This is a genomic window from Paenibacillus sp. SER-28, from assembly GCF_052906305.1.
The window spans coordinates 57,672-115,342 of the sequence record NZ_JBRECM010000005.1; the positions used below are offsets into that span (position 1 = coordinate 57,672).

Annotated in this window: 38 protein-coding genes (2 of these 38 cut by a window edge); 4 read left to right on the top strand and 34 right to left on the bottom strand. The window is 47.0% G+C overall.

Annotated features, from left to right (window positions below; translation table 11 throughout):
• From ACUYLD_RS14435 to ftsE, 10 genes are all read right to left on the bottom strand, one after another.
• A protein-coding gene (locus ACUYLD_RS14435; RefSeq protein WP_061829958.1) for a hypothetical protein crosses the window boundary here: on the bottom strand, nucleotides 1-28 show its 5' end (the start). 299 nt of this gene lie to the left of the window's left edge; 28 of the gene's 327 nt are visible here — the first part of the coding sequence; it begins with the start codon at nucleotides 26-28; its stop codon lies off the left edge, out of view.
• Nucleotides 29-156: 128 nt separating this feature from the next.
• On the bottom strand, nucleotides 157-1,455 hold the full coding sequence (locus ACUYLD_RS14440) for a helix-turn-helix domain-containing protein (protein ID WP_446675355.1): 1,299 nt from the start codon (nucleotides 1,453-1,455) through the stop codon (nucleotides 157-159).
• A gap of 256 nt (nucleotides 1,456-1,711) precedes the next feature.
• Nucleotides 1,712-5,776 (bottom strand): glycosyl hydrolase, encoded by a 4,065-nt coding sequence (locus ACUYLD_RS14445; protein ID WP_446675356.1) that lies wholly within the window; start codon nucleotides 5,774-5,776, stop codon nucleotides 1,712-1,714.
• 302 nt (nucleotides 5,777-6,078) lie between these two features.
• Nucleotides 6,079-6,462, bottom strand: a complete 384-nt coding sequence (locus ACUYLD_RS14450; protein ID WP_023990615.1) for a hypothetical protein — start codon at nucleotides 6,460-6,462, stop codon at nucleotides 6,079-6,081.
• A gap of 272 nt (nucleotides 6,463-6,734) precedes the next feature.
• A complete protein-coding gene (locus tag ACUYLD_RS14455) occupies nucleotides 6,735-7,292 on the bottom strand; it encodes a class I SAM-dependent methyltransferase (protein WP_023990616.1) in 558 nt (185 codons plus the stop codon).
• A 177-nt stretch (nucleotides 7,293-7,469) separates the two neighbouring features.
• Nucleotides 7,470-8,786 carry a PDZ domain-containing protein gene (locus ACUYLD_RS14460; RefSeq protein WP_254350476.1) on the bottom strand — a complete coding sequence of 439 codons (1,317 nt, stop codon included), beginning with the start codon at nucleotides 8,784-8,786 and terminating at the stop codon, nucleotides 7,470-7,472.
• A 164-nt stretch (nucleotides 8,787-8,950) separates the two neighbouring features.
• The gene (locus ACUYLD_RS14465) at nucleotides 8,951-10,417 is read right to left on the bottom strand and encodes a S41 family peptidase (RefSeq protein ID WP_061829953.1); all 1,467 of its coding nucleotides are present in this window, start codon (nucleotides 10,415-10,417) and stop codon (nucleotides 8,951-8,953) included.
• Nucleotides 10,418-10,623: 206 nt separating this feature from the next.
• The gene (locus tag ACUYLD_RS14470; protein ID WP_023990619.1) at nucleotides 10,624-11,907 is read right to left on the bottom strand and encodes a M23 family metallopeptidase; all 1,284 of its coding nucleotides are present in this window, start codon (nucleotides 11,905-11,907) and stop codon (nucleotides 10,624-10,626) included.
• 86 nt (nucleotides 11,908-11,993) lie between these two features.
• The gene (gene ftsX, locus ACUYLD_RS14475; RefSeq protein WP_013312238.1) at nucleotides 11,994-12,911 is read right to left on the bottom strand and encodes a permease-like cell division protein FtsX; all 918 of its coding nucleotides are present in this window, start codon (nucleotides 12,909-12,911) and stop codon (nucleotides 11,994-11,996) included.
• On the bottom strand, nucleotides 12,901-13,587 hold the full coding sequence (gene ftsE / locus ACUYLD_RS14480) for a cell division ATP-binding protein FtsE (RefSeq protein ID WP_023990620.1): 687 nt from the start codon (nucleotides 13,585-13,587) through the stop codon (nucleotides 12,901-12,903). The genes ftsX and ftsE overlap by 11 nt, the downstream gene beginning before the upstream one ends.
• A gap of 223 nt (nucleotides 13,588-13,810) precedes the next feature.
• On the opposite strand from ftsE, the gene ACUYLD_RS14485 reads away from it, so the two are divergent.
• Nucleotides 13,811-15,229, top strand: a complete 1,419-nt coding sequence (locus tag ACUYLD_RS14485) for a VanW family protein (protein ID WP_446675357.1) — start codon at nucleotides 13,811-13,813, stop codon at nucleotides 15,227-15,229.
• Nucleotides 15,230-15,300: 71 nt separating this feature from the next.
• Here the strand turns inward: ACUYLD_RS14485 and ACUYLD_RS14490 are convergent, their stop codons facing one another.
• Nucleotides 15,301-16,464 carry an S-layer homology domain-containing protein gene (locus tag ACUYLD_RS14490; protein ID WP_446675358.1) on the bottom strand — a complete coding sequence of 388 codons (1,164 nt, stop codon included), beginning with the start codon at nucleotides 16,462-16,464 and terminating at the stop codon, nucleotides 15,301-15,303.
• Between the two features lie 265 nt (nucleotides 16,465-16,729).
• Here ACUYLD_RS14490 and ACUYLD_RS14495 point away from each other — a divergent pair, with 265 nt between their 5' ends.
• The gene (locus ACUYLD_RS14495; RefSeq protein WP_069290517.1) at nucleotides 16,730-17,518 is read left to right on the top strand and encodes an alpha/beta hydrolase; all 789 of its coding nucleotides are present in this window, start codon (nucleotides 16,730-16,732) and stop codon (nucleotides 17,516-17,518) included.
• Nucleotides 17,519-17,593: 75 nt separating this feature from the next.
• Here ACUYLD_RS14495 and ACUYLD_RS14500 read toward each other — a convergent pair whose 3' ends face one another.
• From ACUYLD_RS14500 to argC, 13 genes are all read right to left on the bottom strand, one after another.
• On the bottom strand, nucleotides 17,594-19,228 hold the full coding sequence (locus ACUYLD_RS14500; RefSeq protein ID WP_250260293.1) for a glycosyltransferase family 39 protein: 1,635 nt from the start codon (nucleotides 19,226-19,228) through the stop codon (nucleotides 17,594-17,596).
• A 103-nt stretch (nucleotides 19,229-19,331) separates the two neighbouring features.
• Nucleotides 19,332-20,933, bottom strand: a complete 1,602-nt coding sequence (locus tag ACUYLD_RS14505; RefSeq protein ID WP_446675359.1) for an ArnT family glycosyltransferase — start codon at nucleotides 20,931-20,933, stop codon at nucleotides 19,332-19,334.
• Nucleotides 20,930-21,349, bottom strand: coding sequence for a GtrA family protein (locus ACUYLD_RS14510; RefSeq protein WP_025721701.1), 420 nt, complete (start codon nucleotides 21,347-21,349; stop codon nucleotides 20,930-20,932). Before ACUYLD_RS14510 ends, ACUYLD_RS14505 begins: the two co-directional genes overlap by 4 nt.
• A complete protein-coding gene (locus ACUYLD_RS14515) occupies nucleotides 21,312-22,319 on the bottom strand; it encodes a glycosyltransferase family 2 protein (protein WP_025721702.1) in 1,008 nt (335 codons plus the stop codon). The genes ACUYLD_RS14510 and ACUYLD_RS14515 overlap by 38 nt, the downstream gene beginning before the upstream one ends.
• 23 nt (nucleotides 22,320-22,342) lie before the next feature.
• Entirely contained in the window at nucleotides 22,343-24,802 is a 2,460-nt protein-coding gene (locus ACUYLD_RS14520; RefSeq protein ID WP_446675360.1) for a glycosyltransferase family 2 protein, read from the bottom strand.
• Nucleotides 24,795-25,046 (bottom strand): hypothetical protein, encoded by a 252-nt coding sequence (locus ACUYLD_RS14525; RefSeq protein ID WP_069292030.1) that lies wholly within the window; start codon nucleotides 25,044-25,046, stop codon nucleotides 24,795-24,797. The genes ACUYLD_RS14520 and ACUYLD_RS14525 overlap by 8 nt, the downstream gene beginning before the upstream one ends.
• A 449-nt stretch (nucleotides 25,047-25,495) precedes the next feature.
• The gene (gene argH / locus ACUYLD_RS14530) at nucleotides 25,496-26,908 is read right to left on the bottom strand and encodes an argininosuccinate lyase (protein WP_254350480.1); all 1,413 of its coding nucleotides are present in this window, start codon (nucleotides 26,906-26,908) and stop codon (nucleotides 25,496-25,498) included.
• Nucleotides 26,909-26,995: 87 nt separating this feature from the next.
• Nucleotides 26,996-28,231 carry an argininosuccinate synthase gene (locus ACUYLD_RS14535; protein ID WP_061829944.1) on the bottom strand — a complete coding sequence of 412 codons (1,236 nt, stop codon included), beginning with the start codon at nucleotides 28,229-28,231 and terminating at the stop codon, nucleotides 26,996-26,998.
• A gap of 63 nt (nucleotides 28,232-28,294) precedes the next feature.
• A complete protein-coding gene (gene argF / locus ACUYLD_RS14540) occupies nucleotides 28,295-29,251 on the bottom strand; it encodes an ornithine carbamoyltransferase (RefSeq protein WP_446675361.1) in 957 nt (318 codons plus the stop codon).
• Between the two features lie 52 nt (nucleotides 29,252-29,303).
• On the bottom strand, nucleotides 29,304-30,566 hold the full coding sequence (locus tag ACUYLD_RS14545; protein WP_446675362.1) for an acetylornithine transaminase: 1,263 nt from the start codon (nucleotides 30,564-30,566) through the stop codon (nucleotides 29,304-29,306).
• A gap of 53 nt (nucleotides 30,567-30,619) precedes the next feature.
• The gene (gene argB, locus ACUYLD_RS14550) at nucleotides 30,620-31,459 is read right to left on the bottom strand and encodes an acetylglutamate kinase (RefSeq protein WP_061829941.1); all 840 of its coding nucleotides are present in this window, start codon (nucleotides 31,457-31,459) and stop codon (nucleotides 30,620-30,622) included.
• Nucleotides 31,460-31,575: 116 nt separating this feature from the next.
• On the bottom strand, nucleotides 31,576-32,802 hold the full coding sequence (argJ, locus tag ACUYLD_RS14555; protein WP_446675363.1) for a bifunctional glutamate N-acetyltransferase/amino-acid acetyltransferase ArgJ: 1,227 nt from the start codon (nucleotides 32,800-32,802) through the stop codon (nucleotides 31,576-31,578).
• Nucleotides 32,803-32,906: 104 nt separating this feature from the next.
• Nucleotides 32,907-33,956, bottom strand: a complete 1,050-nt coding sequence (gene argC / locus ACUYLD_RS14560) for an N-acetyl-gamma-glutamyl-phosphate reductase (protein ID WP_250260287.1) — start codon at nucleotides 33,954-33,956, stop codon at nucleotides 32,907-32,909.
• Between the two features lie 416 nt (nucleotides 33,957-34,372).
• Between argC and ACUYLD_RS14565 the strand changes: the two genes are divergently transcribed.
• Nucleotides 34,373-35,293, top strand: a complete 921-nt coding sequence (locus ACUYLD_RS14565; RefSeq protein WP_446675364.1) for an SMP-30/gluconolactonase/LRE family protein — start codon at nucleotides 34,373-34,375, stop codon at nucleotides 35,291-35,293.
• A 94-nt stretch (nucleotides 35,294-35,387) separates the two neighbouring features.
• Here the strand turns inward: ACUYLD_RS14565 and ACUYLD_RS14570 are convergent, their stop codons facing one another.
• The 5 genes from ACUYLD_RS14570 to hpf form a co-directional block, all read right to left on the bottom strand.
• Nucleotides 35,388-36,287, bottom strand: coding sequence for a YitT family protein (locus ACUYLD_RS14570; protein WP_235308283.1), 900 nt, complete (start codon nucleotides 36,285-36,287; stop codon nucleotides 35,388-35,390).
• A gap of 97 nt (nucleotides 36,288-36,384) precedes the next feature.
• Nucleotides 36,385-37,498 (bottom strand): peptide chain release factor 2 gene (gene prfB / locus ACUYLD_RS14575; RefSeq protein ID WP_103047450.1). Its coding sequence is split into 2 segments (ribosomal slippage): nucleotides 36,385-37,425 and nucleotides 37,427-37,498, totalling 1,113 coding nucleotides; the frame shifts between segments, so codons are not numbered across the junction.
• Between the two features lie 88 nt (nucleotides 37,499-37,586).
• Nucleotides 37,587-37,712: a hypothetical protein gene (locus ACUYLD_RS14580; RefSeq protein ID WP_322251485.1), complete on the bottom strand. Its 126-nt coding sequence runs from the start codon at nucleotides 37,710-37,712 to the stop codon at nucleotides 37,587-37,589.
• A gap of 230 nt (nucleotides 37,713-37,942) precedes the next feature.
• A complete protein-coding gene (gene secA, locus ACUYLD_RS14585; protein ID WP_069290528.1) occupies nucleotides 37,943-40,393 on the bottom strand; it encodes a preprotein translocase subunit SecA in 2,451 nt (816 codons plus the stop codon).
• A 411-nt stretch (nucleotides 40,394-40,804) separates the two neighbouring features.
• Nucleotides 40,805-41,365 (bottom strand): ribosome hibernation-promoting factor, HPF/YfiA family, encoded by a 561-nt coding sequence (gene hpf, locus ACUYLD_RS14590; protein ID WP_446675365.1) that lies wholly within the window; start codon nucleotides 41,363-41,365, stop codon nucleotides 40,805-40,807.
• A 434-nt stretch (nucleotides 41,366-41,799) separates the two neighbouring features.
• On the opposite strand from hpf, the gene ACUYLD_RS14595 reads away from it, so the two are divergent.
• The gene (locus tag ACUYLD_RS14595; protein ID WP_446675366.1) at nucleotides 41,800-52,875 is read left to right on the top strand and encodes a DUF7507 domain-containing protein; all 11,076 of its coding nucleotides are present in this window, start codon (nucleotides 41,800-41,802) and stop codon (nucleotides 52,873-52,875) included.
• 159 nt (nucleotides 52,876-53,034) lie between these two features.
• On the opposite strand, the gene ACUYLD_RS14600 is transcribed toward ACUYLD_RS14595, so the two are convergent.
• From ACUYLD_RS14600 to ACUYLD_RS14620, 5 genes are all read right to left on the bottom strand, one after another.
• Nucleotides 53,035-53,232: a cold shock domain-containing protein gene (locus ACUYLD_RS14600; RefSeq protein WP_013312263.1), complete on the bottom strand. Its 198-nt coding sequence runs from the start codon at nucleotides 53,230-53,232 to the stop codon at nucleotides 53,035-53,037.
• Nucleotides 53,233-53,493: 261 nt separating this feature from the next.
• A complete protein-coding gene (locus ACUYLD_RS14605) occupies nucleotides 53,494-54,582 on the bottom strand; it encodes a hypothetical protein (RefSeq protein WP_446675367.1) in 1,089 nt (362 codons plus the stop codon).
• Nucleotides 54,583-54,788: 206 nt separating this feature from the next.
• The gene (locus ACUYLD_RS14610; protein WP_446675368.1) at nucleotides 54,789-55,514 is read right to left on the bottom strand and encodes a GNAT family N-acetyltransferase; all 726 of its coding nucleotides are present in this window, start codon (nucleotides 55,512-55,514) and stop codon (nucleotides 54,789-54,791) included.
• Nucleotides 55,508-56,662, bottom strand: coding sequence for a dTDP-4-amino-4,6-dideoxygalactose transaminase (gene rffA / locus ACUYLD_RS14615; RefSeq protein WP_446675369.1), 1,155 nt, complete (start codon nucleotides 56,660-56,662; stop codon nucleotides 55,508-55,510). The genes ACUYLD_RS14610 and rffA overlap by 7 nt, the downstream gene beginning before the upstream one ends.
• A 45-nt stretch (nucleotides 56,663-56,707) precedes the next feature.
• On the bottom strand, nucleotides 56,708-57,671 hold the 3' portion of the coding sequence (locus ACUYLD_RS14620) for a glycosyltransferase (RefSeq protein WP_446675370.1). It continues 587 nt past the right edge of the window; 964 of the gene's 1,551 nt are visible here — the last part of the coding sequence; its start codon lies beyond the right edge, outside the window; the stop codon is at nucleotides 56,708-56,710.

The following is a 57,671-nucleotide window of genomic DNA, read 5'->3' on the forward strand; positions in this document are numbered from 1 at the left end:
TTGCTAAAGCTGAAACTATTTTCTTCATTTTCCCATCTCCTTTCTTCTAATTTAATCCCATTATAATTCTTGATGTGTTACAACTAGCAATAAAATAAACATATCATTTCTTTTTTTACAAAATAATCAATAAAAGACCAATCCCTTAAGATTGGTCTAATCTAATTGCATACGATCTTGAAGAAACTCAATCGAAATTGGAGGCTTAAACCAATTTCTTTGCTTGGATAATGAAAGATAATTAAGAGTATCCTTTTGTCCTTTTAGTATTCTTCCACGTCTGTAATGGTAAATGGCAAGCTGATACATGTAACAATAATAATAGGTCATTTGTTTAACATCTTCTGACTCCTGTAATTTCTTTATTCGCTCAGAGTATTTGTCAATAATAGAGTCTATATCAAAATTATACATATTAGCAGCTTCTAGTATGGTTATAAGTCCAGAACTTATTTCTTCAGGGTGATTTTCGAGGAAAGTTATATACGCCGGAAGTATATCTCTCTTGCCTAAGAGTAAATCTAGAGTATAAGAGTTGGCCTTAGCCCACACACGGAATTGCTCCACATCGGCTTCACCTTCTGAATCAAGTCCTTTAAACCAGCTTAAATCTGCATAGCCTTCAAGCTCTGCCCTTGCCTCCTTAATACATCCTTTCTTTTGTAAAGCTGTTGAGACAGAAAGGAACCCATAGCCATAGTAAAATACCAAGTGCCTTTCTGCACGCAACCATGTAATTGCTCTTCTTTTTTCCTTCGTTATTTGCTGATTCATATAAATTACATAAGCCAGTTTTTTTAATTCATGACCGTACTTTTCTACCTCATCCCATTTGTGTAAGTAAAAATATATATTTGTGATTTTATGAATCGCCTCCAACTGATAACGCTCAGGAAGAAAATTGCGATAAGGTATAAATTCCAATACTAACTCAAGGCTCTTTTCCAAGTCAGGCATTGTACATGCTTTAAACCTTTTGTATTGGCTTATAGCCAGCCGCTCGGAATAACGATATTTTTCATTTTCGATTACACACTCGTAAAAGGGGACAGATTCTTTTTCCTTGCCTGCTTCGTATAGTTCTTCTGCAAGCTCAAATATCGTCGACACATAGGACAAGTCCTCGGTCAGTCTCCACAATACCTTTTGAATACAGTCTTTTCTCCCTAACTCTACACAACGCAATAAAAAAGGCTTAATCCGTTTCCAGTGCCCTTTTCCTTCGTAAAAGCATTCATCTATGTATAACTCATACAGCCAGTCTTCGGGATATTCCAATGCCTTGGTAATCAGGTCCATCTGCCGAACAGAGATTGGCTTAGGTGGGTTACTGTTCAACATGGTGCTAAATGTACCACGGTTAATTCCAGATATTTTACTGAAACTGCTAAATGTATATCCCCTTTGCTTTAGTTCTGTCTCTATCTTCGAGCGGATCGTAGGTGTATGTTCCATGATAATCCCCCTCTTTAGCTTGAAGAATTATATTTTTCGTCTCTTCTAACATTATAAGGTAATTTTAGTTCGTGATTTCTTAAACCTGAATATAATAATCGAACATATCTCTTGGAGTGTTTTTGTACAAAAAAATGAGCAGGTGGGATACTAAATCCCCTGCTCATTTCAACGATGGTATTTATATAATTTTGAATCTCCCCAGCGGCGCAAATAATCGGTTGATTCACATGTTGCCTTATATCAGACGCCTGTCTTAATTAGCTGCCGGTTCGGTTCCCCAAACAAGTACGCCATTATGATACAACGTAGCTTTCGTATGATCGGCGAATGAAGTCTGCGTGCCTTTGTACGAGTAATCGTCACTTTCGTTATAGTTCGACCAGTCTGTCTTATGAATACGGGTTTGAATTCCGCCCGTGCTTCCTCCAGGTGCTAACACGCCTGCATCCGAGTTGAAGCTGACTTCCAAATAATAATCAGCGCCTCCTACAGCTTTATCCATTTTAACCAGCTTACCATTCAGTTTCGAGCAGCTCAGCGTCGCATAGTCGCAGTTGAATGTCTGCGCGCGCTCGCCGTCGATCGTGTAGTAGTAGCGAATTTTCAACTCGTTGATCGGTACAGAGGCTGTACCTTTGTTTACAATTTGGAAATGCGGGTTCAAGTGATTGTCGTTCACATTTGTATCCGCTGTGCGATACTGGAGCACCAATCCCGTTGTCGGCTGCTGAGTATCCGCTTTCGGCGCTGCGCTAGCCGTGTTCGAAACCGTTTGACCTGCATCGTTCTTCGCTACGACTTGGTAATAGTACATCGTGTCTGCCGTTACGGCTATGTCGGTGTAGCTGCTTCCGTATACATCACTCGCTACTGTGGCGAAAGCGCCGTTTTCAGTCGTCGAACGCTTCACTTCATAGCTTGCCGCATTCGCCGATGCTGTCCAGCTCAGCTTTACTTTCGCCGTTTCGCCCGCTGCGTGCAGCGTGAAGCTACCCGGTACTGATGGCTGCTCGGTAATACCATACGTTTTTAAGTTAGTCGGGAGCTTGTCAAGCGTAATGACGTTCGGGTGATTATACACTTTTTTCAGATGCTCAAGACTGTTTTGTTTGCCGTCTCTCAAGAAATCCCCATACCATGTAGCGAACCAGCTCCAATGGGCTTGATACGCCTTCATCAGATCAGGGTCCGGGATAGGTCCGTTTTCGCTCATGGCAACTAACTTTTTGTCCTTACCCAACGTAACAAGGTCTTCGTATTTTGCAATTTGCGGGTTGTAGTCGCCTGCTTGCGGATAAGAGTCGAAGCTCAAAATATCCACATACTCATCCCCTGGATACCAGTCGGGAGCAACAGAGTTCCAGACCCAGATCAGATTGTTCAATTTGTGCACATTAGTCAAACGATCGTGCATCAAAATATATAATTTCTTAACAGGCTCAGGACCTTTAGCGCCCCACCAGAACCATTTGCCTTCCGCTTCGTGCAAAGGACGGAACAGGACAGGAACTTTCGCATCCTGCAACTTCTTCAATTGCCCTGCAATCACATCGATGTCGCGAATAAGCAATTTATAATCTTCGGACTCTGGATGATTCATCGCATATTCTATATCGAATGTAGTCGAATCGGCATAGAAGCCTCTCCACCATTCTTTTCCCTGCGTATCGATTAGACCTTTCGGCGCGTTCCAGTGCCATGCAAAGGTAACAATGCCCCCTTGCTTATCCCATTCAATCGCCTTTTCCGTCTCAGTGGAACTAAGACCGTGTTCCGCTCTACTTGGCGAATAGTCGATCAGGTCAAGCGCCGCAATAGCCGGTTTTTTACCTACATTCGCTTGAAGCCAATCAATTTCGGTTATTTCCTCTTGACCGGAAAGCATATTCTTCCCGTATTGATCAACCAGATAGTTCATCAATGCCCTTGCTTCTACCGTCGCATTCGGATTGGTGAGCGTTTTGGTTACCGCATGTGGTGGACGGTCAGCAGCTGGCTCCAGCTTGACGTAGTCGATATCATACCAGCCCCAGCCTGTTTCAAAACCGATCGTGTTCGCCCCTGCATTCAACAGAAGCTTGCCTCCGGAAGTTTCTTTAAAATCAGCCGATTTCGAAAGTATCAGCTCGCCAAACGCTTTGCCGTTTAAAGAGAAGTTGGTGCGTTTGTCATCATGAGGCGAACGGTAGCCGATTGTAAGATTGTACAAGCCTGCCGCCTCTGCCTGGATCGTCATCGTCAGGGAATCCCCTGCATTGTGGAAATTAGTTACATAACCAGTACCGGAGAAGCCGGTTCCGCTGGATTCCACAATGGTTCCCTTCAGCGTGCCATCTTCGGCTTCATAGCGATCCGGTCCGTCTACAGGCGTTCGCGGAACCGCTTTCAAAACATTGGATTCGCTCGTTCCCGCCTTTGTTTGTGCGGTTATTTTATAATAATAAGAAGTGCCGTTCGTTACGTTCGTATCCGTATAAGACGTTTCGACCAAGTTGGATGCTACAGCAGCAAAAGGACCGTTTTCATACGTTGCCCGCTGTACACTGTAACTTACAACTCCGCTGGAAGCGTCCCAGGATAAATCTACTTTCCCATCGCCAGCCTCAGCCCTCAGCGCAAAACTTTCAGGACCTTCCACAGGTGGCACAGACGTATCATTGCCAGCAGTCAAGACGATGTGATAAGCCGTCAAAGGCGGTACTGTATAGGTAAAGCGGTTGCCTGAAATTTGCGTAATTGGCGCTGCTTCTTTAATTTGTGAGCTATTTTTGTCGAAGCCCCATACTTTACCGGAACCGTAAGTCGTCTCACCGGAAAGATCAAATTGGGCGTCGAATGCACTGTCCATGCTTTTATTCATGACAACGAGGTGCAGTTCTTTGTAGGATGCATCCGTTACGGAAGCATGCACCGAGCTATTAACAATATCCGACGTTTGCGCATTAACACTGATATCACCGAAAGTAGAGCTTTTTCCGTCATAATTGCGGTAAAGCTTGTAAGCGGCACTAACGTAGTTGTTGGCACCATCCTTTAACTTCCAGTAGTTTGCCATATAAACATCGTTTTTGCCCAAGATGCCCAGCACATCGGTCATAGCGATACCGCCGGAAATATCATTTTCGCCGCCATAGCTATACTCAGTCAAGGCCAGCTTGGTTCCCGGGTAATACTGATCCACCGACTGCTTTAATCGAGGCAGTAAAGGCAAGAATTCACTGTTCCATTGAGCGATCCAACTATCTTCCTTGTAGGTCGGGTCCCACAAGGTACGAGGCGCCTGCATTCTGGCTTTCTTCGTTTCGTCATTGCCTACCTCATTCGTAATTCGTATGCCTCCACCCATCGCTTCAGGATACCAGTGCACATCGAAAACATCCAGCAATCTCTTGCCTTCAGCTTGCGAACTGAGGCGCATTTGATCGAGGTAATAGTCCACGAACCAGCTGTAGTTGCCTTTTACAGAGTTCCAATCAGGTGCAGTTTGAAGATCTTTATAGGCGCCAAAACCGTAAAGAACGGGCCCAAAAATTTCCGCACTCGCGTCAACCGCCTTAACGGCTTTGGATAAACTTACCGACCGCTCTACCAACTCTTTCGCTCCGACCTTTTCACCATGAATGCGCGGATGCGTATGCGACCAGAGAGCGGGTTCATTGTCGAGCGAGTATCCTTTCACACCTGTTTTTGTTGAAGCAGAGCCATACTTTTTCACTAAAAAGTTGACGAATTCATCCGCGTAAACCTGATTGTCTTTCAGATCAGGCTGCAATTGAAACGGCGCATTTTTAGCGTTTACGACCTCATTCCACCGATCGGAAGGAGCCTTTTCGCTTTCCTGCACACTTCCGTTTCCATCCTTGGCCACATAACCGGCCATCGGCAGTGTGACTAAAGAATATGTGCCCTGCTTCAGCGATTGATCGTGAAACGAGGTTGCCACCGCACCTGGCTTTTCACATTCGGCTTTTGTCAATCCGGCGTTGTCGCATAAATAGCTATCACTGGACTGCATCCAGTCGCTTCCTGCATTGGACATATTGTTTTCCCAGTTATATCCGGTCATTCGATTGCCACCAAGTCGTCTGGCAGTCAGATTCTCATCGCCTGACAACTCCTGATTCGTACCGTAAATATAAGGGCTAATAGGCTTACGATCCTTGGATGTATCGACTTTAATGGTAACAGTCTTTGCCGTTTGACCGTGAACTACAGTTGGAGTCGGTAGAGCACCCCCTACTATAATCGTGCATGCCATGACGACAGGCAGCCATTTGGAACGTTTGGACCAAATACTACTACTATTTTTCGCCTTCATGCCGCTTCCTCCCTTCAATTTAAAAAGAGCGGCACCCATACGAATGCCCCTCCTTGAGGCTTTAAGGCCCCTTCCCTGTCCCCAAACGAGCTTATCGTTCCGTTGCAGCGTCATATCCGTGCTTGAAATGTTCCAGCCGAAAACAACACCCTCTTTCTTTGAAACTGGATTTATAATATTACCTTAACACAAAGGTATATTGACATTTTTAACTATTGTTTTAATTAGCTAGTATTAATTTCTTAAATAACCATATAGCTTGAGGTATCCCAATAGCTCTTGCTCATCCACACTCGTCTTCCCTAGCGCACTTTATCCTTTTGAATAAGCTTATAATAGATGCGTGCAGGCTCTGATTCTCCGGTGGATAAAATGTATTCTGCCAAAGGTGCGCACAGTTTTTGGAGATAAAAGGAGTATAGCAGCTCGGCCGTGTCAAAATGAATTTTCAACACTTGCTTCATCAAGCCTTCGAATTTGGAGTAATCCAGTTCTTCCGGGGTAATATCAAACGGGTATTCAGGAAAGGTTTTTTTCTGAATTTCAACAAACTGCTCCCTAAGCTTCGGTTGATTGCCTGAACGGGCAGCCGAGAAATTCATCATAAAAAAAGATACAAAATCCGTCTCACGGTCACTTAACTCATAGTACTCACACCAACGCATGAATATCAACGGTTTTACCATATATAAATCTCCTTTAACAAAAGTTCAGATTTATCATGAATCTTACAAAAATCTAGCGGGTTCCATCTTATGTAATATATAGGTTAAGCCCCATTTTAAAATATGATTCCTTTAATGAATTTTGCTTTTTAACATATCCCCTTCTTATATATCCATAAAAATGCACAACAAAAAAAGACCGTTTCAGCATCTAATGACACTGACCAAGTCTTCTCATAATCATCCGTATATTCACAATCGTATTTATTCTAATCCTCTACATAGCTGCAAAGTTACAGGCTGCAAGTGAACACATAAGCGGGCGGGACATTGCAGTTTACCTTTTTAATCTGAATGTCAGCAAAAAAAGTGCGAAAAAAATTGTGTTTGACCTTGCTGTACTGGAACGTAATAAATTTGCCTTCCTGGCCCAAAACCTCCGCCGTTTGTCCCAAAATGAGGCTGGATAATGCAGCGGGCAAGCTGGTGAAAGGGAGCCCTGACACGACATAATCCACTTTTGGGACCTCATACTGTCGTATATACTGCGCTACATGCTCAGCCGATCCATGAATAATGTGTACCCTCTCCAAGTGTCCGTACTTGCTTTGTAGCGTTTTGTAAAACGATTCATTAGCTTCAATCACTAAAAGTAGCGTTTCTGGACGCTTGTTCAAAATAAGCTCTTGCGTAAACACACCGGTTCCTGCACCATATTCAATAATGCATGATGCTTTGTCAAAGTAAATCGGTGTGGCAATTTGTTTGGCCAACTGTCTTGAGCTGGGTATAACAGCGCCTACGCTGCGTGGATGCCTGATGTACTCTCGAATAAAGTGGATCGCGTTCATCTTTTCCTCTCCCTGCTTGACACACATGATAGGCATTCAGTTCATCAACGCTTCTTATTACATATTCATTGTATACCGATCAGAATATTGATTTCAAGCAGGCTACTGTCGGCATATAAAAAGAGCGTAGCCTTATTCGACTCTAATCAAATAATGACTACCCTCTTGTTGTAACATCTATTTGTCCATGGTATCCAAATGTGCCTTCTCTGCCTGCGATGCCTGTCCAGCTTTACGTTGGCGTGCGCCTATATGCATGGCAACAATCCGGTAGATGGAGGCTGGCTGTATGGATACGGCCCAGCTCGCGTCTGCATCAGGTGCAAGCACAACCCCTAGCTGGTGATGATCGCCATCGTACATGCCTCGCTGCACAAACTTGCTCTCGCCCTGCAGATTGCGTACCTCCAGCTTACAAAAAGCAGAGTTGATCCGCAAGGCCTGGTGTAACTCGGCACGGGTATTCACAACAATCCCATTCACGCGGTAAATGGCCTCGCCCGGCAGTATGCCCATGGCTGTCGCCGGACTGTCTGGCAGCACAGCGAGAACACGCATCCCTTGCTCCGGATGCACAAACATCGGGCTAAGGCGACTTTCCTCTATATTACCATACCAGATCAGCGCCTCATGAGCCAGAAAGGAGAATAACGCTGCTAACAATATCAGCGGACTCCACCATGCAGCCAGCAAGCTCAGCAGAAGTAAAGCCACACTGTACAGGAGCAAACGGTTCGAAGTAAGTACCGCCTTCTGTCGTGGTAGCTGGCCTAGCGTCACGCTGCTGAAGCCCATCAGGACTGGCAAGGCTGCCAGCATATACCCGGTTCCGGCATCGCCGCCGAACAAAGGTGTCCAGGGAAGCGTAAATCCTCCCTGAGTCGGTACCAGCAACAACAACGGAATGGGCCAGAGGTCTTCCATACGATAGCCGCCAACCAATCTTCCCCGTTTGCCCTCGACAAACAGCGGAGTGGCCGCCTTCCCCCCTTGCCAGCGAACCAACAGCGCCTCAGCCACATGCAGCACGGCGACCAACACCAACAGTGCTGGAATATCCAACCCGCGGATAGCTACTACTGATGTTCCGAGCGCTCCTCCAGGTTGCCAGCCACTGGCCACGTTTAGGAAAAATTGAACCACACCTAGCAGACCTACCGAATAAGCGAGACACAGGTAACGGACGCGTACCAGCATGAGCAGTAATGTCGCTACCCACAGGCACACGATGGAAGCCGAGTTCAGATGCACGCTGACGAACATTCCCAGAGCGGATAGCGCCATTCCAGCAAGCAAACCACTCCATACGACACGCCAGGTCTCTGAAGCCCAGCTATGCATTTTGGTATGAAATAGCTTGCGCTCCAGCAGCATTTGCCGACGATAACCAAGTGCTACAATGAGTATTGAGATATAATAAAACGGCTGCAAAAGCAGGTACAAGCAAGCATTTAAGACGCTCCATCCCCATTGTAATGCCCATTCCAAGTCCATTCACACTCCTTATGCCCCTGGCCCGCTGTATAGCGGATCACGTACATTTCATATCCATTTATTCTATATGAAATTGCCAACGTAGGGAAGACAAACCGACAGACTGCAAATAAATCCCAATATAAAAGGAGGCTGTTTCCAGCCCCCTTGTTGTAGCCTCACTATTATTTCGCTACGCTTGTCTTCATTTCCTTCCGAATCTCTTCAATCCCCTGCTTGAGTTGATTATCATTTTTCGGATCACGAATTTTCTCAATCAGCTTGGCTTCCATCGCTGCTGCTGTCTTCGCATCAATGATGCCGCTAGCCGTCAGCTTCGCTTGTTTTTGAAAAGCAATAACAGAGCTTTCAGTTACTTTGTCAAAATAGCCATCCTCGCGACCTGGGTTGTAACCCAAGCCTTGTAGAATGATTTGTGCATTTTTCACATCACTGCTATTCATATTGTATTTCAGGGACTTTTCCTTGTTCAGCGGTGCTGCTGTGAAGTATTCAGGCTGTTCCACCGCAATATTCGGCTTAATCCCTTTTTTATGAATCCACGTTCCATTTGGCGTTAACCATTTGGCAATCGTGATTTTGAGCAGGCTACCGTCACCCATTTGCTTGTCATAGCTGGTTTGTACAGTACCTTTACCAAAGGAATTTTCCCCGATCAACACGGCACCCGCTGATTGCTGGAGAGCACCTGCCAGAATTTCGGATGCACTTGCGCTACCTTTATTCATTAGCAAAGTCACAGGATAATTTTTGCGTGAACCTTTGGATTTTTCTTCTTCACGCTTCTGATTCTTGTCTTCCACTTGTACAATCGTTTTGCCAGAAGGTACAAATTGCTGTGCAATATCAATGACTACGGAAAGCACGCCGCCCGGATTATTACGCACGTCAATGACGAGCCCTTTAAGCCCTTGTTTTTCGAGCTTCGCTAACTCTTCCTTGAAACGTTCTGCTGTATTCAAGGAGAACTGGGTGATCGTGATGACGCCTACACCGTCGCTTTCCATATGAGCCGTTACAGTTTCCATATCAATGTTGTCACGGGTAATCGTGTATTCGAGCGGATCAGGAGAGCCACTGCGCTGAATTTTGACTTTCGCCTGACTGCCTTTAGGTCCACGGATTTTGGAAACAGCCTTGTTTAGATCCAATCCGTCCAGTGTTTCACCATTAACAGACAAAATAATATCCTTAGAGCGTAATCCTGCCTTCTCTGCCGGGGAGCCTTTAATTGGCGTGACTACAACTACTTTCCCGTTTTCCGCTGCTACTTCAGCTCCGATCCCGGTAAAAGAACCTTCTATGGATTGCTCGAATTGTTGTGCGGTTTCTTTACCCATATAAGAGGAATACGGGTCACCGAGCGACTCCATCATACCATTGATGGCGCCATCCACCAGCTTGGTACGATCCACATCCTGATAATATTGTCCCTGAATCAAGTCCATCGCCGTCTCAATTTTGCGGATATCACTTCTGGAGGTAGAACTGCTACCTGTCACACTCGCCAGCAGTCCTTCGCCCAGAGCGCTGTTCCCTACTGTAGTCGTTCCAGTATAGGCAAAAGTGAGCAGACTGCCGCCAAGCAGCCCGATCACCATCAAGAGTATCGCTGTACTTTTTTTCAACATCTAATCGTCCACCGCCTTCTCATTATCTTGTATCCTATTGCCTTACAACGCATGTCCATCCACGAAGTATACGTCTAGCTTGTACGGAATATGTTAATTGTATCCTACTCTGTGTCTCAATGCACATGTTCTTCATCGGATATTAACCATTACAGCAAAGCCCTATCTACAACCGTAATGGCTATAAATAGGGCTTACCTTATCTACTATAAATAGTTCATCGGATTTACAGGTTTGTTATTTTCGCGCACCTCAAAATGACAGTGAGGTCCTGTGGAATTGCCCGTCGAACCAACTTCTGCAATTTTTTGACCACGTTTCACAGTCTGCCCGGTATGAACCACCGTACCGCCATTGCGAATGTGTCCGTATAGGGTCCATAGTCCGTCTCCATGGTCAATCACAACTGTGTTTCCATAGCCACTCCACCATTCGGCAACAATGACAACACCATCTTCGGCTGCATGAATATCGGTTCCCTGCGGAGCCGCCATATCAACACCTGTGTGGCCTTTAAGCTTGCCAGTAATCGGATGTACCCGCATGCCAAAAGTAGATGAAAGTCGGTAATGGGATACAGGCGAAGCCAATGTACCCGTTCCGCCTGTATACGTGCTGGCTGCCGCATGGCTGGAATTCGAGGCGGCACCTGAGGATGAAGATGCATATCGTTTGGCTTCAGCCGCACGTGCAGCCGCTCTAGCACGTGCTGCTTTGGCAGCCTGCTCCGCTCTAAGCTTGTTCTTCTCCTGCACCAGACCCACACGTTTGTTAGCGAGTGCTACCAGCATGTCATTTTGCTCTTCGCTGATTTCATCTGACTCAGCAATATCATGATCATAATTGGAAATCAGTCTTTGCTTCTCTTTCTCTTTCGAATTCAGTTCTGCCTTAGCGTCCTGCTTGAGCGCATACAGCTTCTTGGCATTTTTATATTCCGTGTCCAGCTGTTTCTTCTTGCTTACGACCAATGCCTTGTCCTTTTTATGCTCGTCCAACAGGATTTGATCCTGTTCCACGATCGTTTTCAGGGAATCTACCCGGCTGAGAAAGTCACTAAAACTGGACGAAGACATAAGCACGTCCATATATGAGACGGTTCCATCCGTATACATCAAGCGCACACGGGTTTCCAGCATTTTTTCCCGTGACTGGATACGATCAATGGCCTCGGCTAAATCTTTTTTAGTCGCACGCAGATTATCTTCCGTTTGATCAATCTGAACCGCAACACGAGTCAGCTGATCACTGACGCTGTTAATCTGAGCAAGCACAATTTTCAGGTTTTGCACGGTTTTATTTTTGTAATGTTGGGCATACTGTTTATCTTGAGCAGCCTTTTCCTGTTGTTGCTTGGCAGATTGGGCCTGCTTTTCCAATTGGTTCAGCTGCGAATTGATTTCACTCATGCTTTTGGCATATCCGTCAGAAGGCTGGATTAGCAATGCGGCTACCAAGGTAGCGGCCAACACAGATCCTGTTTTTTTCAACTTGCACTCCCCATCCTTTATCGCAAAATAACACCGGGCTTCCCCGTTCTAATTGATATCGAACACGACGTCCAGCCAACGCTTCTTTATACTTTTAAGAACTTGCGCATGGACAGGGTACTGCCAACAATTCCGACCAGCATCCCCAAAATAATCAGCAATGCACTCAACTGAATCCAAATGCCTTCAAGTGGCATTAGCTTCAACATATTCAGAGCTATATCGCCCTGAACGGCAGTCAGCAAACGCTGATAGCCAGTAAATAAAATACCTACAGTAATAAGGGAACCAATGAGACCAATAAGCGCGCCTTCGATAAAAAACGGCCAGCGTATAAAAAAGTTGGTTGCACCGACCAGCTTCATAATGCCAATCTCTCTGCGTCGTGCCAATATGGTCACGCGAATCGTATTCGAGATGAGGAACATGGACATGATCGCCAGTCCGGCGACGAATATAAAGCCTACATTACGAATGAGCTTCGTAATTGTAAAGAGTGTCTCTACGGTGCCTTTTCCATAACGAACCTTTAAAATCGGCTTCTCTGGATGCAACGTATTCAGCTTCTCAATCTTTTCGGCCACAAATGGAACCGTTGTTGGTTCAATAACCTCTACCACAATTTTGTCCGGGAGTGGATTGCTGTCCTTGTCAAAACCCTCCAGCAGCTCCTTGCCGCTGTCTCCCAAATCTTTGCGCAGCTCCTCCAAACCCTGAGCTTTAGTCACAAAGGTCGTTTTGCTGATTTCCGGCATCGCCGCAATTTCCTTTTGCAGCGTTTCACGCATGTTCTGCTCTACATTTAGCTCCAGAAATACGTTAACCTCCACCTGACTATCTGCCTGATCAGCCAGGGAATTGACGTTGAGCACCAGCATGATAAATACGCCCAATATAAGTAATGACACAATAATCGAGGTGACGGATGCCACGGACATCCAGCCATTGCGGAATATGTTTTTGAAACCTTCCCGCACATGACGTAAGAAGGTGTTAAAAGTCATATCCGTACTCCCCTCTTACCTGATCCCTTACGATGTTGCCATTTTCAATGGCAATGACACGTTTACGCATGGAGTTCACGATGTCCTTATTGTGGGTCGCCATTACAATAGTCGTGCCCCGAAAATTAATTTCGTCCAGCAACTGCATGATCTCCCACGATGTTTCGGGGTCCAGATTTCCCGTAGGTTCATCGGCAATGATCACGGAAGGATTGTTCACGATCGCCCGTGCAATTGCTACACGCTGTTGCTCCCCACCGGAAAGCTGGGCAGGCTCACGATTCATTTTTGTTTTCAAGCCAACCAGTTCAAGCACTTCTGGTACCCGTTTGCGAATCAGCTTCTTAGGAGCTTCAATAACTTCCATAGCAAAAGCCACATTCTCATAAGCCGTCAAACGCGGCAAAAGCCGGAAATCCTGAAAAATGACTCCGATGTTACGACGAACGTAGGGAATTTTACGCTGCTTGAGCTTCCCGATATTAAAACCATTGACTGAAATTTGCCCCTTGGTAGGTACTTCTTCTCTATAAATAAGCTTCATAAAAGTCGATTTCCCCGCTCCAGACGGGCCGACTACGTATACAAATTCATTACGGTCAATTCTGACCGATACTCCTTGAAGTGCGTGGGTTCCGTTAGTATAGGTCTTCCACACATCCTGCATTTCAATCACTCGATCACTTCCCGTTGCTTAATCATATTACGCATAACCTAATATCCATTCGACATATTCCATGCATTTCCTTTAAAAACTTCTCTATTTCATCATACCGTTTATCATTGTAACAAATTTGTTACCTAAATAGTACCGAAAGTTTTCTGCTTTTAGCACATATATATGAATATTATGGCACACGAATCGCTATCAAGCTTATCAGACAGGAGACATCTGCATTATGAAAAAAATTCATTTATCTGTCATTTGGATATGGTCTGGTGTTCTGGCGCTGACCATGTTGTGGGGAGGACTTCATCTGTACGCCGACAGACAAACGCTGCCGGAGGGAGTGAGGGTCGGAGGAATGAACGTAGGAAGCATGGATCACACAGCCGCTCTTCGGCTGGTGGATAAAAAATTGGATGCATTGAAGCAACGTCGACTGCTTCTGACGGACAGTGACAGCAGTGCACAGGATATAAAACTTACACTTGGGGAAGCAGGAATTCATTATAAAGCGGAGGCATTTCGGAATGCCGTGAAGGCACTCAGCTCGGAGCATCTATGGACTCGTGTGCAGACACGTTTTAGCTTCGAAAAAGAATGGTCTATCACATCTTTCCGACAGGAGGAGATATTAAGGGCCCGATTCGGAGCCTATTGGGAGGAGCAACGATACGGCATGCCTATCAATGCTGTGCGTCAGATTGACGGGAATGATCAGGTTCGTTATATTCCAGGGCGCTCTGCCCGACGCCTAGATTGGCCCAGATTGGACGCTGCACTAGATAAGGCGCTGCCCAAGGATTTTACCGCTTCGGAAGAGCCCGTACGAGTGGAATTACCTTTCCGTCAGCTGGAACCGAAAATTTCGGTGGACAGTCTACGGAACGAAGGGATTGAGCGCAAAATCGTCCAATTCTCCACCAGTCTCGGCAGTAGCTCGGAAGGACGCGTGTATAACGTTAATTCAGCGGCAAGCACCGTTGATGGTCTAATTCTTAAGCCAGGCGACATATTCGACTACGGTCAATTGATTGCCAAGGCTGAGCGCACTCATGGCTTTCGTGAAGCTCCAGTGATCGTCAACGGTCAGTTGGAGTCCGGCATAGGCGGCGGGATTTGTCAGGTATCCAGCACGGTGTATAATGCAGCGCTACGAGTCGGTTTGGACATTGTTGAGCGCCGCAACCATTCCTTGCCGGTTAGCTACCTGCCCAAAGGTCAGGATGCGACTTTTGCTACAGGGTCCATTAATTTTCGTTTTAGAAACAATACAGGCAAGCATTTACTGCTTCGTGCCGCTGTCCAAAACCGAACGCTTACTGTTAAATTTTTTGGTACGTTTCCGTCCAATGTTTCGTATGAACTGGAATCCCATACAGTTCGCGTACTTCCCATACCGGAGAAGAGACTCCGTAATGACTCACTTTCCCCCGGCTTCTATCAAGTACTTCGGCAAGGCAAAGAAGGGTATGTGGTAGAAACATTCCGGGTAAAAAAGGTAGACGGAAAAACTGTAGATCGCACCCGAATCAGCCGCGATACGTATCGAGCGCAGCAACGCATTATAGCTAGTTATGGCGGTGGCACATCGTCTGAGCCACAAACACCTGAACCCGAGAAATCTATTGTCGAGGACGGTATAAGCGAATAAACGAAAAATCCCCCTTCCACTGTCGGCTGGACTTGTTCCAGACAGAGTGAAAGGGGGATTTTAGCTATAAATTACTCGCTGCGTTTACCCAAAACAGAAATTTCTACAGGCTCACTTTCGTTACCGTCTGCATCTTCAGCTTTGATTACCAGCCTAACCGTTGCTTTTTGAGCAAGCACACTGATACTAAATGTGCCATCATTTTTGGCTACTGCACTACCGATAGGCAGTTCGTTGGAATAGGCGGTTACTGTGGAACCTGCTTTAGCTGTCCCCGTAATTGTACCTTCTCCATCATACACATTGTTGACTTTCAGAGCTTCCGTAGTTGCAACTGCGTCAGTAGCTGTGTCTGTAGTGCTATCTGTAGTCGTATCCGTAGTTGTGTCTGTATCTGTGTTGGTATCTATTGTTGTAGAGTTGTTCGTAGTCGTGCTATCTGTGCTGGTACTTGTGCTGCTATCTCCTGTTTCGCTGCCAGAAGTAGTTGACGTGTTACCATAAGTGGAATCTGTCACGTTGCTGTATGTGGAGTCCGTCACCGTTCCACCAGGAGTCGTCGTCAGATTATCGACAGAGCTCAGGTTGTAACCGGAAGCAGCGTCCAGAATAGCAATCGCCTCTGCACGAGTCAGCGACTTCAGTGGCTGGAATTTACCATCCGGATAACCGTTGATGATTTTTTGCTCCGCAGCTGCCGCTACACTTTTCTTCGCCCAAGACCCAATTTTGTCGGAGTCAATGAATTTAGTAACATCTGCTGCGTTACCCGCAGTCAGTCCAATAGCTTTTCCTACGATTGCCGCAGCCTCTTGACGTGTTACCTTACCATTTGGTTTGAGCTTGTTATCTGCATAGCCGCTTATGTAGCCTGCATTCACGGCACTTGTCAGCTCGTTGTATGCCCAGTGCGAAGCTGGAACATCTGTGAACGTTCTGCTTCCATTACCGTTTACTTTCACACCACCCGCATATGTTACGTCTGTCACTGCTGGAGTTTCCTGTGTGAACGTTCCCAAGCTGCGATTCAGAAGAACAATAAATTCGGCACGTGTGATCGCCGCATCTGGTTTTACCGCCCCGTCCAATTGTCCTGTGGCTGACCAGCGTTGCACCTGATCTCCTGCCCAATGTCCACTTGTAGTTTGGGGAGCAGCTGCCGCTGCGCTGAATGCGCTAAGAATAAGACCTGTACTCAATACACCTGTAACTGTGTTTCTTAACTTTTTTCCCATGCTATAAATTCCTCCTCTGATTGGATTCATCATTCTTTTTTAAACACTTTACCAGAAATCAAACCCAAATAACCCCCAAATTAAAAAAATCGTCCCATATAACCATACCCCCACCTAATGTAGGATAAATAAGAAACGGGACTTAATACCTAGTTATTCACTTGGATATGTATATTTAGACAGGCTAAGGTATACTGAATGAATACTCGGTCATATGCTGGAACACCGCAATGAGGTCACAAAACCCTAGGAAAGAGGTCTTCTTATGGCTCTTATTCAATGTCAGTTTTATTCGGAAGTTCTAGGTCTGAGCACATCCATGAATGTTATTCTTCCTCAGGCAACCCGTTCGCAAATCGGACTAGAGGGCAAGCAAGGAACCGGGCCACATCCGACGCTATATTTGCTGCATGGCCTGTCGGACGATGATTCAACCTGGTTGCGTCGAACCTCCATTGAACGCTATGTCGCCTCATTGGGCCTAGCTGTCGTCATGCCCCAGGTACATCGGAGTTTCTATACGAATATGGAGCAAGGAGCGGCTTATTGGACCTTTATCAGTGAAGAATTGCCGTCTTTGGCACGTTCATTCTTTCCTCTGTCCGACAAGCGTGAAGACAATTTTGTAGCTGGGCTTTCTATGGGTGGATATGGTGCTTTCAAACTGGCACTACAGCATCCAGAGCGTTTTGCAGCCGCTGCGAGCCTTTCGGGAGTCATGGATTTACACGCATCACGCACCGATCCTATGCAAAATGCGATGAGTCCAGCGGAGTGGCTTAACATTTTTGGTCCAGATGAAATACGTGGAACGGATCACGACTTGCTGGAACTGTTACAACGTCATGCTGCCTTGGGGACCTCGCTTCCCCGGCTTTACCAATGCTGCGGCACGGAGGATTTTCTATATAAGGGAAATCAGGCTTTCCGTGAAACATGTAATACTACCGGAGTTCCGCTGACCTACGAAGAAGGTCCTGGGGCTCATGAATGGGGATACTGGGACGCGAAAATTCAGGATGTACTGGCGTGGCTACCACTCAAAGAGCACTAAACAGGTTAAAAAAATCCCCGCAGCTTCCCTCATCGCACCATGGCGAAGGGATAGGCTCGGGGATTTTTTTGCACATTACGGATTTGTCGTGGTCTCCGTCGAGGGAGAGGCTTTAGTTAGTGACTTGGGCAGCACCTTGTACAAGCGCCACTCACCGTTAAACTCACGTTCAAGCTGGACCCAAGGAGCGCCTTTTTCATATAAATTCGGATATACCATATTGATTTTACTCAGTGGCATGCCTGACATGATCTTAGGTACAAGGATATAATCTACATGGTTATCCTGCGGATAACTTAATGCCTTATTGAACGAATAATCACTGGTGATCAGGAAGCGTTTGGGATATTGGCTGTAGACAATCATCGTGTAGGCTGAAGCCGAATCGGTCATAATGGTAGACTTCGGCAGATGCTCATCCAACCAGACGGCAATCTTACGATCTGACTCCTGTCTCACATAGTTCACATTACCCGTTCGTGTGAGAAAGCTGTTCTCATCCGGTGCAATATCCGGGCGAGTCAACGCATAGGAAAGTAATCCAGCGGTAAGCAGCAGACTGACGGATACCAGGCCAAAGGCTGCCCTCCGCCATCGTCCCTGAAGCTGGCTCAGCTCATAGGGCAACCAAGCTACAGTAATTGGGAACACGTACATAAAATAACGAAACCACCCATACGAAGATTGCTTCATCATGAGTAAAAATTGCAACCCCGGCACCGACAGGAACAGCAGCAAAATAATCAGTGTTCCCCATCGGAACAAGCGCCCACTTAACAGACGAATGAACAGAATAGCAAACAACGGTACCGAATACCAGAGTGTTTTGGAAGCAATAAATTTCAAGGCCACCAGCGGATTGGAGAAAATCTCTACAAACTTATCATCATTCAGCAGCTCTGCCGATTGGGCTGTGTTCGAATACTCCGAATTCAGGAAGTAAAAAGCATTCCCCATAATGAGATAGTTGAAGAAAATCCACAACAGCCCGGAAAAGACCACCGGGAGCAGAAGCAGTAACCAAGTTGCCTCGACCTTGTGCAGTTTTTCTCGCAAGGCCAGCTCACGTCTGCCCATGTTTCGATGTAGAAACAGGATCGCCAATACCACTCCACCCGCCATTGCCACGCCCAGAGGAACCGCTTCATAACGAGTCCAGAACGCCATGGCAAGCGCTAATCCAGAAACAATCAGGCTTGCCGTCATGCGATCCTTGAGCCACAATGCAAACTCAATCACCGTCATCATAATGAAATATATGTATAGCGAATCGCTCAGCCCATTGGCACCAAACAGTAAAATAAACGGATTCAGTGCATACAACAGTGCCAGCAAGATGCTCATCCCTGAGCTAAGCCCTGTTCTGACCCCCGCCCGATACAGCAGCATAGCGGTCAAAGCGGAAAAGGTAGCACTAAGAATGACAGCAGCCAATCCATAGGTGGCTAATGCCGGAAAGATTGGATACAGCAGTAGAATCACCATTTCCAGAAGACTGGGTAGTGGATTCCAGATAAATCCGATTGCGCCCAGATGCGGGTCGCGGCTGTACAACACATAAAATGCATTAGCTACGCGACTGAGTGCATCTGTGTGCATATATCCCAGAACATAGCTAAAATAGATGCCCGCAGACAGCTCCAATGCAAGTATAAATACAAACAGACCTATAGCCATCCATCTGCTTGCAGACCATTTGCGAAAGGACATTCCTCTCGTTCCCCCTCAAACTTCTTGCGGCGATACAGCTGTAGCCCACTCACACCCTACAGCTGTATTCTTCCCTCCGCTACGATGCACTAAAATATAATAATTATTTCGATTCTTCATGCTTTATTTTGTACAGTCGCCACTGCCCGTCAAAGTCATGTACCAGTGAGGCCCACGACGCTCCCTTTTCGAACAAATCAGGATAGTTCCGATTTACCTGATCCAGCGGTACCCCATCCACCAAGCGCGTGACCAAGACATAATCCACCTTGGAAGCAGGCAGATCCATTAAAGATTCCCCAAAATCAAAATCACTCGTAATCATAAACTTCTTCGGGATTTTGCTGCTCAAAATGATCGGATAGGCGGCATAAGAATCTGTCAAAATGAGAGATGAACCATAATGCTCATCCAGCCACGGCGCTATTTTCCGCTCAATAATTTGACGTTCGTAGCTTTCATTACCACTATGCGTCAAATAGCTGTGTTCATCTGCTGCAATCGCGGGGTTCGTCAGTGCGTAGGATAACAAGCCTGCTGTTACCAACATTCCTGCTGTTACCAGAGAGATTCCGATCCCCCTCATTTTCCCCTTCAATAAACTTAGCTCATACGGCAACCAGGCAACCGTAATCGGGAACACATACATAAAATATCGGAACCACCCAAAAGAAGAGTGCTTGAGCATCAGCAAAAGCTGAAGTCCAGGCACCGATAAAAAGATTGCTAATAGCGTAAGCGTGCTCCAACTCAACAGACGTTTGTCCAACAAACGTATGAGCAAAATGGCAATCAACGGAGCAGCATACCATAAGGTTCGTTGCCCGATAAACTTTAGCATCAGCACAGGGTGGGCAAACATGGCCACAAAGCGTTGATCCTCTAACAAAGCCGCTGATTGTGTGGAATTGGAATATTGCGAGCGTAAAAAGTAAAGCGGATCGCCCATGATAATCCAGTTAAAAAAGAGCCACAGCAGACCGGAAAAAACAAGTGGCAACAACAATAGAAGCCATGTCGCTTCCACCTTGTACAGGCGCTCTTTTAAAGACAATTCCGTTCTAAACATCTCTCTGTTTGTACGCCACCTATGCAGAAAAAAGATCGTCAGCAATACACCCAAAGCCATCGCAACGCCAAGCGGAACCGCTTCATAGCGTACCCAAAAAGCCAGTGCAAGCGCAAAACCGGATACGATCAAATTCGCCGCCTTGCGATCCTTCAACCACATACAAAATCGACTCACTGTCAACAGGATGAAAAAGATATATGGCGAGTCACTTAAGCCGTTGAAGCCAAACAGAAACATAAATGGATTCAGTGAAAATAATAGCGCAATCAGCAAGCTGGTTGCACCGTGAAGCCCCAACTGTTTGCCCGTCGCATACAATAATGCCGCGCTCGCCCCTGCAAACAGGCTGCTCACAATCACTGCCGCCAGCCCGTGGGAAGCGAGTACTGGAAATAAAGGATAAAACAACAGCACAATCAGTTCCATCAAACTGGGCAGGGGATTCCATACAAACCCGATAGCACCCAAGTGTGGGTCACGACTGTATAGCACATAAAATGCGTTAGCCACTCGACTGAGCGCATCGGTATGCATATAACCAAGATACCATGCAAAATACACACCCACGGCCAGTTCAAGAGCAGTAATACAAGCAAACAATGATAGAAATTTTCCGTGTTTTCTTAAAATCATGAAACCTCTTTCTGACGCTGTTGCGGAACGGAGAAGATCCAGTAGCGGTTCCAGAAATAATTATGAACAGGCACGATGATGGTAGTTAGTACTTCACCGATCAGATACGACCAACCGATCCAGTGAATGGTCACGTACATCAGAGCGGCATTTAAGAGCAAGCCACAGGTACAGACCAATAAATATTTAAGAAACTGGGTGCGACTTCCCTCGCCGGTAGGCTCGAACGTCCAGTTTCGGTTCAGCACATACGAAACGAGCAATGTAACCACGAATCCGATTGTAGTAGCCGTTACTGCTGGTACCGTAAACAACTCCACCAGCAGCACAAGCACACCCACATGGATACCTGTACCCAGCAACCCCACAATACCGTATTTAATGATTGGATACTTTAGATATGAACGTCTGATCATGTTGATTAAACTCCCTGTCCACCCACAATCGGTCAGCATTCGCCCGTTTATCTGCTATCAGATAGCGAGGTCTAGCTTTGACTTCGTGATATATGGCGGCAATATATTCTCCTACCACTCCAATCGACAGCATGAGTACACTGCCAATAATCAAGAGCAGCAAAATCACAGTGGTAAAACCGGTCACAGCGTCACCCGTTAATTTGCGCATTAAGGTCTGAATCCCCAATACGACTGAAATCAGCATAAAAATGAGGCCCATCAGACTTACTACCCGCAACGGTACTGTTGAAAACGAAACGATCGCTTCTGCTGCCAGTCGAATCAGCCCTAACGGACTCCAGCGGCTTGGCCCCTCTTCGCGTGGAGCCACCCGGAATGAGATCTGGGTTTTACGGAAACCTAGCCAGGCTGTCATCCCGCGGAAAAACGGCATCCGCTCTGGCATCGCCATCCAGGCATCCACCACTCGTCGATCCAGTAGCTTATAATCGGAGGCATCCTTGAGATTAAAGCCCGTCAAGCGGTTCAGGGTCGCGTAGAACAATGAAGCACCGAGCTTTTTGCCCACCGACTCTTCTCCCCGAAATTCTTTCACACATTCGACCAAATCATAACCTTCATTTTGCCATAAACGTACCATTTCTCCAATCATTTCAGGAGGATGCTGCAAATCACCGTCCATGACAATAATCGCATCGCCAGAGGCATTTTCCAGACCTGCGCACAACGCCAGCTCCTTACCGAAATTCCGACTCAGCCGGAGCGCGAGCAAAGAGGGCATACGACGGGACAATTCGGACAGCTTGAGCCACGTATCGTCTTTGGAACCATCATCTACTATGATGAGCTCATAGCGTGAGGTGACAACAGACAATACCCCATCAATTACCTTAAGCGACCGCTCGAGATGCGAGCTTTCATTGTACATGGGAATGACGACGGATAAAAAAGGTGTTTTTGTCTCCATTCTTGCTCCTTCTTTCTTCATATTCAGGAGGACTGTGCCGGGGTATCATCCAAGTCGTGCATATCGGTCAGACCATGCGTGGTCTTCTCCCAATAGAACGGCTTGGTAATGAGCTGCCAAGCGGCTTTCACCGCAGCTATACTCATAAGTACCCAATATAACGGCGAGAGTAGCCCGTATTTGACCATCGCGTATGAAAATGTTCGTTCACCGCGCTCTTCCAGTTCCCCGATGACCCAATACATTCCGGCCACATTACTGAATACGAACAGAAAGTTACCGATATAAAACTCCGCGCTGGCCAGGTAATACACATAACCCGGGAATAGCTTGGGAATAAAGGACAACTCCCAGCCAAACCATAAAATAAGCAACCCCCAAAAAATCGGATTCAGCAACGGCAACATCGGAGTTGCCAGAATCATCACCTGAAAGCCGAAAAAGCCTTTCCAGCCCACTTCGCGCACCAGCTTAACCGGATTGCGCATATGAACCAGCCATGTCTGCATATACCCCTTGATCCAGCGTGACCGCTGACGAATCCAGTTGCCCACGCGGCTGTTAGCTTCCTCCCATGTGCGGGAATCGACAATAGCAGTTTTGTAGCCGCCTTTATACAGACGTATGCCCAGATCGGCATCTTCGGTTACATTGTAGGGGTCCCACGCATTAATATCTTTTAATACAGATACCCGAAAATGATTGGATGTGCCGCCTAACGGAATTGGGGTATCTAACTGCATAATACCCGGCAGCAGTAACTCGAACCACATACTGTATTCTTGAGTGAACCAGCGGGTCAGCAGATTTTGTGTACTATTAAAATAGTTGAGCTTCGCCTGAATACACGCATAATGCTCAGGGAGTGAATCGAACGCTGCAATGACCTTTTTAAGCTGATCAGCGTCGGGACGATCCTCAGCATCGTAAATCACGACAAACTCGCCACGTGCCCGAATAAGTCCGTAATTACATGCCTTCGGCTTGGTTTTCGGCAAACCGTCTGGAACGACTAGTGTCGTGTAATAGGCCGGTAGCTTCATTTCCCGAAGTAGCTCAATCGTCTCTATGTCGTCCTCTTCAATCAGCAGCCGCACATCCAGCTTGGACTTTGGATAATCCAGTTGCTCCAAATTCCGCAATAACATCGGAAGCACGCCCGCTTCCTTATACATAGGTACAAGAATGGTATAGATCGGCAGTTTCTTTTCATCCATGGCGTCAACCTCTTCCTTCGTAAAACGAAGCTGCGCCCCACGCCGGGAACCGAGATAAATGATGCCAAATTTAAATAGCGTCATGGCAAAATAAAACAGCTGAATCATCATATTGATGATCAACACCGTTTTCCAACTGTTCCAGAGGAGACCGAGCAGTGTAATCATACCCATGGCCGCGAACACCCAGAGCTGTCCCTTTGTAAAGGTCGTCCGTGCTGAATTGTGTGGTTCTTTTTCCAATAGCCCGGTCGTGCTCTCCTGCATCATTTCTTCACCGTAGATTTTACCCCAGAGCTGCTCCATCTCTTCCTTCGTAGCAAGCACCTGCTCTACCGGCATACCCAAAATTTCTTCCAGCTTCAAGCGTCGCTCTTCTGGCAGTGGATCACTGACCGCCACAATATAACGGTTCATATATTGATGGATGACGACCACGCCGTAAGCCATTGCCACTTGCTCGGGTAGTTTGTACGCCGCATCCAGTGCGAGTTCCTCACCAATACGCCCGATTCGGTTCTGTGTAGCAATCGCGCGGTACAGATCGGCAGGTTCCAGCATTTGCAATGACAGCAAGATGTCTCCCAGTAGTCCGCCGCTCTTCGCCTGGAACTCCAGTGCGCGCTCCAGTTGTTCCGGTAATATATAGCCGGAACGAACCAGCATATCGCCTAGGCGCTCCTTGGACTCGTCGCCGCCAACCTGTTCCTGTAGCTGCTCGGCTGTAATGAAGCCCATTTCTACAAGAATATCGCCCAGCCTGCCACCGTAACGCTTCTGGTTGCGGATGGCATCTGTCAGCTGATCACGGGTGATCATCCCGTTCTCCACCAGTTGATCCCCCAGACGGGCCTTGCCGTTTCGTCCGCTCTGCATTCCTCTTACTGCCTCTTCGCCTTCCGTACCAGAGATACTGGAAGCAACGCCCATAGCGGTTCCTGCCGCTACCTGTTCCTGCCCAGATGCATATTGGACTTGAGCCTCCTGCACCTGTCCATCCTGTAACCCTTCATCCAGCAATTGTTCCACAGCTGCTGCTGTATCATTGGCGTTCTGTATCGCCTGGATACGTAGTTCTGTATCCTGAAGTCGCCGTTCCAACTCTTCGATATGAAAATCAAGCTTGTACAGCACCGGGGCCTGCTCTGACCGCTGAGCCTCTAGCTGTTGTTGCAGTTGTTCGATTCGCTGACGCTCTTCTTTTATTCTTCTCTTGGTTTGGCGAATTGAAACTCCTCCAACCTGCCACCTAAGCTTGTCACCCATGAATTCCCGCCCTTTCAATCCAGCGCCGCTCTTCCGCAAGCGCATCCGCAAGCAGCTGCTTTAACTCCGCATCCCGCTGCTTTTTCCGTTCCAGCGCCGCGTGGAAAAGTTCCCGCTCCTCACGCAGTAACTCCTCCGCTTGCACCCGTTCCTCATGCAATGAAGATATCAGTTGATCGGCTTCAGAAGCGCGATAACCGATCCAAGCGCTCTTTAACTGACGCGCCGTCCTTTTAGTTCTCATAATACCTCCCTGGATCATCCCGACTCTGCCTTCAGCTACGTCGCTACTTTAGAGCTTTTACTTACCGTTCTCCTAAAAAACCAGGACATACCTATGTTCTCATTCAAGCCCTTCATTTACACATTTATGAAATTCGCCTGATCAAAAGAGCCCCTAGTAACTTGACATTTACTTATTGAATATAGTTCTTGTCCTATTGAATTGGTAATTCGATGAAAAACTTAGTGCTATTCTACCATAATCATCATAGGTGTAGTATACAAAAATGTAAATTCTAGAAACTTTCACACCAGTGTATTAATAGGTATTTGGAACTATGAATTAATGCCCCAAAAAACACAAAAGACACCGCGAACGGTGCCTTTGAAACTTAGATTGCTAATTCCTTAAAATTTGATTTTACACAGCATCCCGCTGCTATGCAAGAGAATAATATCTTTCTTTACTGATTAATTTTTCGGCTTGTGCCCTTCAAACCATGTTGATGTATTCGCCAGGAGCTGTTCACTGCGCCCAATAGCTGCCTGTACCTGCCCGGTAGCGGTTCCACCATATACATTCCGTGCATTCACTACCGCTTCTGGTTGAAGTACCTCATAGATACATTCGTCAAACAGATCCGAAAACTGCTGGAATTCGTCCAGTGTCAGATCAAGCAAGTATTTTCCATGCTGGATGCAATACAGTACGGTTTTGCCAATGACCTCATGCGCCTGACGGAATGGAAGCCCTTTGCCGACCAGGAAGTCCGCAATATCCGTTGCGTTGGAAAAATCCTGATTGACCGCTTGACGCATACGATCCTTGTTCACCTTCATCGTGGCGATCATCGGTGCGAACAGTTGCAAGGCTCCTTCCAGCGTGGCAACGGTATCGAACATCCCTTCCTTGTCCTCCTGCATATCCTTGTTGTATGCCAGCGGCAAGGATTTCAATACAGTCAACAAGCCGACGAGGTTTCCATAGACACGTCCGGTTTTACCACGTACCAGCTCCGGTACGTCCGGGTTTTTCTTCTGTGGCATAATGCTGCTGCCTGTGCAAAAAGCATCATCCAGCTCGACAAAACCAAACTCCGTGCTGCTCCATAGCACCAATTCTTCGCTCAGACGAGACAAATGCGTCATAATCAGCGAGGCGCCAGCCAGGAACTCTACGATAAAATCTCGGTCGCTGACGGCATCAAGGCTATTTTCATATACACCATCAAATCCCAGCTGCTCGGCTACAAAGTGACGGTCGATCGGAAAAGTGGTCCCGGCCAAAGCGCCAGCACCGAGCGGCAACACGTTAATCCGCTTATAGCTGTCTTTGAGTCGGTCAATATCACGCTCCAGCATAGACACATACGCCAGCAGATGATGTGCAAATAAAATAGGCTGCGCACGCTGCAAGTGTGTATATCCAGGTACAATCGTGTTCAGATTATCCTTTGCCTGGCCGATTAATGCAGCTTGTACGTCATGCAGCATACCCACCAGCGATACCACACGTCCTCGCAAATACAAGTGCATATCCGTTGCTACCTGATCGTTACGACTGCGCCCAGTGTGCAACTTACCTCCGACCGGACCAATGGCCTCGATTAAATTTTTTTCGATATTCATGTGAATATCCTCATCCGAAACGGAAAATTCAATTTCCCCACGGCGGATACGCTCCAGGACCGTGTGCAGTCCTTCCTTGATCGTGTCTGCATCCTCCTGCGGAATAATTCCGCATTTCCCCAGCATGGCCACATGAGCCAAACTGCCTTGAATATCTTCTTCCGCCAATGCCTGATCAAACCCGATAGAAGCCGTATATTCCTCTACCAGCTTATTCGTTTGCTTCGTAAAGCGTCCGCCCCATAGCTTACTCATTGCATGATCCCCTCTCTGCAATACAAGCCGCCCTCGTCGTTTGGACAAGAACGGCCCGCATTCCGTACATTTTTTTAGGTTACATTATTATTTATGATTTTGTGTTACGCCCGCGTTGACCTTCAAACGCAGAGCATTCAAGCGGATAAAGCCTGTTGCATCGCCTTGATCGTAGGCTTGTGTCGGGTCGGCTTCCATGGTTGCAATGTCCGGGTTGTACAAGCTAACCGGGCTCTTAACGCCTGCACCGATAACGTTGCCTTTGTACAGCTTCACGCGCACGGTACCACTGACATTTTTCTGACTCTCATGAACCAGGGCCTGCAAAGCGACACGTTCCGGTGCGAACCAGAAACCGTTATAAACCAAGGTAGCATAACGGGTAATCAGACTATCACGCAAATTCATAACCTCGCGATCCATCGTGATGGATTCCATTTTGCGGTGAGCTGTGAACAGGATCGTACCGCCCGGCGTCTCATAGACTCCCCGACTTTTCATGCCGACAAAACGGTTCTCTACCATATCCACACGTCCGATACCATGCTTGCCGCCGAGCTCATTCAGTTTTTCCATCACTTGCAATGGACTTAGCTGTTCTCCGTTCAAAGCGACACAGTTACCTGCTTCAAATTCCAACTCCAAATATTCTGCTTCATCAGGAGCGTCCTCAGGCGCGTTGCTGAGCAAGAACATTCCTTTATTTTCAGGAGCACTTGGATCAAACCAAGGGTCCTCCAGCACGCCGCTTTCATAGCTGATGTGCAGCAGATTACGGTCCATGGAGTATGGCTTGGCTGCAGAAGCAGTTACCGGAATGTCGTGTTTTTCCGCATAGGCAATCATTTCTGCACGGCCCGGGAACTGATTGCGGAACTCTTCCAGCCGCCAAGGTGCGATCACCTTGATATCCGGCGTCAACGCCGCCGCGTTCAGCTCGAAGCGTACCTGATCGTTACCTTTGCCTGTTGCCCCGTGAGCAATGGCTGTTGCTCCCTCGGCAATCGCAATATCGACCATCCGCTTAGCGATCAATGGACGTGCAATACTCGTTCCGAGCAAATATTGTCCTTCATATAAAGCACCCGCCTGAAACATCGGATAGATAAAATCCTTGGCGAATTCATCACGCAGATCATCAATGTACACTTTGGAAGCCCCTGTAGCGAGTGCTTTTTCCTCCAAACCGTCCAGCTCTTCCTTTTGACCGATATCTGCGGTGAATGCGATGATTTCAGCATCATAAGTTTCTTTGAGCCATTTCAGAATGACCGACGTATCCAGACCGCCGGAATATGCGAGTACGATTTTTTCTTTTGCCATTGTTGAAGTCCTCCCCGAATGCTTCTAGCCTTTATCTTCTTTACCTATCAATACCTATCAAATTTATGCCATTAAAGCAACTAACAGTGCTTTTTGCGCATGCAGACGATTCTCTGCTTCATCAAAGATGACCGAATTCGGACCATCGATTACGCCTGCGCTTACTTCTTCCCCACGATGCGCAGGCAGACAGTGCAGGAATAAATAATCCGGCTTCGCCAGCTTGACTAGCTCCTCATTCACCTGGAAGTCGGCAAAAGCAAGCTCCCGCTCCTTCTGCTCTTCCTCAAACCCCATGCTCGCCCACACATCTGTGTAGATCGCATCCGCATCTTGCACTGCTTCCTGCGAACTCTGGGTTATAACGATCTCACTCCCTGTCTGTTTGGCAATTTCACGGGAAGCTGCGACCACACTCGGGTCCGGCTCGTATCCAACTGGGCTTGCAATGGACACATGCACTCCAAGCTTTGCTCCCCCAATTAAGAGGGAATGAGCCATATTGTTACCGTCTCCGATGTAAGCCAATTTGAGCCCTTTTAGCTTACCCTTTTGCTCATACAAGGTTTGATAATCGGCTAGTACTTGGCATGGATGCGCCAAATCACTCAATCCATTAATCACAGGAACGGACGCATAACGTGCCAACTCTACCACATTATCGTGTCCAAAGGTACGAATCATAATGCCATCCAGATAACGTGACATGACTTGAGCCATGTCGCTAATCGGTTCGCCGCGTCCCAGTTGAATGTCATTTTTGCTGAGGAAAAGGGCATGCCCGCCCAATTGATACATACCGACTTCGAAAGATACCCGTGTACGTGTAGAGGATTTTTCGAAAATCAGTCCGAGCGTTTTCCCCTTTAGCGGCTGATAAGTTTCCCCGTTTTTATGCTTACGCTTAATTTCAATGGCGAGATCAATTAAATACTGGATTTCCTCTGGCGAGTAGTCGTCCAGCTCTAGGAAGTCCCGTCCTTTCAAATTCATCTGCTGCAGTGCGCCGCTCTGGCTCATGCTATCGTCTCCTTTTACACTCTAGTCTAGGAAGGATGATTTGGCCTTTACACTAAGCCACATGCTCCCGAATCAATTCAGCAATCAAGGTTACAGCCTGATCTATTTCGTCTTTCGTTACATACAAGTTAGGCAACAGACGAATCACGTTTGGTCCTGCTGTAATGAACAGAATGCCCTTCTTCTGTCCTGCCAAAACAAGCTCCGCTACCGGTTCCGCACACTCAATACCAACCATCAGACCTTTTCCACGGATATCCTTTACAAAAGGACTATCTCCAAGCTGCTTTTGCAGACTATGGAAAAGGTAATCTCCCATCTCAGCTGCACGTTCTGGTAGCTTGTCATCAATAATCGTTTCAATAGTAGCTTGAACCGCTGCCATAGCAAGTGGCGTACCTCCAAAGGTAGAACCATGACTGCCCGCTGTGAACGCTTCACGCAAATATCCTTTGCCTAGCATCGCACCCACAGAGAAACCACTGCCCAGTCCTTTCGCCAAAGTAAAGATATCCGGCTCTATACCATAATGCTCAAAGGAAAACAGTTTGCCCGTCCGTCCCATACCTGTTTGTACCTCGTCAATGATCAGCAGCAAACCATGCTCGCGGCACAGCTTTGTAATCACAGCTACGAAAGCAGGGTCTACCGGATACATGCCACCTTCGGCCTGCACCATTTCCAGCATAATTGCCGCCGTGTGCTCACTAATGGCTGCTTCAAGCGCCGTCTGATCATGAAGCGGAACACTTTTGAACCCGGCAGGAAGCGGTAAAAATCCCTCTTTAACTTTGTCCTGACCCGTAGCGGTCAAGGTTGCCAGCGTCCGTCCGTGAAAGGATTGCGTGAACGTAATGATTTCGTAGCGACCGGTCTGCTTTACCTTCTGGTGGTAACGACGCGCCAGCTTAATTGCAGCTTCGTTCGCTTCGGCCCCGCTGTTGCAGAAAAACACGGCATCTGCGCTGCTATTTGCTGTCAGTAAGGCAGCAGCCCGTTCTTGCCCTGGAATATGAAACAGATTGGATACATGCCACAATTCATCGATCTGTTTTTTCAATCGTTCAGCTACTGCTTGAGGCGCATGGCCAAGATTGGTAACGGCAATGCCTGACATGAAATCCAGATAACGCTTGCCCTGATCGTCCCACAGCCAGCTTCCTTGTCCTTTTACGAGTGTAAGCGGGTATCTTGCGTAGGTTGGAAAAAGGGAGCTTTCTGTCTGCACTTTTGCCGACACCTTTTCCGTTTGCACTCCGCTTCCATCCGTGCTTGGCATTTCCTCGCTCACCAGCGTATTCGGTTCCTTACTCATTATGTTCACGCTCCTTTATCGTTTGGTTATATAGGTCGAGCTATATATTGCAATTACTGCATACGCACGATGCGTGTTCCAATCGATTCTCCACCCAGCACACGGCTAAGTACCTGCGGTTCGCTACCGTTCACAATGACGACTTCCTTCACTTTGCCGTGGATACAGGCAATAGCCGCTCTCACTTTCGGGATCATACCACCATATATTTCACCTGTGCTGATCATATCCTCAATCTCCTGTACGGTGATAGAATCCAGCACTTTCTTTTCTCCGCCATACTTCTTCAATATACCTGGTACATCTGTAACGACGATCATCCGACTGACCCCCAGATGAGAGGCTACCGCACCCGCCGCTGTATCCGCATTAATGTTGTAACGCTGACCAGATCGATCAATCCCGATGGGTGCAATAACAGGCATATAGTCCATATCCAGTACACCTGTAATAATCGAGGCTTGAACGGACGTTACCTCTCCGACCCAACCGACCTCAGCGGCATTCGACACAGGCTTGGCTTCGATTAAATAGCCATCACTGCCTGACAACCCCAACGCTCGGCCCCCATGCATCCCTATTCTACGTACAATCTGCTTGTTAATGCTGCCTGCCAGTACCATTTCCACGACATCCAGCACAGGTTCGGTCGTTTTGCGTAATCCATGAATAAACTCTGTTTCGATCCCCAGCTTCGCCAAGTTATCGGAAATCGCAGGGCCACCGCCATGTACAATGACAGGTTGAAGACCTTCCGACTGCAAACGCGCCAAATCTTCAAAAAAGGAATCAGGTAACGCAGCCAGCGTACTTCCTCCGCATTTCATCACAAAATTACGACGTGCCACTCCCGCATGATTCGCTTGATCCGCGTGTTCCACTGCCGATTGCATATCATCTCTCCTTTTCTTCTCTGCATATCCGTGCAATTTTCAAATGATACTGGACTTCCATCCGCCCGTTGCTTCTATTATCTACTATCCTTATTCAATCCGTATTATTCTGGTCTCTATGTCCGATAAGCAGCGTTAATCCGCACATAATCATAGGTTAGGTCACAGCCCCATGCTGTAGCGGTTCCGTTCCCGTGATGCAAATCAACAATAATTTGCACCGTATCTCCCCTCAAATAGGCTAGCGCCTCTTCTTCGTCAAAAGCGACCGGACTCGATTGGCTTAGCACAACAATATCACCCAAGCGAATATCTACCGTATCTGGATTAACGGGCTCTCCAGCACGCCCTACGGCCGCAATAATCCGTCCCCAATTCGCATCTGCTCCGAAGACGGCTGACTTGACCAGACTGGACCCAACCACCGTCTTGGCTATCGCTTGAGCGGACGCATCGCTTACTGCTCCGCTTACAGACACCTCTACCAGCTTCGTAGCACCCTCTCCATCGCGAGCAATTGCCTTCGCCAGCTCTCGGCAGATATAGGTGAACGCCTCGGCAAAAGCGTCCCAATCGGGATGCCCAACGTGCAGCTCACGATTGCCAGCCAGTCCGCTCGCCATGGCGATTAGCATATCGTTCGTGCTCGTATCCCCATCCACCGTAATCATATTAAAGCTGGTATCCGTTGCCTGCTTTAATAGTTGATGAAGCGCCGTCTGTCCGATCGCTGCATCACAGGTCATAAAAGCGAGCATTGTTGCCATATTCGGATGTATCATGCCCGAGCCCTTGGCCACCCCGGCGATGTGTACGGTCACACCGTCCACTTCAACCGCCACACACGCTTCCTTTTTAACTAAATCCGTTGTCAGAATGGCTTGCGTAAACTGCTCTGCTCCATCGTTTGCCCCGTTCATACGGTCAGGTAAGGAGGATATACCGCCAAGTACACAATCCATTTTCAAATGCTCGCCGATCACGCCCGTCGAGGCGACGGCTACATTGCTCTCAGCAACACCCAGTTCATGAGCCGCAGCCGAACGCATAGCGTAGGCATCCTGCTCTCCTTGTTGTCCCGTGCAGGCATTGGCGTTCCCGCTGTTCACCACTACTGCCTGCAATCGGCCATCTGCCAAGCTCTCGCGGGTCACCTTCAGCGGTGCAGCCTGAAACACATTGGTGGTGTACACCGCAGCAGCTGTCGCTTCTACCTCGCAACGAATCGCGCCCATATCGTTGCGGTACGAATTTTTCAGTCCGCAGTGTAATCCTCCGGCTGTAAAGCCACGCGGAGTTACGATGTTGCCTCCGTTTACTACTGTAAACTCTACTTTGCCCATAATTATGTGCCCTCGTTCGCAACATATTCGATGAATGACAGCTGCCTGTATTCGAAATTCCGCTCGCTGACGTTTCCGTATCCAATGTTGCGGTTACTTGCTACTTACGGATATACCGGTATGAAGCCCAGCCCGAGGTTCTCCTCCCATCCCATCATCAAATTTAAATTCTGAATCGCCTGTCCAGCGGCACCCTTCACAACATTATCAATGACGGAAATAATCGTAAGGCGCCCGGTTCGAGCATCTGCTGCAAAACCGATGTCGCAGTAATTCGAACCCAATACTTCCTTCGTTGCTGGCCATATACCTTCGCCGCGTACACGGACAAAAGGATGCCCTTTATAATAATCCCGGTATAACCCGATAAGATCCTGATCTGTATGGTCACCCTTCAGCGTGACATAAATTGTACTCATAATTCCTCGGGTCATGGGAACAAGTTGTGTCGTAAACGTAATCGTTACGTCCTCGCCCGCAATATCACCCAGTACCTGTTCGATCTCAGGGATGTGCTGGTGCTTATTCACCTTATAAGCCTTAAAATTCTCATTCATTTCCGCATAATGCGAAACGAGGCTTGTGCCCCTACCTGAGCCGGATACCCCGGATTTGGCATCTACAATCAGCGACCGATGGTCAATCCAATCCGCTTTCAGCGCAGGAATAATGCCCAGCAATGTTGCGGTCGGATAACAGCCTGGATTAGAAATAAAAGAAACGCCCGCCAGCTTTTCTGCATACACCTCACTGAGTCCGTATACTGCTTGCTTGAGATACTCGGGTGAAGCCGCAGGCTTTTTATACCATGCTTCATACGTTTCTCCGCTTCGAAGCCTGAAGTCCCCGGAAAGGTCAATGACCTTCAGTCCGGCATTAAGAAGCTGCGGCACTAACTTAGTACTAACGCCCGATGGCGTAGCAGTGAAAACCAGATCGGCCTTGGCAGCAATTTCGTGGACTTCGACACCGTCCAAATCCTGCACCACAATGTCCGTCAGATGTGGAAACCCGTCACTGATTGGGACACCCGCGCTGGATGAAGAAATAACAGATACAATCTCTACTTGCGGATGATGAACCAAAAAACGAATCAGCTCCACCCCGCCATACCCGGTGGAACCGACAATTGCCACTTTTAACTTGCTGCTCACAGACCTTCCTCCATTCCGTTCCTATGAAATATGTATTATTATACGACTCTATTCATATAAATACAACACCTCATGTCATGTTATTCCTCCAAATTTAAAATATGCGCTCTTACCTATTCTTTTGACGGGCAGGCAGTACAGGCTATAATAAAGGAAATAAAAAATAGACAGAGGGCCTCTTGAATACAGTCTGCCGTTTTGCATAAAGAAAAGGGGGATATTCCCTTTAAATTATTTCACATATTGGTATTCATCTCGATTGGTCATTTGCTGCACTATATGAGCTTGTTGAACATGAAGGGAGTACACGCAGCACTACACACAAGAGCAAATCACATGGGCTGCATCTAGTGAATCTGCGCAGAGGAGCCGCTGAAGCGGATAATTAGGGTCGAAAATAAACCAAAACGTTAGGAGTGCTACACATCGAAACATATACAGCGAATATCGTTATAGATGCAAAAGCAAAGTTAGGCGAGGGTCCCAGCTGGGATCAGCGGTTTCAGCGTTTATTTTGGGTCGATATTGAAGGCTTTCAATTGCATATCTATGATCCTTCTACGTGCACAGATCGTACAATAGATGTTGGTGAACATATTGGTGCAGTTGTACCTTATCTCAAAAATAAAGTGATCGTAGCGCTGATTAGCGGTCTATATTGTTTGGATATTGAGACAGGGGCCAAAGTATTGATCCATGATCCTGAGGAAGGTAGACTAGGTAATCGTTTTAATGATGGAAAATGCGATCCTGCAGGGCGTTTTTTAGCAGGAACAATGAGCCTAAATGACGAACACGCGCAAGGGGCATTGTATAGTTTGAGCACAAAAGGCCATGTCTCCTTACTGGTTGATAAAGCCTCCATATCTAATGGATTAGCCTGGAGCGCAGATCATCGTACAATGTATTTCATTGATACTCCAACATTGGAGGTCGTCTCCTTCGATTACGATGTGGCACAAGGCACGATTAGGAATAAGCAACTGGTGGCTAGATTGGATGAAAGTGAAGGGTATCCAGATGGCATGACAATCGATGCAGAGGGCATGTTGTGGATCGCGAGATGGGGCGGTAAACGGGTCTCCCGTATCCATCCTGCTCATGGAGAAGTGATTGCTGAGGTGTCACTCCCCGTCAATTGTGTGACTTCGTGCACTTTTGGCGGTGAACATCTGGATGAGTTATATATTACGACTGCTCAAGATGATAATAGTGCCGATCAACCCTTAGCAGGCGGTCTATTCATGGTAAAAACAGGCGTAAAAGGGACGGCAACCTCGTATTTCAATCAAGGACAAACGGCAAATTGGCTTGAACGATTAGTAAAAAGAATCTAGTAAAGCCATTCTGAAGAGAGAAGAGCCCACTAATGTAGTGGGCTCTCCTGCATGGATTCAGTTAAGAGCATGCCTCCAGAAGGCCCTCTTGGTTTCAGCTTTCCTTCTTAAACCCTTCACCCAATACCTCACGAGTATTACTAATAATCACAAAGGCTTCTGGGTCTACCAAGCGGACGAGCGTTTTAAGGCGAGTTACCTCGTTTTGTCCGACTACAACCATAAGCACAGGACGTTCTTCGTTCGTGTAACCGCCCCGTCCCGCCAGCTCTGTCAATCCCCGGTCCAAATCCTGCAAAATAGCCTGCGTGATCGTTTCTTTCTGATTGGATATGATGTAAGCCACTTTGGAGTAGCTCAGTCCCATTTCCACGGCATCAATGACCTTGCCCGTTACAAACAAGCCGATCAACGCATACAGCGCCCGTTCCGGCGAGAGGGCGAAACCAGCCAGTGTAATCACCGTGCCATCCATCAACATGACACAGAGAGAAAGACTAAAACCCGTATACTTTTGAATAATCTGCGCCAAAATAGCCAGTCCACCCGTCGAGCCCCTACCCCGAAACACGGTACCCAAACCCAGCCCTACTCCGATTCCACCATATAGCGAAGCCAGCAACGGATTTGTTGTCGGTACTGCCCAGTCCTTCGTCACATAAACGAATAGCGGGAGCATAATACTTCCCAGCAGAGAACGTAAACCGTATTTTTTCCCTAACAGCAGGACCCCTGCTATAAATAACGGAATATTCATTCCCCACTGCGTATAGGCGGGTTCCAGGCCAAACAGGTCCTCGCCCAAGATTGACAAGCCCGATACACCCCCGGATGCAATCCGGTTTGGGAGCAAGAACATGTTAAAGGTCAACGCTGTAATGAAAGAGCCGAGTATAATCAGCAAAATATCGGTCACGTTGCGTGCGGGTCCGCTGGCGGCAATCAGAGGCTTGCGTCGTCTTCGGCGGGCAGCGGGAGGATTCAATTGAAACATCATTCGTGTTCTCCTTTAGTTAAAAAATACCGTTACACAAAAATTCCTACAGTCCGCAGGCACATGGTCTGCGGACTGTAGGAAAACGTACAGGCTATTATTCTGCGTCCAGCTTAATTTGGCTGCGCAGGTAACCATCGATGAACGGATCGAGATCGCCATCCATGACAGCTCCTACGTTGCCAGTCTCCACGCTAGTACGGTGATCCTTAACCATGCTGTATGGATGGAACACGTAGGAGCGAATTTGGCTGCCCCATGCAATATCGGACTGTTCTCCGCGGATTTCGTCCAAATGCTGACGCTGCTCTTCGATCTTACGCTCATAGAGCTTGGAACGGAGCATCGTCATAGCACGCTCTCGGTTCTTGATCTGGGAACGTTCATTTTGACAGGTCACGACAATACCGGAAGGTAAATGCGTAATCCGAACGGCTGAATCGGTCGTATTAATATGCTGACCGCCCGCACCACTGGCCCGGTACGTATCAATTTTAAGATCTTCCGTGCGGATCTCAACATCCACATCATCCGCAATTTCCGGCACCACATCACAGGATACGAACGATGTATGACGACGGCCGGAGGAATCAAATGGAGAGATACGAACCAGCCGATGCACGCCTTTCTCCGCTTTCAGATAACCGTACGCATTATAACCTTTGATCAATAGGGTTACGCTCTTAATCCCTGCTTCATCACCCGCTAGATAATCCAGGGTCTCTACCTTAAAGCCCCGTTTTTCAGCCCAGCGTGTATACATCCGTAGCAACATTTGCCCCCAGTCTTGGGACTCCGTTCCGCCTGCTCCCGGATGCAGCTCCAGAATGGCATTAAGTTTGTCATACGGCTGATTCAAAAGCAATTGCAATTCAAACTCCTGAAGCTTGCTCAGCAGAGAAGTGACACTGTTCTCGATCTCTCCAGCCAGTGTTTCATCGCCTTCCTCATCAGCCAGCTCAGCCATCATACCAGCGTCTTCATATTCCTGACGAAGCTGTTCATAGCTGTCTACTGATGACTTAACAGCGTTCATTTCTGCAATTACACCTTGAGCCTTATCATTATCATCCCAAAAGTCAGGTGCAGCCATCTTTACTTCAAAGTTTGCGATCATTTCCTGTTTGAGATCTAAGTCAAAGAGACCCCCTAAGGTTTGTTAGTTTCTTGCCTATTTCTCGCAAATCATGCTTTACACTTGGATCAATCATGATGTCATTCTCCTTTTAATATATGGTTAGGGGGATGGAGCGTTGTGAGTTACGGCTGGTGGGTAGGCGCTGCGCGAATGATTTGATCTTACGAACGCTGACGCTTCTCCAGATTCAAATCCTCCGCTTCGCTACCAACCGCCGTAAAGTCAAACGACTTATAGATAATCGGCTCAGGTATGTGAGCCGAGTCAAGAGCTGAATTAACTGACAAGCAAGCTAAGATCCTCTTGCTTGTCATAATTGTTTTCAAAAAATTTAAGAGCAATTAACCATCCATCGATATCAAACCGATCCTCCAACAAAAACGCTATAAGCTGAAAACATCAGTGCATCCCCTGTATGGCACAAAATGGCCGACGGTCAGTGGTTGAACTGCCGCCTGCCATTATATGCACTGCAGGGAATAGTGTATCTCAAGATTTCTCCCTTAATTTCAATCCGTTATTTTCTACGCGGACGCGAAGGAGCGGATTTCTTTTTAGGAGCCGCGGGTTCACCACTCGTCGAGATTTTGTCTTCGTCGATGACAGCTTGACGCTCTTGATTGGATTCAATTTGTGCTTTCATGATGTATGTCGCTACTTCCTCTTGGATGCTAGCAATCATAGCATGGAACATTTCGAAGCCTTCAAATTGATATTCGCGCAGCGGATCGGTACCGCCGTAAGCACGCAAGTGAATACCTTGACGCAATTGATCCATAGCATCAATATGGTCCATCCATTTGCTATCGACTGCACGCAGTACGATAACTTTCTCGAACTCGCGTACCATATCTTCGCCAATCATTTCTTCACGGCTGTGGTATCTGTTGGTAACTTTTTCGAAGATCATATCCACGATCTCCTCTTTTTCCTTGCCCCACAGGTCGTCACGTGTAAGTGTATTTTCCTCAAGCAGGTTGTTGTTCACATACTCTGCTACTTCTTCAAGTTCCCAGTTTTCAGGAATGTCATCACCGCAATGAGCTTCCACCACACGCTCAATGACAGGCTTGATCATGTCAAACACAATTTCCTTGATGTTCTCTGATTCCAGCACCTCACGGCGTTGCTTGTAAATAATAGCACGCTGCTGGTTCATTACATCATCATACTGGAGAACGACTTTACGTTGATCAAAGTTGTTGCCTTCGACACGTTTTTGAGCTGATTCGATAGCACGTGTAATCATACGACTCTCGATAGGTTGGTCTTCCTCGAAACCCAACCGCTCCATCATATTCAGTACGTTGTCCGCACCAAAACGCTTCATTAACTCATCGCCCAGCGATAAGTAAAACTGTGTGGAACCCGGATCACCCTGACGTCCTGCACGTCCGCGAAGCTGATTATCAATACGACGGGATTCATGACGTTCTGTACCGATGATGTGCAAACCACCGAGTTCTGATACGCCTTCGCCCAGTACGATGTCAGTACCGCGTCCAGCCATGTTGGTAGCGATGGTAACTGCGCCAGCTTCACCTGCACGGGAAATAATCTCAGCTTCCTCAGCATGATACTTGGCGTTAAGCACTTTGTGACGAACGCCTTTGCGTTTCAGCATTTCAGAAAGAAGCTCCGAGTTTTCAATAGAAACCGTACCTACTAATATCGGCTGGTTCTTTTTGTTACGCTCCAGAATTTCATCTACCACTGCATGGAATTTGCCTTTTACGCTCTTGTACACTACGTCAGGCATATCCACACGCTGGTTGGGGCGATTCGTCGGGATTTGGAGCACTTCCAGACCATATATTTTTTTGAATTCTTCTTCTTCTGTTTTCGCTGTACCCGTCATCCCCGCCAATTTGCGGTACATACGGAAATAGTTTTGGAATGTAATCGTCGCTAGCGTCATGCTTTCATTTTGTACAATGATGTTTTCCTTCGCTTCAATGGCTTGATGCAAACCATCACTATAACGGCGTCCAGCCATCAGACGACCTGTAAACTCATCGACAATCAGAACCTCACCGTCAGCTACGACATAATCCACATCCAAACGCATAATAGCATTAGCCTTCAATGCCTGTACAATGTGATGATTGATTGTAACACTTTCCTGATCGTACAAGTTTTCGAGACCAAAGAAATTTTCAGCTTTGGATACGCCGTTTTCGGTCAAAGCAACCGACTTCACCTTAATATCCAGCGTGTAATCTTCTTCAACATTCAGGCTCTTCACAAACCGGTCGGCCGCGAAATACAGCTCTGTCGATTTCTGAGCTTGTCCTGAAATAATCAATGGTGTACGAGCTTCATCGACGAGAATGGAATCGACCTCATCAATGATACAGAAGTACAACGGACGTTGAACCATCTGCTCTTTGTAAAGCACCATATTATCGCGTAGATAATCGAACCCGAACTCGTTGTTTGTACCGTACGTGATATCACAAGCATACGCTTCCTGCTTGGCGGCATGATCCATATTGGCCAAATTCAGGCCTACGGACATTCCCAGGAAGTTATAAATCTGTCCCATTTCTCCGCTGTCACGTTGCGCCAAATAGTCATTGACCGTAACCACGTGCACGCCTTTGCCCAACAGAGCATTCAAATAAACCGGCAGTGTTCCTACCAGTGTTTTACCTTCACCGGTTTTCATTTCGGCAATTTTACCTTCATGCAGCGCAATACCGCCGAGCAACTGTACGTCATAATGACGTTTACCCAGCACCCGTTTGGACGCTTCACGAACCGTTGCAAAAGCTTCCGGCAAAATTTCTTCAGCCGTAGTCCCTTGTTCGACCCGAGCTTTAAATTCCTCCGTCTTCGCTTGCAACTCCTCATCCGAGAGCTTTTCGAAATCCGGCTCTATCTTATTGATCAGTTCAACCGTCTTCATTAAACGCTTGACATCACGTTCATTGGTATCTCCGAAGATTTTCTTAACAATTCCTAGCATGGTTTACCCCTTTCACGCAAAACAATTAATAGAATCAATTTCACAATAAGAAAGGGTCCATGATGAAATTGATTCCCGATATGTTTGACAGGCCCGGCTGTACCAGCCCATCGTGCGATGTTCTTTGCATAAATTGTAACAGTTTGTAGGACATGCCGCAACACAAGCAGCCTCCAGATTTGCATCCGGTTAAAGATACCAAAACAATTGACGCACGAAATACACAACTTGGTTACACTTATCCAAGTTAAATTTTCCTTACATTTATAAAAAACATATAAAAGAGCCCTATCCCGCCAGGTTCGCAAGGATAAGGCTCGTGTTGTTTTCATTTTCCTAATATCCATGAAGCATGCTTCAATCGAAATCGTTCTATTCATTTTAAAATGTGAAAAGTTCCTACTTCACAGGCTATTCCCGTTCGATCAGACCGTATTTACCATCATTGCGCTTATAAACTACGTTAACTTCTTCGTTGTCAATATTGGAAAATACAAAGAAATTATGTCCAACCATGTTCATTTGAAGAATAGCTTCTTCCACATCCATAGGTTTCAATAAGAAACGCTTGGTGCGGACGACTTCCAGCTCATCCAGTTCTACATCCTCATCTTCAGCAACAGCCACGCCACCTGCCGGATCTTCCACAAAAAGGGTTTTCAAACTGCCTTCCTGACGGAATTTTCGGTTTAGCTTGGTTTTGTGCTTGCGAATTTGCCGTTCAAGCTTGTCTACCACGGCATCAATGGATGCATACATGCCATCGCTCTCGTCTTCGGCACGGAGTACAAGCCCCGGCAAAGGAATGGTTACTTCTACAGTGTGCAAATCTCTGGTTGTGCTTAACGTTACACTTCCATCAGACGTCGGGGGTGCATCGAAATACTTTTCAAGTCTGCTGAATTTCTTATCAACGTAGTCCTTCAAAGCGTCGGTAACCTCGATCTGTTGACCTCGTACTGTTAAGTTCATAGGGCACGCCTCCTTTGCCCCTTCAGTATAGCACATATGTTAACGCCAAGTAAAAAAAGAGACCAACATTCCGAAGCTATTTTACAAAATTCTTCTTTTTTCGCTAAAACGCTTCCGATAACGTCATTCTTTGAAAACAGGTATGTTTAAAATCGACTTGCATACATATGTGAATAATGAGTGCATATACGAATATTGCTCCGCTGACGTCATGACAAACAACTATTTTGGGCTTCATGCTAAGCGATTTTTATCGAAAAAGGGGGTGTCCCTTTCCCGCTGGACAGGTACATGGACTTGTGCGGTATGCAAGGCCTGGTTACAACCCAGACAATTTATACGAAAGGATTATTACACCCAGCCTAGCTGGCTCTTCCCTATACGGAGATCCCAAGATAACGGATTTGGAAGAGATGGAAAGTAGGAGCTAATCCATGGCTTTTATTCAGCGTTACGTAACGAACCAGACGGGGGCTGTCACCTTTATAGGGAATACACTTGGGCTGGCACGCTCTAATTCGGTAGGAGTGCCGGGAACAACGACCAGCATTGGCGCGTTCATCACAACCAATACAGCCTCTCGCTTCGGCACGTATCCATTTGGCACGACTTCTGCCTTTACCAGTAACTCATCGACAGCATTCCTTGTGCTCCCTGCGGGCAGTACGGTGCTGTACGCTGAGCTTATTTGGGGAGGAAGTTATGCCAACGGCAGTACCAATGTATTGTCCAGCACCAACAACCCGGTCACATTTCAGACACCTGCTTTATCTACTACGGTCAGTCCTGAATCTGCAACATCAGTCAACGTCACCAGTCTCAGTACCTATGTGAGAACAGCGAATGTCACAAATCTAGTCATTCAAGGCGGTGCAGGGGCATACACGGTCGGAAATGTGACGGGCACCATCACGGTTCCCGATTCCACCAACACCAACCATGCCGGCTGGACGCTGGCTGTGGTGTACAATAACCCATCTCTGCCCTTCCGTAACCTGTCGCTACGCGTTGGTGGTGAAGGGGTCAGTACCGCTACAGGCTCGGTTAATGTGGTGGTGAGTGGCTTTGCCACGCCCGTACAGGGGACTTTGCGCGGTAGGGCGCTGATTAGCGCCCAAGAGGGTGACGTGGATATCACTGGTGACCGTGCGTTGTTTGGACCTACCACATCCAGTTTGACTGCGCTGTCTGGGCCTAATAATTTTTCAACTAATTTTTTCGCTTCTCAAATAAACGGAGACGACGGTACATTGGTTACGACCGGGACCTTCGGTACAACTAATGCCGTGAATGGGGCACCTGGAACGCAGGTGACGGGCGGAAGGCAAGGCTGGGACATTACCAATGTCGATATTTCCTCCACGCTGCTCAACAGCCAAACCACAGGCGTCCTCCAGCTGACAACAAATGGCGACATTTACACTGTAAATGCCAATGCCATTCAAATTGATATCAATGCTCCGCTGGTGACCCTGTCCAAAACTGCCAGCTCTACAGGCTTGGTTATTGGCGATACAGTTACCTATACGGTTAACATTTCGAATACGGGGCTCGTCAGTGCTTCCAACACAGTGCTTACCGATACCATACCAGCCGGGGCTACCTTCGTACCCGGCAGTGTTGTTGTCGCGGGCACAGCCCAGCCAACAGCCAATCCCGCTACAGGTATCACAGTGGGCAGTGTAGCTCCTGCTTCCACGGTGACCATTACATTCCGTGCAACCGTCACTTCATTGCCAGCAAACACCCAGCTGGGCAATCAGGCATCGGCATCCTTTTCCTTTCAAACCGTGCCTGGAGGACCTGTCATTTCTGGCAACGTTCCGTCCAACACTGCCAGTACACCGATTTACCAGCCCGTCATCGGGATTGTTAAAAGTGCCAATACAACGGCTGCTACAGTTGGAGATACGATTACGTACACGTTTCAAATATCCAACACAGGCAGCATTGCTGCAAATCTCAGCTTTTCGGAGAGTATTCCCGCCGGATCATCCTTCATACCGGGCAGTGTGACCATTGGTGGCTCTTCCGTGCCTGCTGCCAATCCCGCTACTGGTTTTTCAGTAGGAACGATTAATACAGGTGCTACTATACCCGTGACCTTCCAGACTCTCGTCAACGCGGTTCCCGCCTCTGGTAATCTGACCGATCAGGCGGCTTACACGTATACCTTCACACCGCCTGACGGACGTGTATTGAACGGAAGCGGCACGTCCAACACGCTCACCATTCCCGTATCCTCACCAAATGTGACCGTGACAAAAGCCTCTTCCCTGGCAGCAGCCGTAGTCGGAGAGACTGTTCAATTTACCATAACCGCCACAAACAACGGAATCGCCAATGTGACCAATGTAGTCGTTACCGATCCGCTGCCAAGCGGAGTTGCCTTTGTACCTGGTAGCGTCACCGTGAACGGAACTGCTTCTGCGACTGCTACACCTGTGAATGGCATTCCGATCGGCACTTTAGCTCCAGGCGCATCGGTTACGGTTGTATTTCGGGCAGCCATTAATTCTCTGCCTTCTCCTACACAGATCAACAATCGTGCAACTGTCAGCTTCACTTCCGGGGCCTTTACCGGATCATCTTTATCCAATCTTGTAACCATACCAGTCGTTATTGCAGCGCCGACGATTACTAAAAGCGCAAGCTCCAACCGTGCCAGCGTTGGCGGGACGATTACTTATTCATTTCTCATCGCTAATACCGGAACAGCCGTATTAAACACAACCTTGACGGAAACTGTACCGACAGGCTCCACCTTTATTCCCGGAAGCGTCATTGTCGGCGGGTCCTCAGTGCCAGGCGCCAATCCTAATACGGGAATTTCAGTGGGCACCTTAAGCCCTGGTGCACAAATTACAGTCTCATTCCGGACGACAGTGGATTCCCTACCACCCGGGGGTGGGTTAAACGATCAGGGCCTGCTCCAATATTCATATCAGTTGCAAGACGGAAGAACCCTGTCGGGCTCACTTCTTTCCAATATTGTTTCCGTATCGATTTCGCTTCCCAACGTAGCAGTAACCAAGTCTGCGGGGTTCACATCCGTTAGTGTTGGCGAAACACTGACCTACAGCGTGAACGCCGTTAATAACGGAATTGACCCCATCACAAACACCGTGATTACCGATCCACTCCCCGGCAGCGTGTCATTTGTGCCCGGAAGCGTAACCGTCGGTGGATCACCTGTGAGCACAGCCGATCCAAGAAGTGGGATTCCAGTCGGCACCATTGGCGCAGGCGCATCCGTGCAGGTGTCCTACGCTGTGCTGGTCAATGCCGTTCCGTCCGTACAGCCGCTGCAAAACACAGCCAGTGTCAGCTTCACCAGCGGTGCTTTTACCGGAACATCCCAGACAAATACCGTCTCTGTGCCGGTTTATCAGCCTCGCATCAGTGTGGCCAAATCTGCAAATACAACAGCAGCTACGATAGGCGACACGATTCTGTACACATTGTTGGTCACGAACAGCGGCAACTATAACGCTTCTGTAACGCTGACAGATGCTATTCCTGCCGGGTCCACATTTATGGAGAACAGCGTGGTAATCAATGGTGTTAGTCAGCCCGGAGCCAGTCCAGCAGCAGGTATTTTCATCGGAACCGTGTCGCCGCAAAGCCCTATCACATTGACATTCCAAACTGTAGTGGCTTCTCTTCCAACACCATCCCAACTGACAGACCAGGCCACCGCCGCCATTTCCTTTACGTTGCCCGATGGGCGAGTGCGAACAGATAGCACATCGTCCAACGTATTATCCATTCCTCTGTCAGCGCCGAATGTGTCCATTTCGAAGACTACAGACCGTTCCACCGCCATTCCGGGTGATTCGGTGTTATACACCCTGACCGTACTCAACAACGGAATCCAGACCGTGAGCAATGTGGTCGTTTCCGATCCTATATCGGCCGGCTCTCAATTCACTGCGGGTAGCGTAACGCTGAATGGCTCCACAATAGCCAGTGGAGATCCGTCTTTAGGTATCGTAATTGGGAGCATTGCCGCTGGAGGGGGAGCTACGATCACTTTCAGGGCAACGGTATCCTCTCCATTGCCAAGTCCGCCGCAGCTCACCAATCAATCGCGTGTCAGCTACACCAGCGGTGCTTTTTCAGGCGTATCCGTATCTAACCCGGTGACAGTGGCTTTGAACGCTCCGGTGTTAAGCGTAAGCAAAACGGCCGAGCCTATATCAGCCACAGTCGGAAACATCGTAACGTACTCTGTGGCAGTAACCAACAGCGGTAATATTGCAGCTGCTGCCACATTGATAGACAATATCCCCGCAGGCTCAGCACTGGTACCGAACAGTGTGGTTGTCAACGGTGTTCCTATTCCCGGTGCCAGTCCCGAAACAGGTCTGTCTATTGGCTCCATTGCACCTGGAGCCGTGACTCAAACAACTTTTCAGGTGGTGATTACTTCCGTGCCTTTACCTCCCCAACTCACCGACCAGGCGAATATCAGCTTTTCCTTTCAACCGCCGGATGGCCGGATTGTTAACGGCAATGTTTCGTCCAATATTGTCACAATTCCTGTATCATCACCCAATGTGCAGGTAAGCAAAAGTGCTTCGGTAGCTGACGCAGTTCCCGGTGATACAATAACTTATACCATTACAGCTACCAATAGCGGAGTCCAAACCGTGACGGATGTTCGGGTAAACGATACGATCTCGTCGGGCTCCACTTTTGTTCCTGGCTCGGTTATTGTAAATGGAACGACATTGCCGTCAGCCAGCCCCTTAACGGGGATACCAATCGGTTCCATCGCTGCTGGAGCGTCAACAACCGTCACCTTTTCCGTGTCTGTCAACAGCCTGCCTGACCCCCCTCAGCTGAGTGATCAGGCTACAGTTTCTTTTACCAGCGGTACACTGAACTTCACATCACTCTCCAACACAGTGGTCGTCCCTGTTTACCAGCCTATTATCAGTCTTGTTAAAATCGCAAATACGAGTCAAGCAACGGTAGGCGACACCGTAGTCTATACACTCACCGCCCAAAATACAGGTAATCTAGCAGCGACCGCCAGCTTCACCGATGCCATTCCATCAGGCTCCTCCTTTATACCGAATAGCGTCACCGTGAACGGTCTGCCTGTTGCTGGAGCCAATCCTCAATCAGGGGTAGTGGTCGGAAACATTGCAGCAGGGGCTTCTGTCGCCCTTACCTTTCAAGTGGTCATTAACGCTGTCCCTGCTGGCCTGGGTCTATTAAATCAAGGTTCGGCCACATTCACCTTCCAGCCACCTGACGGCCGCACATTAAATGGGAGCGCACAATCGAATCCGGTGTTCATTCCCGTATCCAATCCGAATGTCACCGTGACCAAAACGGTCAATCAGACTTCTGTTGCCTTCGGCGATACCATTACGTATACCATTAATGCAGTAAATAGCGGCATTACACCCGTGACGGGAACTGTCTTTATCGACCCGATTGCTGATGGCACTACTTTTATACCTAACTCCGTACAAGTCAATGGTGTCACTATACCGGGAGCCAACATCGCCACAGGCGTATCCGTAGGCACTGTCCCTGCTGCCAGCTCAGTAACGGTCACCTTCCAGACCACGGTAACATCCTTGCCAGCGTCAGGTTTGTCAACGGATCAGGCAACGGTCTCTTTTAATTCCGGGGCTTTCGCAGGTCAATCCGTCTCAAATCAGGTCAGCCTGCCTGTATTACAGCCGATCCTGAATGTGACCAATACCCTCAGTGCAGATCGTGCAACCGTAGGGAATACACTTGGCTTTTTCATCACTGTAACCAATACCGGCAACGCGCCCGCAGAAACGGTCGTGCTTGATCTGTTGTCCAGCTCGCTTAGCCTGAATCAAAATAGCGTACTGGTCAACGGTTCGCCCATTCCCGGAGCAGACCCGATTACAGGCATTAATATCGGTTCGGTCGCCCCAGGTGCGACGGTAACCGTCTCGTTTAGCGCCGTGGTCATATCAGTACCACCTGGCTCCATATTAACCAACCAGGCCACTGTGAACTACACGTTCCAGCTACCAGATGGACGAACGCTGACCGGAAATGGTGCAGCCCTACCTGTATCCATTCCGATCTCATCACCGAATGTTACCGCCACGAAGGCAGCTGATGTGGCTGTCGCTGTCGTGGGTGATTCTATCCCCTATGTCATAACTGCGTTCAATAACGGACTCGATCCGGTTACTAACGTAATCGTCACAGATACCATTCCTTTTGGAACTGCCTTTGTCCCGGGCAGCGTTACAATCAATGGCACTCCTGTTGTTACAGCCAATCCGCAAAACGGCATTCCTGTCGGAACGCTTGGAGCTGGGGGCGGAGCCACCATTCGCTTTTTGCTTAACGTACAATCACTGCCTTCGCCAGCGTCCATTACCAATGAAGCGACCGTCAGCTTTACTTCAGGTGCATTTAATGGATTTTCGGTATCCAATCCCGTTACCATCCCTGTGTATCAACCGATCGTCACTGTAACTAAAAGCGCGGGAACGGGAAGAGCTACGGTTGGAGATACTGTAACCTATACATTCTCCGTTACGAACTCTGGAAACATCGGCGCAGATACCGTCCTTAGTGATCCCATTCCGGCAGGGGCTGCTTTTATACCTAATAGTGTAGTGATCAATGGCACCGCCGCACCTGGTTCAGATCCAAGTGTTGGGATTTCATTAGGTATCATAGGTGCAGCTACGACTGTCACTCTGACCTTTCAGGCAGTCATTACCTCACTGCCCGCATCAGGTACATTGGTCAATCAGGCGACCGCAGCTTACAGCTATCAACCTCCAGATGGTCGTGTCCTGACTGGAAGTGCAGTATCTCCGTCTGTGACCGTCTCGGTCTCTTCGCCAGATGTGGGCGTTATCAAAACAGCCTCCGCTACAGATGCCGTAGTCGGAGATACCATTACGTATACTGTGATTGCTACGAATAACGGAATCAGTCAAGTCGTCAATGCCGTTGTATCTGATCCACTGCCACCCGGTACCAGCTTTGTTCCGGGTAGCGTAACCGTGAATGGAACTTCGGTGCCTGCTGCGTCGCCAAGCTCCGGTATCCCTGTAGGCACCATTGCAGTAGGTGGTTCGGCAGCAGTTACATTCCAGGTCTCCGTCGTTAATCTGCCGCAGCCGCCGCAAATAACCAATCAAGCGACCGTCAGCTTTACTTCAGGCGCGTTGACCTCGTCTTCGCAATCCGATCCGGTCACCTTGCCCGTTTATCAGCCGATCATCGGCCTGACCAAAACCGTCAATACTGTTAATACACAGATCGGGTCAACATTGGTCTATACCCTGACGCTCACCAATACCGGAAATATTGCCGTTATACCTGTGCTGTCGGATAACATTCCTGCAGGTTCTGAACTACTGCCTAACAGCGTAGTCGTTAACGGCATCCTTGTACCAGGGGCTTCGCCAGTTACAGGCATAACGCTCGGATCACTGGCCCCTTCAGGCAGTATTACAGTGAGCTTCCAAACTATCGTCTCGTCTCTGCCAACTCCGCCTGTATTGACCGACCAAGGGCAAGCAAACTTTACGTACTCACCGCCAGATGGTAGGGTGCTGAGTGATTCCGTCACATCCAATACAGTCAATGTTGCTGTGTCTGCACCTAATATTCAGGTGACGAAAACATCCAGTCTGGCAGCCGCTGTAGTCGGAGATACGATCAGATATACACTGAGCATCACAAATAGCGGTGTGGATTCAGTCACGGATACTGTTGTAACCGATACAATTCCTGCAGGTACCTCCTTCGTTCCGGGCAGTGTCCTAATCGACGGAGTAGCCTTCCCTAATGCCTCTCCGGTTGCTGGAATTGCCATTGGAAACGTCGCACCTGGAAATACATTCGTTGTCAGTTTCCAAACGACTGTCCAGTCTTTGCCGCAGCCACCACTGCTCACAGATATTGCAGCCGTCACATTTACTAGCGGAACGTTCATTGGCACTGCCTTTTCCGATCCACTCATCGTACCTGTGTTCCAACCGTTAATTGCAATTACTAAGGCATCCAGCACTCTTAACGCCTCCGTCGGCGATACACTGACCTACACGATTACGGCCGTGAATAGCGGCAATATTGCAGCAGCGCTTACCATCAGCGATAACATCCCGGCCGGATCGACTTTCCTTGCCAACAGTGTCAGCATTGCTGGCAGTCCACAACCTGGATTGTCCATCGAAACTGGCGTTCCAGTTGGATCCGTGTTGCCAGGCGGAACGGTATCTGTAACGTTCCAAACCGTTATCAATACTCTGCCTAATCCACAGGTACTGGTCGATCAGGCATCAGGCTCATTCACTTTCCAACCACCAGATGGCAGGACTGTATCTGGATCTGCGGTATCCAATTCAGTTAGTATCTCTGTATCCTCACCAGACGTTAGCATTGTCAAAGGAACGGCGGCTACCGACGCCATTATTGGCGATATCATCACCTACACACTGGCTGTCTCCAACAATGGGATCAGTACAGCCAATAATATAGTGGTTTCAGATATGATTGCGGCGGGAAGCTCCTTTGTAAATGGCAGTGTTACCATAAACGGCACTTCCTTCCCTGATGGAAACCCTAGCTTTGGCATTGCCATCGGTACGCTCGCTCCAGGAGCTGTTACTACCGTTACGTTCCAGGTTCGAGTCGACTTCCTGCCAACACCGGCACAATTAACCAATCAGGCATCCGTTAGCTTTACCAGCGGAGTATTTACTGGCAGCTCAACATCTAATGTGATAACCATTTCGGTCTTCCAGCCGATCCTGACAGCAGTCAAAACAAGCAATACCAATAATGCCACAGTCGGAGACATCATCACTTACACGATTGTCGTATCCAACACGGGTAACATTGCAGCCTCGACTACTGTAAGTGACAATATTCCAGACGGCTCTGTATTCCTTCCGAACACAGTCTCGATTAACGGCATTGCAGCTCCCGGTGCAAGCCCGGTTTCTGGCATCTCGACTCCAGCCATACCACCAGGACAATCGGCAACCGTCACTTTCCAAGTGCTGGTATCCTCCATCCCTGCAACCGTACTACTAGTCGATCAGGCTGAGGTAGACTATCGCTTTAATGCACCAGATGGGCGAGAGGCAGGCGGTTTCCATTTATCCAACATTGTTGAGGTAGCCGTGTCACCGCTAGACATCACATTAAGTAAAAGCGTAAGCTCACCTTTCGCCACTACAGGCGATACCTTGACGTATGAACTCGTGATCCTCAACGAGGATACGTATACCGTGCAAGATGCCCGTTTGCTGGACACTTTGCCAGAGGACATCGAGTTTATTACAGGTTCAGTTCAGATTAATGGATCTACGGTGGCAGAAAGCGATCCCGACACTGGCATACCTTTGCCACCGTTAGAAGCGAATACCAAGACTGTCATATCCTTTGATGTCCGTATCACAGCGACAGAACAGCCAGGACCACGTACGAATCAGGCGCGCTTGTTACTCTCAAATGGTGAAGAAGCGAGTGCCGTTTTGTCCAATGCTGTCACCATTGCCTTACTTCAGCCTGTGGTGAAACTGACGAAAACAGCCAGCACGGAGAGCGTACAGCCAGGCCAAAGCATCACCTATTCTATCGTCACAGAAAATACGGGAAATATCGGTGCGTTTGGCTTGTTAACGGACTCATTGCCATCGGAGCTTGCTTTTGTTCCTGGCTCTGTTTCGGTTAATGGAATCCCTCAATATGGGGTCCGTCCAGGGCAAGGCATTGCCCTAGGCACCATCGCACCAGGAGAAAAAACGACTACCGTCTTCTCCGCGCTTGTCATTCGTGCCTCCGAGTCTGGCACACTGGTGAATCAAGCTTCGCTGGCTTACTCCTACCAGCTGCCCGACGGACGAAGCACGAATCTGGTAACTGCTTCACCTTCTGTCTCGGTTAAAGTAGCCCCTACTGCTAGAGGAGCCTTGTCAGCCGTGCTACGCACAACAGTGTCTACTGTCACATTAGGGGATGCTGTACCTTATCAGCTGACTCTTGTTAACGATGGAGGCTCGGTCATTACCGATGTAGTATTAGCCGATTACGTACCGAATGGAACCATCATAAACCCGGATAGCTTGAGAATTAACGGTTCTCCACCTGCTGCTAGCAAGCCGGGTGAACCATTATTTATCGGCAGCTTACAGGCGGGACAGACAATGGATGTATCCTACAGCGTGAACGTTCAGTCTCTGCCTCTCGGAGGACGTCTAAACAATAGCGTACGGCTTCAATATGCTGGCAGTGACGGTGCGAGCGAGGTTACCAGCAACACCGTGACTATAACTGTTTTTGATCCACAGCTTGCCGCAAGTATCTCTACGGAGAATACAGAGGCCATCGCAGGAGAAAGCCTTACTTATACGGTACTGCTCAACAACTTTGGCAACGTAACATCCGAAGTTACACTGCAACATTTCATTCCTGCCGGGACTCTATTGATTCCTGACAGCATACAGTTGAATGGTCAGTCACTGTCGGGAGTCGATCCTGCTGTCGGTGTTAGCCTTGGGTCTGTGGAACCCGGACAGTCATTGACACTGACTTATCAAGTGACCGTATTAGAGGCGCCTCCATCCGGCTACATCGTAAATCAAGCTGCCTTTGCCTACTCGTTTACGTTACCTGGAGGAAGAGTCGTATCGGGGACATTGAATACCAATACCGTTACGATCCCAGTTGTATTCCCACTGCTCGAATTAGTTAAAAAGGTGAGTACCACGGATGCCTCTGTAGGCGACACACTCACCTTCACCATACAGATTACTAACAAAGGGGGAATCACAGCGCAGTATCCGCTGTTCACAGACCCTTTGCCGCATGGACTCATTTATGTACCCAACAGCCTGACTATTCAAGAAAAAGCACAGCCAGGCGCTAATCTCGCTGCAGGTATCACGCTCCCGGATATTGCACCAGGGGAGACGCTCACCCTTACATTACAGGCACAAATCCGTGAAGCACCTGCAGATGGAACATTCAGCAACCAGGCCACCATCGAATATACCTCACGTCGTAGTGGAGGAGAGACCATTCAGGAAACCTCCCAGACCAACACCGTCGGCGTGACCGTTATTGCAGCCATCCCTAAACTTACGCTTAGCTCCAGCGCTTTGCGTGTCGGCCAAGAAGATACCCTGTCCTTTACCGTCTATGTGGAAAACATCGGAAACACCCCACTGGAAGAGCTCTTGCTCACTGCACCATTTGCAGCCGAAGATTTCATTTTGCTACGAACGGTCACCGTGAATTCTGTGCCACTTCCGCATCCTAACCTGCTCCAAGGTATTCCGTTAGGTCGGCTTGATCCAAACCACAAAGCAGTCATCGTATTCTCTTTCGACATCGAATCTGCGCTCCGCGCGTATCTGATCGCCCAGGTTATCCTGCGCTATCAATTCCGTTATCCAGACGGAAGCGTAGAGAAACAATCTGCCTCCTCCAATACCATTTTTGTGGAAATGGCTGACTTTGATGGTTCTCTAGAGTAAAAGTTCTATTGTGTTAAGCTCCTTACCACTGGGTAAGGGGCTTTTTTATGTAATTAGATAACATAAAAAAGCCCTGGAATATATTCCAGGGCAGTTGCTAGCGCGTTATCCATTGCTAACCATCTTACCAATTATGTAGGTCGGCTATGCCGGGGATGATTATAATTTGGTTACGTTAGCGGCTTGTGGTCCACGTGCGCCTTCGACAATGTCGAACTCCACGTCTTGTCCTTCTTCAAGTGTTTTGAAGCCTTCTGTTTGAATTGCGGAAAAATGTACAAATACGTCGCCGCCGTCAGACGTTTCAATGAAACCATAACCTTTTTCTGCGTTAAACCATTTTACTTTACCTTGCATGCACTAACATTCCCTTCGTCATCAAATGAAGTGAAGCTCTCGCCCACATTTCCGACTATACCACCCAAAGTTATCCATTGTCAATTGGAATTGATAATGTTTTCATTCATAGTTATTCCAATTTTACAAAGCGACCTATTCCTATAGATTGAAATGATATATTAGGCAAAAGAGTTTACTATACTTGTATAGTAAACTCTTTGTGAATGTTTGAAACTTATAGGGGAAAAACATTGAAAATTTTTGTTATTTCTTTTTTACCTAATTATAGTAAACTACCGTTGGCTGGGGCTCAATTCCTTTTGCATAGTAGTAATTCAAATTACTTACAAAATCAATTACTTTCTTTGTATCCAGATCATACACAAGAATGTCTGGATCTCCAGCCATATCAATAAAATCTAGGCGTCTCGGCGTAGTTCTGCCACTGGTGTCAACAAAAGAGGAACTGTGATACGGTGGGTTGCCAGAACTATATGCAGATTCAAAATAGGTAAAAAGCGTGTCTGCATTTAGAACAATCAGAACAGCATTATCCGAGCTTGCATAATTTGAGGTATACTTCACAGGCGTAGTGATATTTTTAATCCGAACATCTGATACATTATGACTCCTTGAAGAATAACTGCCCCCACTGGAAAAGTTGAATTCTCTTGACCATTCCAAATTCGGGTTTGCCACCGTTGTATTGGCAATTTGGGTCCCATTCACCTTAATATCTCCGTTTGGATACTCAATGACCGTATATAACAAATTGTTAGAGTAAGATGTTAGCTTGGCCGTCTTACCATTAATCGGTGTATCCGCTGGCGAGGCCGCATTCATGTGGATACTATAGCTTTCACCTACCGTTCCTGTGGAGGTAACACGAAGTCCCCAGTCCCCTGCTTTTAAGTCTGTAGCAAACTTCAATTCAGAGGCCTTTCCTCCAAAACCCGTCAAACTTGCTGTACCCGTGCTCCAATCAATCGAATACAAATCAAATCTATAATTGGGATTACTGGATTTGATCTGAGCCAGAATGCTTCTATCCGTAGGTACGTTAAAAAACCAAAAATCTGTTGGATCAGTTGTCGTTAAAGAATCAGTGAAACTCATGAGGTCACCGTTCACATTGAAATTAGACATTAATGTAACCCGGTGATTGTTCACTTTAAGAGTCTCACCATATACAGCCTCAGTCGTGCTGGTAGGTTCCAGCATTTGAGTCGTACTGACCGAAAATGGCGTAGGGCTCCCCTTCTCCGTCGTACTTGATGAACTGGCCTCAACCGAGGCTGGAGCTATTGACATACTACTTAAAACTAAAATGGCTAATAAAATTCCTGAAAGATATTTTCCCCACTTCATAAACATCATCCCTTCTCAGAATATTTAAAATTATTCATAGATTGAAAATAATCCCTATGGATGATGTACTAATTCTATAAAATACTTAATTATCCTTTATTCTAAGGTTTCGTCTTAGACGATCTTACGTTGAATCTATGAATGAGTCTTGATCAGCACCCTCATCATACAAAGAGAGCACTGTCATCTTGGAAAGCTAGAAAGTTTCATGTGCACCCTTCTTTCGACTTCCTCGTCCAATAATACCAACTTTCCATTTTTTGAATTCTGTAACCACACTTTATATATAAATTCAATGCATTGTAATTTCGACCTTGTGTTGAAACTACTAGTTGTTCAATCGGCCTGCTTTCAAGAAACACCTTTAATTCTGTTAGCAACTTCGTGCCTATTCCATTGCTTTGATGTTTCAGATCAATTCCTAAAAGACCGATTCTTGCCTTTCTATTTATTAGATTTTCTTTAATTGTCACAAATCCAATAATTTCTCCATTTAATTTAATGACAAGACAATAATCATCGAACGCACCAGTAATAGACTTTTTCACCCATAGTTTATATAACTCATCCACTTTTTCAATATTAAAAATATGTGGATAACAAGAATATCTACTATCCTTAAATAATCCAGTCATCATATTTTGTAAAACAGGAAAGTCATGCTCCGTTGCTAATACAAGAGAACTTTTATTCTGTGCATTAGTATCTATTCTAGTCTCAAATGTTACTTTAGTATCTGCTAAGTGGAAATTTTCATTTTCGAGAAAATGAATAGTCGTTATATCATCAATTTTACAAAGTGCTTGTATAAAATCTAATTGATTCTTTTCTATCACATGTTGAAAATATGAGCTTGTAACTGGGGAAGTAGTAGAAACTTCCGCCATATTCATAGCAAAAAAAATAGAATCCCAATGCAAAAGCCTTAGCATCCTAAATCCCTCCAACTATACTGTCGAAAAAAATCGTATATACAATCTACAATCTTATTTATATCTGACTCTTTTATATTATAATAGAGAGGTAATCTAATTAAGCGTTCGCTCTCTCTAGTTGTATAGGCATCCTCACCAATAAATGAACTATGCTTTAATCCTGCCTCGGAACTATGAAGCGGCACATAATGAAAAACAGCCATGATTTCATGTCTTTTCAAAAAATTCAATAGTTCGGTTCTTATTTCTAAATCTCTTACTTTAATATAAAACATATGAGCATTATGGGTACTATTAAGAGGTATAAATGGTAAGTCGATTAAATTTAATTCACTCAAAGGCTGTAATAGATTAAAATATAAATTCCAGCTAACCAATCTATTCTTTGTAATCATTTCTGAGGCTTCAAGTTGTGCCATTAAAAATGCAGTGTTCAGTTCACTAGGGAGGTAGGAAGAACCTATGTCAACCCAAGTATACTTATCTACCTGACCTCTAAAAAATTTAGATCTGTTTGTCCCTTTCTCACGTATTATTTCAGCCTTTTCCATAAATGTTTCATCATTAACTAACAAAGCGCCACCTTCCCCGCAATGTACATTCTTGGTTTCGTGAAAGCTGATACATCCTAAGTGACCAAGGGTACCCAGTTTCTTTCCTTTATATTCGCTAAGAATCCCTTGTGCTGCATCCTCCACAACTGCCAAATTGTATCTATTCGCCAACTCTAAAATTTTATCCATATCACAAGCTACTCCAGCATAATGCACTGGGACAATTGCTTTTGTTCTATCTGTGATCGCATCTTCTATAAGATCTTCATTAATATTCATAGTATCAGGTCGAATATCCACGAATACAATCTTAGCTCCTCTTAAAACAAAGGCATTGGCAGTGGATACAAACGTATAAGATGGCATGATAATTTCATCACCCTGTTGGATATCCAAGAGAATAGCAGCCATCTCCAGCGCATGTGTACAAGAAGTCGTTATTAATGTTTTTTTTACATCAAAAGTTCTTTCAAACCAGTTTGCACATAAACGCGTAAATTCTCCATCCCCCGAAAGATGTCCACTAGAAAATGACTTTTCGACATACTCTCCTTCTTTGCCTACGATTGCCGGTACATTGAAATTTATCATTATCATCTCTCATTTCAGCAAATTATGTGGTAAAGCCCATGCAGCTTAATAAAAGTGTGGTGATTTAGTCATAGTCTCTATAATTTCTCTCATAACCTTTTCACTGTCAAAAATTTCATCCGCCCTGTTTAAAGCTACAGATTTTTCGCGTTCCCTAAATGCAGGATTTTCCCATTTTTTTATAAATATCTTCACATCATCAAAACTATTAATATGATAGTACTCTCCTGCCGTGTGAGCAACATCTCCAAAGGCATATGTAAAAACAGGTAGCCCTTGCCGTAAAGCAATGGCAGCAGAAGTACCGCCTCCAGATCGAACTGTGTTTAAATACGCGTCACACACTTCATAAACAGCGGCTAAATCCTTTTGAGCTCCGACATGGACAGATTGTTTATCAAGAGTGACATATCTATTCGTTATTTTTTTATAATTTTCAAGTTCACCTATAAACATAATTCGGGTATGATCATTACATTTCAACAAATCGTCTAGTTCTGTTAAAAAAGAATCGTCTAGCTCCGCATCAAGGCGATTACCTACTACGGCCAATACAAAATTTTCCTCGCCTAACCCCCAATACTCTCTATGCATTTTAGTTTGTGGAGGCGTATATTTATAAGTAAACACACTTTCAATAACTGATTCCCGAGACCTGTTTAATTCTTCTAGCGTGTTCAAATCTGCTTGGTTTATTTTTCTGGGCAAAATTGAAAATGTGCTCTCGGAGGTGGGGAGATCATACGCTAATGGCAGCGTGATAACAGGCACAAAATTAGAAAATAAGTCGGCGCTTACATTTGAGCCTGATATAGATAAAACAAATAGAGGCTTTAAATACTGTATCGCTTGGATCAACTCCATTATTTGGTCGCCATCTGGCATTTCTTTTTCGCATTGAGAGAATGGAATACTTGAATTTTCGTACATTAACCTGCCAGCTTGATTGTACCCCTCATCATAGTTAAACAGGACAGCATTAAAATAAGGCGTGACTATAGAGCGTGGC

Coding starts and splice junctions, on each gene's coding strand:
- ACUYLD_RS14440 (WP_446675355.1), bottom strand. CDS start 1,455: ATGGAACATACACCTACGATCCGCTCGAAGATAGAGACAGAACTAAAG.
- ACUYLD_RS14445 (WP_446675356.1), bottom strand. CDS start 5,776: ATGAAGGCGAAAAATAGTAGTAGTATTTGGTCCAAACGTTCCAAATGG.
- ACUYLD_RS14450 (WP_023990615.1), bottom strand. CDS start 6,462: ATGGTAAAACCGTTGATATTCATGCGTTGGTGTGAGTACTATGAGTTA.
- ACUYLD_RS14455 (WP_023990616.1), bottom strand. CDS start 7,292: ATGAACGCGATCCACTTTATTCGAGAGTACATCAGGCATCCACGCAGC.
- ACUYLD_RS14460 (WP_254350476.1), bottom strand. CDS start 8,786: ATGGACTTGGAATGGGCATTACAATGGGGATGGAGCGTCTTAAATGCT.
- ACUYLD_RS14465 (WP_061829953.1), bottom strand. CDS start 10,417: ATGTTGAAAAAAAGTACAGCGATACTCTTGATGGTGATCGGGCTGCTT.
- ftsX (WP_013312238.1), bottom strand. CDS start 12,911: ATGACTTTTAACACCTTCTTACGTCATGTGCGGGAAGGTTTCAAAAAC.
- ACUYLD_RS14485 (WP_446675357.1), top strand. CDS start 13,811: ATGAAAAAAATTCATTTATCTGTCATTTGGATATGGTCTGGTGTTCTG.
- ACUYLD_RS14490 (WP_446675358.1), bottom strand. CDS start 16,464: ATGGGAAAAAAGTTAAGAAACACAGTTACAGGTGTATTGAGTACAGGT.
- ACUYLD_RS14495 (WP_069290517.1), top strand. CDS start 16,730: ATGGCTCTTATTCAATGTCAGTTTTATTCGGAAGTTCTAGGTCTGAGC.
- ACUYLD_RS14500 (WP_250260293.1), bottom strand. CDS start 19,228: ATGTCCTTTCGCAAATGGTCTGCAAGCAGATGGATGGCTATAGGTCTG.
- ACUYLD_RS14505 (WP_446675359.1), bottom strand. CDS start 20,933: ATGATTTTAAGAAAACACGGAAAATTTCTATCATTGTTTGCTTGTATT.
- ACUYLD_RS14510 (WP_025721701.1), bottom strand. CDS start 21,349: ATGATCAGACGTTCATATCTAAAGTATCCAATCATTAAATACGGTATT.
- ACUYLD_RS14515 (WP_025721702.1), bottom strand. CDS start 22,319: ATGGAGACAAAAACACCTTTTTTATCCGTCGTCATTCCCATGTACAAT.
- ACUYLD_RS14520 (WP_446675360.1), bottom strand. CDS start 24,802: ATGGGTGACAAGCTTAGGTGGCAGGTTGGAGGAGTTTCAATTCGCCAA.
- ACUYLD_RS14525 (WP_069292030.1), bottom strand. CDS start 25,046: ATGAGAACTAAAAGGACGGCGCGTCAGTTAAAGAGCGCTTGGATCGGT.
- argH (WP_254350480.1), bottom strand. CDS start 26,908: ATGAGTAAGCTATGGGGCGGACGCTTTACGAAGCAAACGAATAAGCTG.
- ACUYLD_RS14535 (WP_061829944.1), bottom strand. CDS start 28,231: ATGGCAAAAGAAAAAATCGTACTCGCATATTCCGGCGGTCTGGATACG.
- argF (WP_446675361.1), bottom strand. CDS start 29,251: ATGAGCCAGAGCGGCGCACTGCAGCAGATGAATTTGAAAGGACGGGAC.
- ACUYLD_RS14545 (WP_446675362.1), bottom strand. CDS start 30,566: ATGAGTAAGGAACCGAATACGCTGGTGAGCGAGGAAATGCCAAGCACG.
- argB (WP_061829941.1), bottom strand. CDS start 31,459: ATGCAATCGGCAGTGGAACACGCGGATCAAGCGAATCATGCGGGAGTG.
- argJ (WP_446675363.1), bottom strand. CDS start 32,802: ATGGGCAAAGTAGAGTTTACAGTAGTAAACGGAGGCAACATCGTAACT.
- ACUYLD_RS14570 (WP_235308283.1), bottom strand. CDS start 36,287: ATGTTTCAATTGAATCCTCCCGCTGCCCGCCGAAGACGACGCAAGCCT.
- secA (WP_069290528.1), bottom strand. CDS start 40,393: ATGCTAGGAATTGTTAAGAAAATCTTCGGAGATACCAATGAACGTGAT.
- hpf (WP_446675365.1), bottom strand. CDS start 41,365: ATGAACTTAACAGTACGAGGTCAACAGATCGAGGTTACCGACGCTTTG.
- ACUYLD_RS14595 (WP_446675366.1), top strand. CDS start 41,800: ATGGCTTTTATTCAGCGTTACGTAACGAACCAGACGGGGGCTGTCACC.
- ACUYLD_RS14600 (WP_013312263.1), bottom strand. CDS start 53,232: ATGCAAGGTAAAGTAAAATGGTTTAACGCAGAAAAAGGTTATGGTTTC.
- ACUYLD_RS14605 (WP_446675367.1), bottom strand. CDS start 54,582: ATGAAGTGGGGAAAATATCTTTCAGGAATTTTATTAGCCATTTTAGTT.
- ACUYLD_RS14610 (WP_446675368.1), bottom strand. CDS start 55,514: ATGCTAAGGCTTTTGCATTGGGATTCTATTTTTTTTGCTATGAATATG.
- rffA (WP_446675369.1), bottom strand. CDS start 56,662: ATGATAAATTTCAATGTACCGGCAATCGTAGGCAAAGAAGGAGAGTAT.